Origin of the sequence: Caldibacillus sp. 210928-DFI.2.18 (genome assembly GCF_020554505.1) — a bacterium.
GTDB classification, from domain to species: domain Bacteria; phylum Bacillota; class Bacilli; order Bacillales; family Caldibacillaceae; genus Caldifermentibacillus; species Caldifermentibacillus hisashii.
On record NZ_JAJCHL010000019.1, the window covers coordinates 1 to 44956 of the forward strand.

A 44956-nucleotide genomic window follows, 5' to 3' on the forward strand; every position below is an offset into this window, starting at 1 on the left:
TAGGGCCACCTTTAGTTGGGTATTTACTTTTTTGGCCCTAAGTTGGGAAAATAATCAATCTGAAAATTATGACATTATTTATGCAACACTAGTGTTATAAAATATAAAATTTATTTCAAAACCACAATAAATGCTGAAAAATTCCCTGCCAAATTTTATTTTTGGCAGGGAACTATCTTTTTTAAATCATTTTATCCATATTAGATTAGGAAAAGCCATTATAAATAGGTGTTCCCTCTTCAAATCAAGTTAGCCTTTTATTCCCACTCAATCGTTGCCGGTGGTTTGCTTGTGATGTCATAGACAACCCGATTTACATGAGGAACTTCATTAACGATTCGCGTTGAAATTTTTTCCAGTACTTCCCACGGAATCCGCGCCCAATCTGAAGTCATACCGTCAATCGATGTGACTGCACGAATGCCAATCGTGTAATCATAGGTTCTAGCATCCCCCATGACACCGACACTGCGAATATTGGGTAGGACGGTAAAATATTGCCATATATCGCGATCCAAGCCAGCCTTCTTAATTTCATCCCGTAAAATCCAATCTGATTCCCGGACAATCTCCAATTTTTCTTCGGTTACTTCACCCAAGACCCGAATCCCCAGACCCGGACCCGGGAATGGTTGGCGCCATACAATTTCATCCGGAATTCCAAGAGCAGTTCCGAGGGCACGAACTTCATCTTTAAATAACGTGTTTAACGGTTCGATTAATTTAAAATTCATATCTTCCGGAAGACCGCCGACATTATGGTGGGATTTAATTGTTTGTGCAGTAGCCGTTCCGCTTTCAATAATATCCGTATACAATGTCCCTTGAGCTAAAAATTCAATACCTTGTAATTTATGAGCCTCGTCATCAAAAACATAAATAAATTCATTGCCGATAATTTTCCGCTTTTGTTCCGGATCACTGACACCTCTCAGTTTATCCAGGAAGCGTTTTTGGGCATCAACTTTGATTACATGCATATGGAATTTATCGCCGAATGTTTCCATAACACTTTCGGCTTCTCCTTTCCGAAGTAACCCATGATCAACAAAGATACATGTTAACTGGTCGCCGATTGCTTTATGGATTAAAACCGCAACAACGGAAGAGTCAACTCCGCCGCTTAATGCACAAAGAACTTTTTTATCGCCAACGGTTTCACGAATTTTTTCGATTTCCATTTCGATAAATTGATCCATCGACCAATTTGCTTCACTGCCACAAATACCGAATACAAAATTCTTTAGCAAGTCATTTCCGTAAACCGAATGACGAACTTCAGGATGGAATTGAACGCCATAAAGTTTTTTTTCTTCATTACTCATCGCAGCAATTGGGCAGGATGAACTTTCTGCGTCAACAGTGAATCCACTTGGTACTTCTTTCACCAGATCACCATGACTCATCCACACAACTTGTTGTTCGGGCAAATTTTGAAACAAAACTTTATTCGTACTTACTTGAATTTCCGCTTTCCCGTACTCACGGGTTTCAGCCTTTTCCACTTTCCCGCCAAAATGTTTGGCCATTAACTGCATTCCGTAACAAATCCCTAAAACGGGGACTCCCAGCTCAAAAATCTTTTCATCACAAGTGAAAGCCGACTCATCATACACACTATTCGGACCACCGGAGAAAATGATGCCTTTTACATTCATCTTCTTTATTTCCTCAGCCGTTATTGTATGTGGATGCAGTTCACTATACACGCCAAATTCTCGGATTCTCCTTGTAATTAATTGATTATATTGACTGCCAAAATCCAAGACAATAATCATTTCCCGCTCTTTTGTTGTATTAACCAATCTGTCCACCTCTTCAATCTATTGTTTATATCAGTATACCCGTTCCAATGAATATATCCATCGTCACATCCAGCGTGAAATTGCACAAATCCTCTACGGCTTCGATATAAAAGGAAATAAACATATAATAAAAACTAGACCCTACCAGTAAAGGCAGTTTCTAGTTTTCGTTTAAGTTATTTTTTGAAGGGATTAATTACCGATTCAAAAGAACAAATTAGAAAACTGCCTTCATAGTCAAACTATTTTCGGTAGTTTGGTAGAGACTCTCGAACCATATTATCGAGGATATATGAAGGAATGGAATTTATCAAGTTTTACTGAACGTCATTATTGTAAAGTGTATTCAACATAAGGTCAAGTAAGTTTTTTCTCTGCCGCAAGCTTCATTAACTCCTCCCAAATTGGTTTACAAGAGCCCCAGCCGGTATCAACCTGCTCATTCCGGTATAGATAGCGTTCATATTGTTCCGTTAACCGGCTCATAAAATCATTGTTAAAAAATTCATCGACCCTCTTTGCAAATTGGTTTAATGTCTCATCCTCTTCTTTTATGACTCCTGATTTTTCCAGTCTCTTTAAAAGTGCCAAATACGCCGACATAAAAGACTTTGCATCATTTTTATTTCGATACTGAAAAATTACCCAATAAAGCAGCCAACGTCGACGTAAAATATAACTTAACAAAACAAAAATACCAGCCAAAATTCCACCGATTACCCACCAAATTTTTACATTTTTCCAATCGTTATTTATGGTAAATGGTTTTGTTTCTTTATCACTATTTGTCTCTGATTGTTCTTCTATTTGTTGTTCTGTTTGTTGTTTTCTTTGTAGATTTGGTGCCTCTGGCTGGACATTTGATTCCGATTCTCGTTCCTGTTGCAGAGCATTTTCTGTACTTACAGTTTCGGATTCTTCAATAAAATCAACCGCGTTTGTAAACCCACTTGTCGGCTCAAATGGTACCCAGCCATTACCGGGAAAATACACCTCTACCCATGAATGGGCGTTATTATTTGTAATTTTATATGTTGTCAACTCACCCTCAGAGCCAATAACTGTACCGCCCGTATAACCTTTCACCCATCTGGAGGGGATCCCGACAGAACGGAGCAGGACCGCCATTGATGTTGAAAAGTTATCACAATAGCCGATCATCGTTTCAAATAAAAACTGGTCAACGTAATCCTCTTCTTTGCCGGGAATTGGGATATTTTCCGTTTTATAGGTAAACCGGGAACTTTGTAAATACTCCTCGATCGCTTTTACTTTGTCATACTGATTATTTTCATTTTCAGTTAACCGAATGGCAAGTTCTTTGACCCTAGCCGGTAAATTCTCAGGCAATTGCGTATACCGGGTATAAAAATCCGGCATGTCCTTCCTCAAATTTTCAGATGCGGTTACATTTTTTAAATCTTCTATAATAAAAGCAGGACGCTGATATTGCACCGTGTAGGATGATAATTGGTTATCGGGTGGAATTTGAATCTTCTCATTGGCTTCATTATAATGGTAAAAGTTTTGCTTATGAAATTTGAGTCTATTTACCCCTTGTGGATAGATGACATGATCTCGTCTTTCCATAAAGACAACTTCCAATTCTGATGTTTCACCAAGATATTCCGGTTCAACCGAGTAAATAGGCAGTTCCTCTGAATCTTTTATTTGCTGAAAATTATCTTTTTCAGAAACAACCCACCCTTTTCCTGAATAAAAATCTTTCGTTTCCACCCGCCAATACTGTTTCTCCGGGGACTTAACCGTAAAAACCGGTGTATCATCTTTGATAAACCCGCCCCCAAGTTGGGTATCGTCTTCATCATAACCAATTTTATGCAGTTTTCCCTTTGCATTCAGCATATTTCCATCTTCCTGATTGGCAAACGTAACAACATAAGGCATCGGATCCGGCCAAATCGGACCAGGCTTTGGAATAACTATTCCCACACCCGCACATACAAGGATTATGACAACTAACGGGATAGGCCATCTTTTTATTAACGCAAAGGAAACAGTGAGCCTTTCCTGCTCCACCAATTTTGAAAAATGTGCCAATCCCGTTGCCGCCAAGCCGATAATAAAAGTGCGAATCACCGCATAATCTGCTTGAAACGGAAAAAATGTATCAAGAATAGCCAAGTAAATAATCGTGATCAAAACAAAGAAAAAAATACCTTTTCGCTTCTTCACCCAAAATGTATATAGAAAGACAATACAATCCAGTGTGACGAACAGTAGAAATGTTCGAAATGAATTCGTCAGTCCGAGCCAATCCATCCTGAAAACATGACCGATATTTAAAGCAAAATCTTTTATAATTGTATCCAACTTTAAGAGTGTGATAAGCGGCTCTTGGTAATATAAGTGGTTAATTACCAAAATCATATAGCAACCATTAATAATTATTCTTAAAATCCAATGAACACCAAGAAAACTTAATACAAAGCCAATAACCAGAAAACCAAGAAACACCGGTAAATTTTTTATTTCGGTTATCTGTTGTAAAGGACGGAGCCATTCCCAAATAAGGATAAATCCGATCACATATAAAATAAACGTCTGTAGACCTTTTTGCTTTCTAATCGTAATCACCTCTCAAAAGCCTTGGTAAAATCACTTTCACGCACTACTTTTGCATTCAAGCCCTTACCCTTGGCATACTCCAATAAATCGGCCTCTTCAGGCTTAACTTTTTCGAGCCGGGATTTTATCAAAAAAATACCAATTTCATTATTTCGAGTACAGAGGTCAGTTATTTTTTCTATAACTTCTTTTCTTAGTTGACAGACAAGGAAGATCATCGTTTGACCGGGTTTTTTCAAAAATATCTCTGTTTCTAAAATTTTATGAAAGTCATGGTTTAAATCATCGTTCACAGTTGCTAAATGATAATTCAATGTTCGGAGTTGTGCTTCTCCTCCTTGAACGGGGAAATATTGTCTTTCCGCTCCATATGAAAGAAGACCGATGTTAGTCCCTGCTTTTACAGCGGATCGAACAATTGAAGCAGTAAATTTTACAGCTAACTCAAAACTTGGACTGGGTGTGCGATCTAAAATAAGTAACACATCTTGGCTTTGTCGCTGTTCAAATTCCTTTGTCATTATTTCATTTTTTCTTGCGGTCTGTTTCCAGTGAATCCAGGAAAATCTATCGCCGGATTGATAGGTACGTGTACTTATCGCCATTGTGGAGTCTCTTTGGGCTACATCCTTTGCTGCAGTCATTCCCGATTCAAATAAGGTTTTGAAAGGATCATATTTCATTTCGATATACGCCGGATATACGATGATTTTTTCCAATTGCTCTACAACTACCTCTTTCCGGGTCAAGCCCAACAGATCACCCATTTGGATTCGTATCTTGTGAAAGGTGTACTCCCCACGTGGTAATAAATTGTGGTGGTAAGTAAACGTTCGTTCTTTTGAAAATAACGGAAATGATACCGTTGTTCCTGAAAACGGTAGACCCCCTGAACGTTCAGAAACTTCATCTTTAATAAATAGATAGACGAGGGGAATACGATAGGGCAAGGTTATATGAATTTTTACCGATACCATTTCACCGTTAACGTACTCCGTTTTATCGAGCACCCTCTTAATACTAATTCGTTTTATTGGATAAAAGTTTAGTAGAATGGAGTAAAAGGCAATAGGCAGAAAACTTCCAAATAAAAACCAGCTGACAAATCCCCCTTGAAACATGGCAAAACTAAAGCTTGCTGCTACAAGTCCAATCAGCCCGATGAACTTCAAAACAGAAATGGTTCTTTTCATCGGATGCATCATTTCACAACCTTTTGGATGGGAACTTTTGTATCCGATAAAATCGAGGAGATAATTTCTTCCGCATTCACACCATCGTATCTGGCTTGTGACTGCAAAATCATCCGGTGTGAGAAAACAAAAGGTGCTAAAAATTGGATATCATCAGGCAGCACAAAATCCCGTCCTTGTATATAGGCATAGCTTTTTGAGGCTTTCATTAATGCAATCGAGCCGCGGGGACTGACACCTAAATAGATTTGCGGATGATTTCTTGTCCTTGTCACAATGGAAATAATATATTGTTTAATCGTATCATCAACAAATACGCCTTTTACCTCTTTTTGCATAGATAGCAGCTCGTCCAAAGTAATGACAGGAGTTAATTCCTGAATCGGCAACTCCTCTTGAACACGACTTAAAACTTCCATTTCCTCAGCAAAACTTGGATAACCCATGTGGATTTTTAATAAAAAGCGGTCGAGTTGAGCTTCCGGTAATGGATAGGTCCCTTCATATTCAATCGGATTTTGTGTGGCCATAACTAAAAATGGTCTTGGTAAAGGAAATGTATGGCCATCAATGGTCACGCTCTTTTCCTCCATCCCCTCCAACAAGGCTGATTGCGTTTTCGGGCTTGTCCGATTAATTTCATCGGCTAAAATAATATTGCCCATAATGGGACCCGGTCGAAATTCAAATTCCAATGCTTTCGGATTATAAATCGACACACCCAGTACATCGGAAGGCAGTAAATCAGGAGTAAATTGGATTCGTTTGAATGTTGAGCTAACCGACTTGGCAAGGGATTTAACAAGCATCGTTTTCCCGACACCGGGGACATCTTCCAATAGCACATGGCCATCCGCCAAAAGCGCTGTCAAACATAAAATGATTTCTTCACGTTTTCCGACGATGACCCTTTCCATATTATTTAAGATAACTTCTACTTTTGGATGGAGAGTTGGAATTATCATTGTTGTAAAACCTCCTGTATTAGTCGAAAAGGAATATTATTTTTATTTTACAATAAATTCCGTCACCTGTTAATGAGATTTACGATTTTTACAAGTTTTTAATAATTAGTGACGAGAACAGGCCTCTTCGTCAAAATAGAAGCTTTCTCAGCCAAAAACGGTGACGAGATTAGATTTCACCGTCCAAAATGAGCATTTCCCGCCTCAAAATGGTGACGAGATTCAGGCTCGTCGCCAAAATTGAGCGTTTTTCACTTCAAAATGGTGACGAGATTAGATTTCATCGTCCAAAATGAGCATTTCCCGCCCTAGCTAGTTTCTCAGTCGCTGGCGCACGGAGCTAGACAATAAAACTAATCCTAAGTTATTTACTTGTATTTTTATACTTTCTTAACGTATAAAGAAAACTCGGTGATTGCCGAGCCTTTAGGCGAGAGCAGAGCCGCAAGAGCACTTATACTTAATTCTTAAAATTTCCAACTACGTCGAATTCGCTTCTTTGCTGGAAATTTATACTTTCTTAACGTATAAAAAAAGTGGGCATTATACCCACTCGTAAATATTAAACAATATGTTGAACAATTTTCTTATACGTATCGATAATAAATGATTTGAATAATGTATCCGGAAGAGGAGTTGTTTTTTCTTTTGCCCTTGTGGCGAATTTCAAAGCTGTTTCAATTTGACCTAATTCTAAATAACATAACGCCAAATAAGAATCTCCCACATAAAAGATTGTTAAGTCAAACGGGTGTGGCAAAAATGGTGGTATTTCAACTCTTTCCAACCATTGAACAGCTTCCTGATATCGTCCCAACCCATACAATGCCTTCCCTTTCGTTAAGAAAAAATACGGTTTCAGTACTTCGGTATCATCCAGACCCGTCACGTATTTATCAACCAGACGAATAACACCTTCATAATCTTGATGTTTAAAAAGTCTTACTTCGGCTTCAGTATAATCATTAAAGGCATAATAGAAAGGATCTTCGACAAAGTTAGCATACCCAAGCAACTTCTTCAAATAATTATTGATTTTTTCTTCGTCATGGTTCACTAGCCCATAACCGATAGTTATCCGATACAAATCATCAATATGGTAAAAAACTTTATGGACTTTTGAGAAAGCAATTGCATCTTCTATCACACGGATTGCCGCTAGTGAATTCCCGACAGCAAAATGCAGTACTGCCTCAAGGTAATCAAGTTCAAGCCTTGTCGTCGGACTCATATACGGAAAATTTTTTTCAAGATAATCTCGTTCTGCTAAAATCATTTTTAATGCCGTTTCGTATTTATGATTACGAAATTGAACTTTAACCTGAAAAGTACCAACGCTCGCTCTTCTGTCCACCAGATTCATTTTCTCATACATTTGGGCTGAGCTCAAAATATACTTTTTCCAGTTCTTATCTTCTGAAACATGATAAAGGCTATATCCGTACAACTCCGTTAAACGTGCTGACTCATATCCTTTCGTTAAGTGATTGATAAATGGCTCAATCATTTTTTTAATCTGTTGATACTTTTTGTTATTATTAAGTGTTTTTGTGTCGGTAAAATATAGTTTTTCTACCTGTTCCAATAAATCCCTCAATTCCTGAACATTTTCATCTTGTAACAAATCACTAACATCCACTCCCAATTGGCTTGCAATATAATTCAAGCTCTCGATGGAAGGAACCGCTTTATTATTTTCAATCAGGCTGAGCATCCCTTTCGTTAATTTCGTACCGGCTAATGCCTCAAGGGTCAACCCTCTGCCTTTTCTTAATTTCCTGATTCGCTCTCCTAATGTTAAGATGGGAAACACCTCCATTCATATTTTAATTATATTAAATTTTTCCCGGTCCGTAAAATAAGTTTTACACAAAATAATGTTTAATTTAATTGAACATATTTATTGATATTCAAAAAGACCTATGTTATGATTTGTTTAATAAAATTAAACCTTAATGAGAGAAGGGGATTTCTTTGACCGAAGCACAAAAGTTAAAAAGGGGATCTTATCATCTTTGGACATTTATGACGAGCAAGTTAATTTCTACATTTGGGGCCAATGTTTATTCTTTTGCCATTAGCTTTTATATTTTGCAATTAACCGGATCTGCAACTAATTTTGCTTTGAATTTAATTTGCAGTATTTTACCACGGACGATTGCTGCACCGTTTGCTGGCTACGTTGCGGATAATTTCTCGCGGAAACGAACGATCATTCTTGCCCAAGCAGCTTCTGTTTTGGCAATTGCCGGGCTTTTGACAGTTAGCCTTATGAATGGCTTATCACTGACTGCCATTTATATAACCACCTGTCTATTGTCATTGACATCAACTTTTTCCGGTATTACCTTCACATCATCAATTTCAGGGTTGGTTGATGAAAATCGAATTCAAAAAGCAATGTCGCTTAATCAAATGTCCATATCACTGGCCTCCATCGTCGCACCGGCCTTAGGAGGCATACTTTATGGGGCAGTTTCAATTCCTGTTTTTCTCATAATCTACTTAATTGCATCTCTAGTTGCTCTAATTCTTGATTCAACGATGGATTTCCAATTATTTGCCAAACGTAGCCATGTACCAGTCGCAGGTCAAGGGAAGGAAAAATTGTGGGTCAGTATGAAAGAAGGATTTGCCTATTTAAAAACGAAACCGGTCATTCAAACTATTATTTTCATTGCCTTGTTTATTAATTTTTTCTTCGGCTCTTTTCAAGTCGGATATTCTTTCGTTTTAATCGAAAAACTGGGAATGAAGTCAGAGCATTTCGGAATTTTGGAAGGTGCCTTTGCTGTCGGCATGTTGTTGTTATCATTTTATTTAACGATTCGGAAAGAAATTAAATACCCGCTCATTACCGCAAAATATGGAACTATTGGATTGGCTCTTGTTATTGGTGGCATTGCCGTACCTCTACTTGTCCCATTTTCTTATCAGGCTATGTTTGTGTTTTATCTTATTTTAATGTTAGCAATCGGTAGTTTTTTGACCATCATGAATACACCAATCGGGGTCATGATGCAAAAAAGTGTGGATGATGATTTTAAAGGAAGGGTTATTTCTATTCTTGAAACAATGGCACAAGTTCTGATGCCGCTTGGGACGGTCATCTATGGGTTTCTTTATGATTGGGTTGCGGCTGAATGGGTATTGTTCATCTCGGCCGGTATCATTATCGGTATTGCCCTTTTTATGCTCCGTCCATCTGTAATAGCGAATGCATATCCTGAGCGAAAAAATGCATTACAGCGTATTACTGGGTAATGGGAAATTCCATCAGTGTTGAACTAATTGGACCTTTACGGGAAGTCCATCCCCCACCTATCCTCTTTGCTTGAGGTGGGGCTTACTCCCTGTTTATAGCAAAGAAAGATAAAGGTGCCAGCCCCGGATACCGGCACCCTTCATTATATACAACCACTTTCTTGAATAGAAAAAGAACCTTTACTACAATTGATTTCAGCCTGTGCGCCATAAGGCAAAATACATTTCGGCTCCGTATGGCCAAAATTCAAGTTATATAATATGGGTAAGTTGGTCAACCCGTACTCTCGCATCACTGTTAAAATTTCTTCCTTATATTCCTCCTTATATTTTTCATCATACGGTTTGGCGAAAATCATCCCGTTCGCTTTTTGCAAAATTCCTTGTGCCGCATAGTTTCGCAGCCAATATCGAATGTAGGTCGGTTCCGTCTTTTCCTCGGATGTTTCAAAAAACAAGATACATCCATCCCAATATTTTTCGTCCGGCCAGAGCACCGTTCCTTTAGCAAACTCCAAAACTTCTATGCAACCGCCAATGAGCCTCCCCTGCACAACACCTTTACCTTGTAAAACTTCATATCCCGAGTTCGGCTGCATGACTCGTTTTCGATTTTTATTTGCTTCTGTCCACTCTACGTGCTCACTCGTCCACTCGGCTGCCGTTTCAATTTCCCCGATCGCCTTATTAGAGAATAATGTCCGTTTGATTTTATCGACCGTATAGGGGTGCATCTCGATATTTTCTGCAAAATCGACTAAAATAGATGGTCCGTAAAACGACGATACCCCTGCTTTTAAACAAAAAAGATGAGGAATTGTTGTATCTGAATAGCCCATGAAAATTTTCGGATTGTTGTGAATCACTTTAAAGTCGATATAGGGTAGAAGCCGGATACTATCTTCCCCACCGATATTGGTAAAAATCGCTTTGATATCCGGGTCTCTGAAGGCTGCCATTAAATCTTCGGCACGGGCTTCCGGATGGTTATACAGGTATTCTGTCCCTTTCAAACTATTTGGCATTGGTACCACTTGCAGGTCAAAAACGGTTTTCAGTCTTTCAACACCTTGCTCATAGCGCCAACGAATCTCGGGGTCACCCGCTCCACCCCATGAAGGACTAACGGTTGCCACCTTATCACCAGGATGTAATTTTTTTGGTTTGATCAACATCTACATGCCCACCTTCCCATATAATTCTTATTATTTAACCACCCTTTATGACATAATGCAATGATTTTTTGAACATGGGGATGTGTTGATTTTCTATTTTTACAGCTGTAATCACGAGGGTAACTGTTGATAGATAGGGCTTCTGCTGTCGATCTTTTCGTTTTTACCATCGAAATCACTGGCACTAATGTTGATTTCTTTCTATACAATCGGTCGGTTACTGCTGAAGGTAAAAAAAGAGACGGGCAAAATTGAAAGATATTTTACCAATTCTGCCGTCTCATTATACTTTAATCTATATGGTTTTATTAAGCTTTCGGATGTACCATGTCAGCGGGATTGACATATTTGTCAAATTCTTCACTCGTTAGGTAGCCAAGCTTCAATGCTGCTTCTTTCAATGTTTTTCCTTCTTTATGAGCAAGTTTAGCAATTTGAGCCGCTTTTTCATAACCTATATGCGGATTTAATGCCGTAACAAGCATTAACGACTCGTTCAAGTTTTTCGTAATTACTTCCTGATTTGGCTCAATGCCCACCGCACAATGATCATTGAATGAACGAATACCATCTGCTAAAAGTCGGGCACTTTGCAAGAAATTGTACAAGATCACCGGCTTGAACACGTTCAATTCAAAATTCCCTTGACTTGCTGCAAATCCAATGGTTGCATCATTTCCCATGACTTGAACAGCAATCATCGTGATCGCTTCACTTTGGGTTGGATTGACTTTTCCCGGCATAATCGATGATCCCGGTTCATTTTCCGGAATAGTAATTTCCCCGATTCCGCATCTTGGACCTGAAGCTAACCAGCGAACATCATTGGCAATTTTCATTAAATCGGCTGCCAATGCCTTTAATGCACCATGAGCATAGGCAACTTCATCATGGCTCGTTAAGGCATGGAATTTATTTTCTGATGAATAAAACTCTATTCCCGTAAATTTAGAAATTTCCTCACTAACCAATTTCCCGAATTCCGGATGGGTATTGATTCCGGTACCGACGGCTGTCCCGCCAATAGCCAGTGCTTTCATTTTATCGGAACTTTCTTTGACAAATTCTAAGGAACGTTCCAACATATGTACCCAGCCACTAATTTCTTGGCCGAGGGTTAATGGTGTTGCGTCTTGAAGATGTGTCCGGCCAATTTTTACAATATCCATGAACGCTTGTGACTTTTCTTCCAATGTTGCTTTCAATTTTTCAATCTCAGGAATTAAATACGTTTGTACATAATTCGTTGTTGCAATATGCATGGCAGTCGGAAATGTATCGTTTGAACTTTGGCCCATATTGACATCATCGTTTGGATGTAATTTTTGACTGGCACCTTGTTCGGCCAACAGTTGATTACCCCGATTCGCAATGACTTCATTCAAGTTCATGTTCGATTGTGTACCACTGCCGGTTTGCCAAATTTTTAACGGGAATTCACCCTCATGTTTTCCTTCAATAATTTCATCAGCTGCAGTCACAATCGCCTTTGCTTTCTCATCACTTAATTTTCCAAGTTTATTGTTTACAATCGCACAACTTCTTTTTAAAATGGCAAAAGCCTTAATTAATTCTTCCGGCATGGTTTCCGTGCTGATCGCAAAGTTTTGTAAGCTCCGTTGCGTTTGCGCACCCCATAATTTGTCCGCCGGAACTTTAACTTCCCCCATCGTATCTTTTTCAATCCGGTATTCCATGAAAATTCCCCTCCTGTATTTGGACAAAAACGTTTACAAATCCATTTCTATTATAGTCAATATAGTGGTACAAATCTATTAATTTGACTATAGTCAATATAGTTGTACAAATCTATTAATTTGGCAACAAAAAGCGATTTTCTTGTTTAAGTTAGCTATTGAGGTATTTAAACTTTTTCAAAAAGATAAAATTTGGGCTTAACTAAAGTAAGATTACTGTGATATTTTCAAAAAAAGCCACAGCTGAAATAGCATAGCCGTGGCCAGTATGTGAATTCTCAGTGTGGCAAGAACGCCAACTGAATAAAAAACAATACTGCAAAAATGTAGACAATCGGATGGACTTCCCGCCATTTTCCTTTGGCTACTTTCATTAACGGAAGCGATATAAAACCGAGCGCAATACCTGTTGAAATACTCGACGTGAGCGGCATGGTTAAAATGACTAGAAATGCCGGAAATGCTTCATCAATTTCATTCCATTTAATCTTTGCAACATGACCAATCATTAGGCTACCTACAATAATAAGTGCAGGTGCGGTAATCGCGGCCACACCGGAAATTGCACCGACTAAAGGACTTAAGAATGAGGCAAGAATAAAAAGAACCGCAACCGTTAGTGACGTAAGACCGGTCTTTCCACCTGCAGCAACCCCTGAAGTTGATTCAATATATGCCGTTGTCGGACTTGTTCCCACCATTGCACCGATTGTTGTAGCAATGGAATCAGAAAGGAGTGCATTTTTTGCATTTGGTAATGTTTTTCCTCTCATAAAACCTGCCTGTTCTGCTACCCCAATCATCGTTCCGGTCGTATCAAAGATGGTGACTAATAAAAAGGAGAAAACAACCGCATAGAGCGAATGTTGGAAGACATCAGCAAAAGCTTCCAGAGGGTTGGCTACGATAACACCGTCCGGTAACGATGGTAGAGAAAAAATCCCCTTATCAAAGGATAACTGTCCGGTCACGAATGCGGCAATTGTCGTTATAATCATACCAAAAAATAAAGCACCATTTACATTGAGTGCCATTAACACAAGCGAAACGGCCAAACCAAATAACGCCAGCAATACTTCAGGAGAATGAAGATTACCGAGCCCAACTAAATTATCTGGATTACTTGTAATAATCCCGGTATTTTTTAAACCGACAAAAGCGATAAAAAGACCAATTCCAGCTGAAATTCCAAATTTTAAATTATCCGGAATTGCCTCAATTAATTTTTCTCGAAAAGCTGTTAAAGAAAGAATAACAAATATGATACCTGCTACAAACACTGCGGAAAAGGCCGTAACATAATCAATCCCACCGTGAGAACCTACAACCGAAAAGGCAAAATATGCATTCAAGCCCATACCGGGAGCAATCGCAATCGGATAATTTGCAAAAAGTGCCATCCAAAGCGTGCCAATAGCGGTTGCAATAATTGTTGCGGTAAATACTTGTTCAAAAGGGATTCCGGTATTCGATAAAATTGCCGGGTTAACGACGATAATATATACCATTGTAAAAAATGTTGTCATCCCGGCGAAGATTTCCGTTTTTACAGTTGTTTGATTTTCCTGAAGCTTAAACATTTCTTGCCCTCCTAATATAAATGCGAACATTTTAAGACTACAAATTAAATAATATTCGTTTATGGGTGTTTTTTCAAGTACAAAATTTACATAGTCTGTATTAAGGGATAAGTTTTTACAAAATCTTGGGCATTGAAGGTTCAACGTTTGACCAGATGTCCCTTTTGGTATATTTATTACCAATTATCTTGAACATAATGACCCATTTTATGGAGAAATATTTTTTCGGGAAAATAACGCACTGTTCTAAGATGCATAAATTCAGGCTTTTTTGTAGATATTCTACCAATTATCTTGAACATAATGACCATTTTACACAGCAAATATTCTTTTTGGGAAAATATCATACTGTTCTAAGATGCATAATCCGGATTTTTTGAAAGCGCTTAAATAATTCTCTTGCCATTTTTTCAAACTAATAGTATGATAGAGATAAATAAATTGTATATCAGATCACATGTTACTGATTCGATCAGGCATGGTGGTAACAAAAGGGTAGTATTCTACCACTTTACCACCATGCCTTTTTTATTTTTTAATAAAGGAGAAATACGTATGCTCAGTTTTTTTAAGAAAAAGCGAGATCTTTCAATTTATGCCCCGGTCAACGGGGAAGTAATTCCTCTATCCTTTGTTCCCGACCCTGTATTTTGTGACAAATTAATGGGAGATGGAATTGCCATAGTACCAACTGACGGGCATTTTTGTGCACCGATAAATGGGAAAGTGATTCTCATTGCACCTACAAAACACGCAATCGGTTTAAAAGCTGAGGATGGGACAGAATTATTAATTCATGTTGGCCTAGACACGGTTGACTTAAATGGGGAAGGTTTTCATCCTTTTTTAAAAATCGGGGATTCTGTTTCCATTGGTCAACCACTCATGGACGTTGATTTAGCTTTTATCAACAGTCAGGCTAAATCAATCATTTCTCCTATTATTATTACGAATGATGATGAACATAAAAAACTAATTTCATTCACTGTGAAAAAAACAGTCCATATTGGAAAAACTGTTATTATGTCCATAACTGGATAATCCTCTTCCTAATAAAAACAGGTAAGGTGGTGAATGATGATGAAAATCTCCAAAATATTAAACAATAATGCCGTAATTGTTAGGGATGGAGAGGAAGAAAAAGTAGCTATTGGAACAGGAGTTGCGTTTGACAAGAAGAAAAACGATATTGTTAACCCCAATAAAATTGAAAAATTATTTGTTATTGAAGATAAAGAAAAATTACAACAACTATTAAGCCGAATTCCGGGAGAACATCTATTAATCTCTGAAAAAATTATTTCATATGCAGAAAAACAGTTAGGCACAAAATTAAATGATCACATCCACATTATCCTGACTGATCACATTTCATTCACAATCGAAAGGGAACTTGAGGGTATTCACCTAAGAAACAAACTTTTAAATGAAATTAAAATCTTATACCGGCCGGAATTTGAAATTGGACTTTGGGCCATAAATTATATAAACGAAAAATTACATATTAACATTCCGGAAGATGAAGCCGGTTTCATTGCCCTCCATATCCATACAATGAAACCGAAAAGTAAAAATTTAAAAGAAACGATTTATCAAACAACAATCATAAAAGATATGGTCGAAATCATAAAGAACCATTTGTCAATCCGAGTAGAAGAAGATGACTTAGCCTATCATCGTTTAGTAACGCACTTGCGCTATGCTTTAACTAGAGTAAAGGAATATGAGATACGCACACTGGATGATGAAATGATTGTAATGATAAAAAATAAATTACCAGTTTCTTATCAATGTGCTCTTGCCTTAGCAAAAGAGGTAGCAGACAAATATAATATTCACTTGTCTGAAGAAGAACTCGCCTATATTACATTGCATATTGAGAGATTGCGTAAATAAGTTCAATAAGAAATGTTGGTTTCTTAAAGGAGGTGATTATTTTCAAAACAAAAAGGAACCAGCTGCTAACAATTCAATTCTTTCTCTTCACAGGCTCTGTATAAACTCACATATTTTGGTGTTATATTTGATAACCTTTTGCAATTGTTACTTTTAACGGAGCCACTAATAAAACTTAAAATGGAGGTATGGTTAGAATGGTCATGAAGTATTTACAAAGACTTGGGAAATCATTAATGTTACCTGTAGCTGTTTTACCAGCAGCCGCAATTTTAATGGGTATTGGTTACTGGATTGACCCGGTCAGTTGGGGTGCGGAAAGTCCGGTTGCTGCCTTTCTAATTAAGGCAGGCGGTTCCATTATTGATAATATCCCAATATTATTTGCTGTAGGTGTTGCACTTGGAATGTCGAAAGAGCGAGACGGCTCTGCTGCTCTAAGCGGGCTTGTTGCCTTTCTTGTCACAACTACTTTGCTGTCAACCGCAACTGTTGCAATGTTTCTGGGAATTAAAGTAGATGCCGTGGATCCTGCTTTTGGAAAAATTGGAAACGCATTTGTTGGTATTTTATCAGGTATTATTGCTTCTTTATGTTATAACCGTTTCCATAATGTGAAATTACCGGACGCATTGGCTTTCTTCAGCGGCAAGCGACTGGTTCCGATTATGACAGCAGTTTCGATGATTCTTATTTCCGTTATCTTATTCTTTGTTTGGCCACCTGTTTACGGAGCACTCGTCGCATTTGGTGAAGCAATCGCAAAACTAGGTGCTGCCGGTGCCGGCCTGTACGGATTATTTAACCGCCTATTGATTCCTACCGGTTTGCATCATGCGTTAAACTCTGTATTCTGGTTTGACGTTGCCGGAATCAATGATATTGGAAATTTCTGGTCCGGTAAAGGAGTAAAAGGGATAACCGGTATGTATCAAGCAGGTTTCTTCCCTGTTATGATGTTTGGCTTACCTGCAGCCGCTCTAGCTATGTATCATACCGCAAAAACGGAAAAGAAAAAACAAGCAGCTTCTTTATTACTTGCAGCCGCATTTGCTGCATTTTTCACCGGTGTTACAGAACCAATTGAATTTGCCTTTATGTTCTTGGCACCAGCACTATATGTTGTACACGCACTTTTAACAGGTGTTTCATTATTTATCGCCGCAACATTCCATTGGACGGCCGGATTTGGTTTCAGTGCAGGTTTCGTTGACTTTTTCTTAAGTTCTCGACTACCTTTAGCTAACCAACCTTATATGCTCTTGCTACAGGGACTTGTATTTGCGGTTATTTACTATTTCTTATTCCGCTACTTAATTGTAAAATTCAACTTAAAAACACCTGGCCGCGAAGATGATGATGAAGTTGGTGAAATAGTTAATGCTCCCGGAAAAGATCGGTTCGCAACAATGGCAAAAATTATCTATGAAGGTTTAGGTGGAGATGCAAATGTTGTCGCAATTGATAATTGTGTAACACGTCTAAGAGTTGAAGTTAAAGACATGAGAAAAGTAGACCAACAAAAAATCAAATCAACCGGAATTTCGGGCATAAAAGAAGTCGGGCCAACAAGCATACAAGTAATTGTTGGTACAAACGTGCAATTTGTTGCAGACGAAATCACAAAGCTACGTAAATAACCTTATGACATGCCGAATAACAGGGTATGCACAATTCGCATACCCTGTTTTTATGAATTGGATAGAAGAAATGTCTCAGAGGAACCCTTTCTTGTCGCAAATTTGGGAGAGTTGCACTTGTTTTTGGAGACAAGACTCTTTTCTCGTTACCATTACGAAGCGGAAAATGCCACTTTTTGGCGACGAGACCCTTTCTCGTCATCTTTTTGAGCCAAGAAATCCCACTTTTTGGCGACGAAACCCTTTCTCGTCATCACTTTTGCCCGGGAAACGCCACTTTTTGGCGACGAAGTACCTTCTCGTCGTCTTTTTGAAGCGGAAAACTCCCTTTTTTGGCGACGAGACCCTTTCTCGTCGTCTTTTTGAGCCAAGAAACTCCCTTTTTTGGCGACGAGACCCTTTCTCGTCGTCTTTTTTGCCCGGGAAACCCCCTTTTTTGGCGACGAGACCTTTTCTCGTCGTCTTTTTTGCACGGGAAACTCCCTTTTTTGGCGACGAGATCCCTTCTCGTCGTCTTTTTGAAGCGGAAAACTCCCTTTTTTGGCGACGAAACCCTTTCTCGTCGTCTTTTTGAGCCGGAAAATGCCACTTTTTGGCGACGAGATCCCTTCTCGTCGTCTTTTTTGCACGGGAAATCCCTTTTTTTGGCGACGAGACCCCTTCTCGTCATCACTTTTGCCCGGGAAACCCCCTTTTTTGGCGACGAGACCCCTTCTCGTCGTCTTTTTGAGCCAAGAAACCCCCTTTTTTGGCGACGAAGCCCCTTCTCGTCACTAATTTTGCCCGAAATCCACCTGTTTTTGGCGACGAAACCATCCATGAGACAAAAATCTCTAAAAGAAACCTTGTCGAATTGTCCCAAGATAAAACATTTCAATTCCCTTACTGACATGTTTTTCAACAGTCTTTGTCAGTTACTTAATACTTCCAGAAAACATGGTATAATAATAAGATGAAAGATTGCAGGAAGGACTTTAAAAATGAACAATCAACGTTGGCTTTCATTTAACTACTTCACATTTTTCTTTACATGGGGAATTTTCATGCCTTATTGGACGGGCTGGCTAACAGGCGATAAGGGACTTTCCGTATCCGCTGCAAGTATTATTATTGGGGCCGGATTACTGACAAGATCATTTTCTACTTTGATTTTGTTCCCAGTTGCAACTAACCGATTTTCCATTAGCACTGTAATGAAAGGGATTGCACTTCTTTCACTCGTTCTGATGATTTCATATATTCCCTTTGAATCCTATAGTGTACTACTTCTCATTACCGTTTTATTTAGTCTTATTTATCCAAACTTAATGCCCGGTGTAGAGGGCAGTGCCACCATTTTATTAGCAAACGAAAAACTCGATTATGGAAAGAGTCGTTCCTTTGGCTCAATCGGCTATACGGTTGCTTTAATTGTTGTCGGGCTTGGGACTTCCTTATTTCAAGAAAAAGCAATTTATTGGTTAATGCTGGCAGGCATCGTGTTCATTATCTTTTCCCAATTCCAAGCGACTCCACTCATTTTGAAAACAGAACCGAAAAAACAAAATTCAAATACGAGTATAGGAAACTTCAAAAAACTCTTTACATCAAAGGAATTTCTTATCATTCTAATTATTTCCGTTTTATTACAAGGCTCACATACATCCTATTATAATTATGGATTTATCTATTTACAGGATTTAGGCATAAATAGTTTTTACATAGGACTTATTTTAAATGTAGCCGTTTTAGGAGAAATCTTGTTTTTTGCAAAAGCAGATTCGTTTCTGGCCAATATGAAAATATCGACAATGTACATCTGGGCGGCCATTGGTTCTACTTTACGGTGGGTTCTCGTTTTCCTTTTCCCGAATGTATTTGTTTTTATTGGTTCGCAACTTTTGCATGTGGTTTCCTTTGGTTATGCTCACTACGCCACGATTCAATTTATCTCGAAACGACTGAATACAAGCCAAATTCCGACCGCTCAAGGTATGTATACTGCTTTTGCCATGAGTTTAATTAATGCTTTGCTGACCTTCCCGGCCGGATTTTTATATGAAGTTTCGGCAAAGACGGCCTTTTTAGGAATGATCGCATGCACCATCCCGGCTTTATTTCTAACCTTGGCTACAAAACGAAAATATAACTATTAAAGGTGATTCATTGTGTCATGCCGCAATGAAGCTTTTTTCAAATGAGTTCCACAAATTTAGGGCACACATCACTTATGTGCCCTTTCCTTGTAAAAACGCTTTTATTTTATATTATATAAGGAAAAAGGGGAATCCAGCGCTGAATACGGCCCTCCGGAATCCCCTTTCTCTTTTTATTTTGGATTAATTACAATTTCTACGCGGCGATTTTTTGCTTTTCCTTCCTCGGTATTATTTGCTGCAATCGGCCTCGTTTCACCGAATCCATGTATACTAATCTGCATATGATTTACTTTTTCACTTTGTCGCAAATAAGCTTCTACCGCTTTAGCTCTATTTTCTGATAATGTCATATTATATTGGTCATCACCTGTACTGTCGGTATGTCCATTAATTTGAATAACTGTATCTTCTTTCAATGTTTCCAAAGATTGAATGAGCTCGTTCAATGTATTTTGGGCATCAGTTTTCAAATCACTTTTATCATGATCAAATAATATTTCGTCAGGTAATTGAATTTTTATTTCTTCATCATCTGTAGTGAGCATTGTTTTTTCCGGAGCTTTAACGATTGGCGGTTTCGGATAAAGGAGGACTTCAATCATATTCCCGCCTTCCTCATTTGGTTTCACCTGATCACCGCTCATTTTTTCAAATTGCCCCCCCATAAATTTCTTTCATTCTTGTTTCCAATACATGTGAATCATTTGGCTTTGAAGTAATGACAATAAATCCACTTTCTGTAATTGTATCATATGGAATTTGTAAGAAAAACGTACCGTCACTAACAACTTCTGCACTTAAACCAATCCAATTTTGTGATAGTGTTGCGTCTTTGGAAGAGTAATAGAAAGCGTTCAAACGTGTTCCTTCTAACAAATTTGATTTCCCTTTTACATAGAAATAATGATGGTCATTCGTTAGCTTCGTATCAATCCAAACTTTCGTGCTGACATAATCATCAGGAACCTCTTCCCTTTTTGGTGATTTAATCGGATACACGGTTTGTTTCCCATTCGGTGAAACAAGAACAGAAGCAAAGATTTTTTGATATTCTTCTTCCAGTATTTCATGTTTGTAGACAAATGGTCCTTTTAAGTTCTCTCCATGCTCACCATAAACAGCTTCAATCTCTTCCGGCTGTCCCAATCCTCCGAGAACGACTTCAATCGTCACTAAAACATATTCATGGTCTTGTAGATCTTGTGGTATTTCAAATGTAAAATTTCCATTTTTGTCAACAACAGTACCCTTCTCACAAAGCAAGCATATCGGATTTCGTATGGAAAAAGGTCGATCAAGCCAATCAATTTCTACATATGTCCCTTTCATTAAATTTCTTTTCCCTTTAACGACAATCTTTCCGTTTTCGTTGACTATTTCTCCACTTAATTTAATATTTGTCGGATTCTTTTTATCACCGTTATTTTTTGATTTCTCCTTTTGCTTTCCTTCTGCTTGGCTTGCATCTTTACAGCAACACGGCTACTATCTTCCCCTTTTGTCTGTTTTTCCTCACATCCAACTAAAAAAAGTATTGTTGCTAAAATCAGGAAAAACCAACATGATTTTCTCACCATATTCTCCCCTAAAATTACTAATTCTTAAAATAAATTAAACGATTTTCAACAAAAAAGGAATAAGCTCATAGTCCTAGAAAAAGTGTCATACGTGGACTTCAAAATAGTCACAACATTCATGAATATCCTTTGGCCTATAGAAAAGCTAAAACTCCTGCCTCATAATTCATGTACTTTTCACCCATCATTCTCTATATATAAATATCGTTTTCCAGGTCCTCTTGCCTTGGAATTATTAAATCAACATAAATAACCGATTTTGCCAATGTTTCTATTATTTGCTTAGTTTTCACGCACCGGTATCGCATCGGGTAGCATCAATCAACTGAAAGAGCACTTCCCAAATTTCACTATTAGTTTCTTTCAAGTACTAGTTTTAACTTTTGGTAAGTTTTTGGGTCAGTGAGTGTTCTTGATTCAAAGATAAAAAATTCCTTAAAAAATTGATGACAAGCAACTTATTATTAGATATAATTAGTACAATAAAACGTTGTGGTTTATCTTTTTTGCCAACATAAAATTGTAAATAAATGAACAAAGAATAGAGGAAAATTCAAATGACTGTCTTATCAGAGAGACTAAAAACGTTGAGGAAAAAGCATAAATTGACCCAGAAGGATATAGCGAATTATCTTGGCATGACCGAAAGTGGCTATGGCTATTATGAACAAGGAAGAAATGAACCATCCATTGAAACTTTGCAAAAATTAGCAGTTAAATATAATGTTTCCATTTCCTACTTAACCGGCGAGGAACATGAGAGGAAGAAAGCCTTGGTAGCCGATCATGAAATTGAATTGACGGAAGAAGAATTCAACTTCATAAAAGAATTGAAAAAACATCCTCTATTATTTCAAGAACTTGCTTCTGACCCTGCTAAGAAGGTGAAAGAACTTATTAAACTTTTCAGGGTGAAACAATTGATTTTAGAAGAAGATATTGAAGAATACGGGGATGTCAAATAATAAGTTTTTAAAGGAGTTACTTGCACTGAATGAACAAATTGTGGGACAAATTTTGGGAGAATTAAAAGGTATCAGAGAATCACAACAGGTCATGCAGAACGAAATTAAGTCAATGCAAGTCGAAATTAAGTCTATGCAAGCCGATATTATGGGGATTAAAGATTCCCAGCAATCAATGCAAACCGAAATGAAGTCTATGAAATCCGAAATTAAGGATATTAAGGAATCTCAACACTTAATGCAGACACAACTAAATGAGACAAACGAAATTGTTCGTGCCATAAGACATCGTCAAGAAGAAATGAAAACCAAACTTGATGCTCTTTCCATGGATGTTTATAGACTGCATGGGGAAGTTTTATCCTTAAAAGATGGACAAGAACGTCAAGAAATAATACTTGAAAAACTTTCTCTTCGTTCCATTGAACAAGAAGCAGAAATACGGGATTTAAAAAGAATTAAATGATTCCTTATGATTTGAAAAAAAATCAGCTTAATAAAATTCGAAACAGAATGGTAGATGAAAACATTGAATGACATGAAAGTTTCTCGACATAAAGTTAAAAAGAGGCCTCAATCCAAGCAGCAATTGGTTCGAGACCTCTAATTTTTATTTGTCAGTGAAACGATTATGAAACCTTATCAAATTGGCTGTTATAAAGATTTGCATAAAACCCGCCTTTTGCCAATAATTCTTCATGTGTACCTTGTTCGACAATATCCCCGTCTTTCATACAGAGAATTAAATCCGCATTTTTAATCGTGGAGAGTCTGTGCGCAATAATAAAACTCGTTCTGCCTTCCATTAATTTATCCATTGCTTTTTGAATTAAAACTTCTGTACGGGTATCGACGGAGCTGGTTGCCTCATCCAAAATTAAGATTTTTGGATCAGATAGAATCGCCCTGGCAATCGTTAATAATTGTTTTTGACCTTGGGATATATTGCTTGTTTCTTCGTTCAATTCCATATGATAACTATTCGGTAATGTTTTTACAAAATGGTCAACCTGTGCCATTTTTGCCGCTTCCATAACCTCTTCGTCTGTAGCATCGATTTTACCATAGCGGATATTATCCAAAATCGTTCCATTATAGAGCCATGTATCTTGTAAAACCATTCCGAAAAGCGTGCGCAAATCTTGTCTGGAGAAATTGTTTATATTGTAGTTATCGATATAAATTGCCCCTTCATTGATATCATAAAACCTCATAAGTAATTTAACCATTGTTGTTTTTCCCGCTCCGGTTGGTCCGACAATGGCTACTTTCTGACCGGCTTTAATTTCAGCGGTAAAATCTTTAATAACCACTTGTTCCGGATAATAACCGAATTTCACATGTTCAAAACGAATATTCCCCTGTATGGGTAAATCTTTCACCTTATATTTTACATTTTCATCTTTTTCCTCTTCTTCATTTAAAAATTCAAAGATCCGTTCTGCTGCGGCTACCATTCTTTGAAATTGGTTGGAAATATTTGACAACTGGGTGATGGGTTGAGTAAAATTACGGACATATTGGATAAAAGCTTGAATATCCCCAATGGTAATTTTCCCGTTTGATGCCATCGATGCACCAACGATACATACAACAACATAACCGAGATTTCCGACAAAGCCCATGACCGGCATCATTAAACCTGATAAAAATTCAGCTTTTCTCGCATTTAAAGCTAATTTTTCATTTTCTTTTTCAAAATCTTGTACTGCTTGATTTTCACCGTTAAAAGCTTTAATGACCACATGTCCGCCATACATTTCTTCTACATGACCATTGACGCGACCCAAATATTTCTGTTGGTTATTAAAATGCTTTTGTGATAATTTCACAACACCGATAATAAGGATCATTGATACAGGAATCATCCCTAGGGCAATCAAGGTTAACTTCCAGCTGATCGTCAGCATCATAATGAAAACACCAACAATCGATGCAACAGATGTCAAAAATTGGGTAATGCTTTGACTAAGGGATTGTTCAAGTAGATCGACATCATTTGTGATTCGAGAAAGCACATCCCCTTGGCTATTTTTTTGAAAATAACTAAACGGCAGTCGGTTCATTTTCTGCATAATTGAATTACGTAAATTATAGGAAACCGTTGTCGCTACATTAGACATAAAGTACCCTTGAATATACATAAATGCAGCACTTAACACGTACAACCCGATTAATAGAAGGATGATTTTCCCAATATAATTAAAATTAATTCCACTATCTGCACCCAGCATCATATTCTTAATACCTACAGCTAACTCATCTGTTGCCTTGGCTAAAATTTTTGGTCCGACAATGGAAAAGACAGAACCGGCAATGGCCAAAATTGCAACAAGAAACACATACCATTTAAAAGGATTTAAATAAGAAGCCAATTTTTTCAAGCTGCCTTTAAAATCCTTTGCTTTTTCAACCTGCATTCTACCCATTGGGCTTCCCGGATGGCGTCTCGGTTGTTTTCCTTCACTCATGCTAATTCCTCCCTCGATAGCTGTGATTCTACAATTTCCCGGTATTCTTCACAGCTCTCCAGCAATTCTTTATGGGTTCCTTTCCCTACGATTTTGCCTTTATCAAGGACAATTATTTGATCGGCATTAATAATCGTGCTAACCCGCTGAGCAACAATTAAAACGGTTGAGTCATGTGTGTATTGATCCAATGCTTTTCTCAATGCTGCATCAGTCTTTAAGTCGAGTGCTGAAAAACTGTCATCAAAAATATAAACAGGAGGCTTTTTAATTAATGCACGAGCGATTGATAAACGTTGTCTTTGCCCGCCGCTGACATTTGTTCCACCTTGCGAAATAGCAGTATGAATCCCTTCTTCAAATTCTTCAACAAAGTCTTTCCCTTGTGCCACCTCAATGGCCTTCCAAATTTCTTCTTCGGTAGCTTCCGAATTTCCGTATTGGATATTTGATGCGATATCCCCTGAAAATAGGAAGCCTTTTTGTGGCACATAGCCAATATGATCGCGTAATTCCTTTTGCGGCAGATTGCGAATATCAATACCATCAAACGTAATTCTGCCCTCAGTGACATCATAAAATCGCGGTATTAAATTGATTAATGTTGATTTCCCCGATCCGGTAGAGCCGATAAATGCTGTTGTTTCCCCTGGTTTGGCAACAAAAGATATATTTACTAAAATACTTTCTTCTGCATCAGGATACCGAAATGACACATGGTCAAATTCTATTTTACCTTTTGGATTCGATAAATGTTGGACCTCATCGCTATCAGTAACGATTAATTCTGTATCCAATACTTCCTGAACACGTTTTGCTGAAACTAATGCTCTTGGTACTAAGATAAAAATGACGGAAATCATTAGGAAAGCAATAATAATTTGCATGGCGTATTGAATAAAAGCCATCATATCGCCAATTTCCAAAGTGGAATCAGCAATCGCTTTTCCACCAACCCACACAATTAACAAACTAACCAAGTTCATAATCAACATCATTGCAGGCATCAAAAATGACATCGTTCTTTGAATAAATCGATTGGTTTTACGTAAGTGATCATTTGCTTTCTCAAAACGTTTTTCCTCAAACTGCTCATTACCAAATGTACGAATAACCATCATACCGGCAAGATTTTCCCGGCTGACCAAGTTCACTTTATCGATTAAAGTTTGTAACATTTTAAACTTCGGCATCGCAATTGAGAGAATGGCTATCATGAGTATTAACAAGGCAGCTACGGCAACGGCAATCGTCCAACTTATCGACACAGTCGTCCGAAGCGCCATCACGATTCCGCCAATCCCGATAATCGGGGCATAGCAAATCATCCGAATACCCATTAAAATTAAGACTTGAATTTGTTGTATATCATTCGTACTTCTTGTTATTAAGGAAGCTTGCGAAAACTTATCATATTCTGCACTTGAAAAAGACATAACTTTTTTGAATACATCCTTGCGCAGATTTTTGGAAGCAGTTGTCGCAACCTTGGTCGCAAACCAACCAACCACGATGGAAGCGACAACACTAAGCAGAGCCAAGCCAAGCATTTGCAACCCTTTTATAATAATATAATGGTTTTGAATTTGTTCTAAATTTACACCCAATTCTTTATAAAAAATTCTTGTAAAGGTGGTGGAAACTTGTCCGGCTGCCATAGAATCATCTTCGGCAGCTAAAGAAATATATTTGTCTAATTTCCCTGCTTGCTGAAGTTGAGTTAAGTAAGGAAGCATTTCATAGATTTTACTCGTATCAACATCGGATAAATTCGCATTTTTATTGCTATTAGTATTGCCTTGTGCCGCATTGATTTCACCCGCCATATCCTCTAAACTAAGTGTCAAAGCATAAGTGGCTTGTGTATAGGCTTTACCAGTTTGGGCTAATTTGTCTTGATCCGTTTCCGTTAAGACATAAATATTCTTATCTTTTACAGCCGGATAGTCACTTTTATACTGATCAGCTTTTGAACTCCCCGCTTCGATTAATGTATAACTATCATTCATAATGGATTGACTGTCTTTATCCATAAGCAACTGGATTAAATTCATTCCTTCTTCACTGATGGCATCCGGAGCTCCCTCTTCAATTCCACCCGTTTGAATGCCATTATTTACCATATCACTCATAAAATTTGGCAATTGTAATTCCGAAATTGCTTGCACAAAAAGAAACGCAATACAAATCAATATGGTTAGAGTGAAAGGTTTAAGATATTTTAATAATAACTTCATATAACATTTCCTCTCTATCTTTCAAATTCGTTTTACTTAAAAGTATTCTATCATTATCAAACACGATTTTGGGAATAATCGTTGAGCATGCGATTAGAATCATCCTCGCTTTTTTGTGATAACTTGAGGAAGGGAGATGTTTCCTAATTTTGATCTAAGTACCTCAGTATATTTTTCATCGCGTTCAAAATTTCTAAAAATTTCCTCGCAAAATATCAGGTAGAACTGCAATAATTTTTGCTGTGCTTCTTGTTCTGGCTTGACTAATTGGTCAAGTTCTAATAAAAATCGTTTCCCAAACTCATCAACGATTGATAATATTAGGTCCGTTTTCGATTTAAACACCAAATAAAAGGCTCCTTTTGAAATACCGCAAGCATCTGTGAATTGCTGAACCGCTGTTGCCTCGATTCCTTGATTTGCGAATAATTCAATAGCCTTTTTCATAATCGGTTTTTTTCTATTCATGTATTTAACCATCACCTAGCATGTAATCCATGACCAAGTGGTCACTATCTTAACAATTATGACGAGTTTTGTCAATGACATGGAAGAAAGATATTGTTGGAAATTGAGCGGAAAATTGAATTTTTACTCGAGTATTTTCCTGCAAAGTTTATAAGTGGTAGGGAAAGGAAACCAAGAATAAGGTTTCAGCATTCTTGGTTTCCAATTGTATACTTTATGGATATCAAATCACAATTAATTCTATGAATAATATTTTCATCCATGATGGAATCCTTTGACTTTCATATCTTATCGTTGTCATTTACATATCTGTTTAAAGGTAACAGATAATAAGTTTCCAATATGTTTTAAACATCTTTTTAAAAAAAGCTATACATGCGTTTGTTGTTCTTTCTTTATCGCTATCGCTCTGCTGGGGAAATCAGTCATAATGGTATTTACTTGTAATTTTAAGAGTTGACTAATTTCATTTGGCGCATTGACCGTCCAGACACGGATTTTGTCAGAGAGATTTTCCAGTAAATTTGTATTGCAGTCATGGATTCTGTTTTTCACATAATGTTTCACTTCTTTGGGAAGATCGACATGGAGCCGATCAATGGCTCGAAATATTCGCCTAAATACTTGTGGCTTTGACAATACCACATGTTTGTTCAAATGTAAGGCTTCCAAATGAAATGTCTTCATAAAGTCTTCAGGAAGAGAGATTCCTTCATTTAATAACCAAGCAATATTTGCTTTCGAATTTATTTCTCTCATACGCAAAATCGTGGGCAAGTGAAAAGATGAATAAACGACTTTCCTTCCTTTTCCATATTGTTCAACAAGATTATGAACCTTTTCTTCAATATGGTGATAAGCTACCATATCTGTTTTCAGTTCAATATTCAATTCGACCGGATACGGGGCCAGTAATTGCAACACTTCCTTTAATGTAGGAACCTTTTCCTTATCCCAAGTTGCATCATAATCCGGCAAATGTGCATAACGACTTCCGGCACTGACCTTTTTTATCTCAGCTAATGTTAAATCTTTAATCCAGCCGGTTCCACTTGTTGTGCGGTCCAATGTTTCATCATGAATGACTACAACTTCACCATCTTTTGTTAAATGAACATCCAGTTCAATTCCGTCAACACCGAATTCAATTGCCTTCATAAAACTCAGGCAGGTATTTTCCGGATATATTCCTTTTGCTCCTCGATGTCCATAGATCTTTGTCATCGGAATTCTTCCTTTCTTTATGAAAAAGGAGAAAAAGCATGGGGAACCATACTTTCTCTCTTGAACCTCTTCAGTAAAAATTTCTTTATTTTTTTCTGGCTTTATTTGCTTGTTCAATTGCATCATTAAATTGTTGTACGGCTGTTTTATATGCTTGGTCTACTTCTCCACCATTATAAACCGTTTCAAGCGCTGTTTCCATAATTTTGCGTCCTTGTGGAAGCATGTCCATTAACGCCCCTTGAGTCGCATAGGAGGATTTTGTCGATTGCAGCTGTTGAACTGTTACTTGCAGTTGTGGTTTTTCTGCCCAAGCTTCTTTCACAACCTCTTCTTCATAGGCAGCAGGGTTCACAGCAAAGTAACCTGTCCCGACATGCCATTTTGCTTGAACTTCCGGTGTTTGTAAATATTTCATAAATTCCCAAGCAGCTTTCGATTCTTCTTTCGGTTTACCATCAATCATCCAAAGACTGGCACCGCCAATGACCACACCTTGTCGTTCCTGATCCTCGGGATACGGAAGGAAAGCAATACCTACTTCAAACGGTGCATTATCAATAACATCTCTTGCACTTGCTGAAGATTGTAAGAACATCGCTACATCACCGGCTAAGAAACCGGCAACCATGTTATCCCCGTTTGTACCATAGTTGGCAAACGTACCATCGTCGACCATACGCTTTACCCATTCGAAAATGGATTTGCCTTCTTTTTCTGTCCAACCAATTTTCGTTGGTGTATCGGTACGACCATTATCATTATTTAATAATAATGCTCCTTGATTAGCAAGCAGTTGTTCCCATAACCAACCATAAGCCTGCAAAGCAAATCCTTTCATATTCGGATTGGATTTAACAATTGCTTTCGATGCTTCTTCCACTTCTTCAAATGTTTCCGGTGCTTTTTCCGGATCTAAACCTGCTTTTTTAAAGGCATCTTTATTATAGTACATGACTGGAGTAGAGGAGTTAAACGGCATCGAATAAAATTTTCCATCTAAAGAATAATAGTTGGTAATATTCTCCTCCAAGCCGCTCATATCATATCCGTCCTTATCAACAAATTCCTGGATTGGAATAATATTGCCACTGTTTATCATTGACATCGTACCAATTTCAAATGTTTGAATCATCGTTGGCGCACTGTCTGTTCCTGCAACAGCATTAAATTTTGTCAGTGATTCATCATATGTCCCCTGATATTCGGCATTTACCTGGATCTTATCTTGAGAATTATTGAAATCCTCAACAATGCTGTTTAATGTTTCTTGACCGGCACCGCCCATAGAATGCCAGAATGTAACAACTTGTTTTCCATCTTTAGCTCCAGCTTCATTATTTGTATTTCCGGTACTTTGCGAACTGTTTCCAGAAGCGGAATTTCCTCCAGCGCAGGCGCTCAGTAAAAATAGTATACCTAGACTAAAAATCATAATCAGTTTTTTCATATATTCTACTCCTCCTGATCACTCGATTCTTTTCAATTGGGAATCTTACTTGACAGCCCCTTCAGTTAAACCCTTTTGTAATTTTTTCTGACCTAAAAACAGCAGGATTAACGTAGGAATAATAACGATAACGGCACCGGCCATAATTACTCCCCATTCATTTAATTGTTCCTGTGTTTGTAATTGCTTCAATCCAATTTGAACCGTACGTACGGTGTCATTTGTTGTTGCCAATAACGGCCATAAATACATATTCCAAGCGGTCAAAAAACCGTAAATCCCTAAGGTGACCAAACTGGTTCGTGAAACAGGTAACACAACTGTCAAGAAGAACTTGAAATCTCCCATACCAATAATCTGACTGGCTTCACGTAATTCTTTTGGTATTCCTTTAAAATTTTGCCGGAGCAAGAAGGTACCGAACGCTGTCGCAAAAAACGGTATCGTCAACCCCGGATATGTATCAATCCAGTCTAAATCACGGATTAAATGGAAATTGGGAATAATTGATGCTTCAAAAGGAACCATCATTGTTGCTATAAAGAGATAGAATAGAAGGTCCCTCCCTTTAAACTCGATGAAAACAAATGCATAAGCCGCTAAAGATGATAAAATCAACTGGCCAAGCATAATGACAAACGAAACAATAAAACTATTAAATAAATATTCGGTTAATGGAAACCCATTAAAGGCCGCGATATAGTTTTCAATTGTAAACTTGGTTGGCAGGCTTCCTGTTAAAATATCCTGGTTTGTCATAAAACTCATCACAATTGCCATGATAGCTGGACCTGCAAGGAGGAGTGCTGAAATAATTAGCAATACATAAAATAAGAGTTTTTGCCCTGTTGAAAGAATCATTGATAATGAACTCTCCTTTCCCCCAGCTTAAATTGGATGACCGTCATGACGAGAATAAGAATAAATAATACGACCGCTTGTGCACTGGCTGAGCCAAACTGATAATTGACAAAAGCTTCTCGATAAATGGAATACACAATTAAACTTGTTTCATTTGCTGGCCCACCTTGCGTTAAGATATCTATTTGACCAAAAGTTTGAAAGCTATTAATCATAGATACCGTAATCACAAAAAACAAAGTTGGTGACAGCATTGGAATTGTAATTCTCCTAAGCTTATAAAAATAACCCGAACCTTCAACTTCTGCACTTTCATATAAAGAGCGATCAATTGACTGTAAACCACCAAGCAAGATTAAAAATGTAAAACCGATATTCATCCATATAGTTGTCACTGATACAGAAAGAAGTGCCCAGGCCGGATCCGTTAACCATCCAACCGGTTCTCCTCCAAAAGCTTCAAGAAATTTGTTTAGCAGCCCCATTGTTGGATTAAATAAATAAAGCCAAAATACAGACGCTGCCGCAACTGAAATACCGATTGTTGACGAGTAAATCGTCCGGAAAAGGCCGATCCCTCTTAGATTCTCATTAGCAAGGATGGCTAAAAACAAACTAATCAAAACTGTCGGAGGTACGGTATAGAAAACAAATAAAAACGTATTTTTTATACTTTGAAGAAAAATTGGATTCGTAAACATATTTAGGTAATTTTCCAAACCTACAAAAACCGTGGTTGAACCTTTTGCATCCGTCAGATAAAAGCTCAAATAGATCGTTTTAAACATAGGGTAAAAAACGAAAACACTAAATAATAGAATGGACGGGAATAAAAACAACATACCTTTGATAAAACTTTTCATCCGGGCACTCTTTTTTACACGTTCAAATTGATACATATACGTTTCATTCGTTTCAAGTGTCGGATTCATACTCATATCGTTATTACCTCTTGTCTTTTTCTAAGTTCTGCAGATTTTATGCGCTCGCCTGTTTCAGCATCAAAGAAGAATAGATGTTCAGGTAATATTTGCACAGGTACTTTCTGACCAAATTTGACCGGCCATTGACCCGGCCATTTTGCCGTCCACAGCTCTTTCCCCACAACAAATGCAATAGAAGTTTCATTTCCTAATTGCTCAACATTTACTACTTCAAAATAGATATTCCTTTCGCCTGTTGACTTACCAGACAGAAGATGTTCCGGACGAATACCCACTTTTATATTACGATTTTTTGAAAAATCCATTATGGATGATGGATTTACAGTGATATGCAATTGATTTTCAATGATTAACTGTTTTCGGTCTTCTGAAAAGACAGCATCTCCCACATTCATCTTTGGCGAACCAATGAAGGAGGCTACGAATAGGTTTTCCGGTTCATTGTAAAGGGTAATCGGTTTTCCTACTTGCTGAATTTCCCCACCATTGAGAACCATGATTCGATCCCCCATTGTCATGGCTTCGACTTGATCATGGGTTACATAGATCATTGTTAGTCCTAAACGCTTTTGCAGTCTTCGTATTTGTACCCGCATATTCGCTCTTAGTTTTGCATCTAAATTTGATAAAGGCTCATCCATTAAACAAAGCGGTGCATGACTGACAACAGAACGTCCCAATGCTACCCTTTGCCTTTGACCGCCTGATAGTTCCCTAGGTTTACGGTTTAGCAGTTCCGTCAATCCTAACATTTCTGCTGCTTCCTTGAGTCTTTTTTGTTGTTCCTGTTTATCAATCTTCCTAGCTTTTAATCCAAAAAGAATATTTTGTTCAACCGTTAAATGAGGATACAGTGCATAATTTTGGAAGACCATTGATAAATTTCGATCCTTTGGCGGAAGATGGTTCACTGTGTTTCCGTTTATTTTTAAGATACCGCCCGAAATTTCTTCAAGTCCCGCGATCATCCGGAGTAACGTACTCTTCCCTGACCCGGAAGGACCAACAAGAACAAAAAATTCACCTTCTTCTATCGATAGATTAATTCCTTTTAATACATCTTTCTGTTTATGATAGGATTTAGAGATATTGATTAACTCTACTTGGCTCATAAATAACCTCCTTTCAAATTTACATCTTCATTAAAGCATAATTTTCACTAAAAAAGATGACATTTACAAAATCTTCATACTATTTAACGTCCAATTCAATTACTTAAAACTAGGTAAATATTTTTAAGAAATCAACATAAATGGTAGCGTGGATTAACTATAAAGAAATGTGAATGGGGAAAAAATAATGGACGGATTTTGGAGAATAACAGAAATGATCATATAAGAAAAGCGCAGAGCGCCCGCTTAGCGACGTACAAACTGGAGCGCCCCGCAATGAGATAAAGGAAACACGGCGAGGGACGAGCCGATGTTGACTTATCGTAGTGGAGGGGAGTGAAGTTTGCTAGTCGCTGGCGCTCGTAGCTAGACAATAAAACTAATCCCAAGTTAATTGCTTGTATTTTTATACTTTCTTATACTATAAAGTAAACTCGGGCGTCCGAGCTTTTAGGCGAGAGCAGAAGAGCAGAGCCGTAGTTGAACTTATGAGTTAGGAAAGTAGAAATTAAAAAAGTTATACTTTCCTAATTAGCAAAAAAACCACTCCCAACAATTAATAGGAGTGGTTTTGCTGTTATAACAATCTCTTTTCAAAAAGGAAGGGGCAATTAGATTACATCATGCCGCCCATGTCTGGCATTGGAGCGCCGCCGCCTTTGTTTTCTTCCGGAATGTCAGCAACGACGGCTTCAGTTGTTAAGAACATAGCTGCAACAGAAGCTGCGTTTTGAAGGGCTGAACGAGTAACTTTTGTCGGGTCAACAATACCGGCCTCGGTCATGTTTACCCATTCGTTTGTAGCAGCGTTGAAACCTACGCCAGATTTTTCAGTTTTCAAGCGTTCCACAATAACCGAACCTTCTAAACCGGCGTTTTCAGCAATTTGACGTACCGGTTCTTCTAAGGCACGAAGAACAATTTTCACACCGGTTGCCACATCGCCTTCTGCTTCAATGGCTGCCACTTTGTTATATACGTTCACAAGTGCTGTACCACCACCGGATACAATACCTTCCTCAACGGCAGCACGAGTAGCGTTTAGGGCGTCTTCAATGCGAAGTTTCCGTTCTTTTAATTCTGTTTCTGTAGCAGCACCAACTTTGATGACTGCAACCCCGCCGGCAAGTTTAGCCAAACGTTCTTGTAATTTTTCTTTATCGAATTCAGAAGTCGTTTCTTCTAATTGTGCTTTAATTTGATTTACACGAGCACTAATTTTGCTGGATTCGCCGGCACCTTCAACGATTGTTGTGTTATCTTTTGTTATAACAACTTTACCGGCACGACCTAATTGAGCAACGGAAGCAGATTTTAATTCAAGACCTAGGTCTTCTGTGATAACCTCACCACCGGTTAAAATTGCAATGTCTTCAAGCATAGCTTTACGACGGTCACCAAATCCAGGTGCTTTTACTGCTGCAACATTGAATGTACCGCGAAGTTTGTTTACAACAAGAGTTGCAAGAGCTTCCCCTTCAACATCTTCAGCAATAATCAATAATGGCTTCGATTGTTGCAATACTTGTTCCAATAATGGAAGGATTTCTTGAATATTAGAGATTTTCTTATCTGTGATTAAAATATATGGATTTTCTAAAACAGCTTCCATTTTATCTTGGTCTGTTACCATATATGCAGAAACATAACCACGGTCAAATTGCATACCTTCGACAACATCTAGTTCAGTATTGAAACCTTTTGATTCTTCAATGGTAATAACACCGTCTTTACCAACGCGTTCCATTGCTTCTGCGATTAATTGACCTACTTCTTCATCACCTGCAGAAATGGTTCCGACTTGCGCGATTGCTTCTTTGCTTTCTACAGGTTTAGAAATTCCTTTTAATTCTTCAACGGCTACTGCTACTGCTTTTTCAATCCCTTTACGGATGCCCATTGGATTTGCACCGGCAGTAACGTTTTTCAATCCTTCACGAATGATTGCTTGGGCAAGAACCGTTGCAGTTGTCGTACCGTCCCCGGCAACATCATTTGTTTTGCTGGCAACTTCTGCAACAAGTTTCGCACCCATATTTTCAAATGGATCTTCCAATTCGATTTCTTTTGCGATTGTGACACCATCATTTGTAATTAGTGGTGAACCAAATTTTTTCTCTAATACCACATTACGTCCTTTTGGTCCTAATGTAACTTTGACAGCATCTGCTAATTTATCTACACCGCGCAACATACTACGTCGAGCTTCTTCACTGAATACGATTTGTTTTGCCATTCTCGTCAAATCCTCCTATCATATTTTTATTATCAATTGTAAAATGTTATTATTCTACAACAGCTAATATGTCACTTTCACGTAAAACTAAGTATTCTTTTCCGTCATATTTGACTTCAGTACCAGCATATTTTGAGAAGATGATCCGATCGCCGACATTTACTTCAAGTGCAACCCGTTCACCGCTATCAAGAACACGGCCGGTTCCTACAGCTACAACTTTACCTTCTTGTGGTTTTTCTTTTGCAGTATCCGGCAGAACGATGCCGCTAGCTGTTTTTTCTTCAGTTTCTACAAGTTCAATAACTACGCGATCTCCAAGTGGCTTTAACACATTAAACAACCTCCTCATATATTTTCAATGTTGTTAGCACTCATTGTCCTTGAGTGCTAATTCCAATTATTATAATAATGAATTGATTTGTTTTTTGCAAGTGTCAACTATAAAATTTTAACATTTTTTTACCGAAATTATCTTGTCCTACTCAATAGGGAAATAGCTTCCTTTGCAATTTTTTGATAAAATAGCCAGTGAGGTGAATTTTTTGAAACGAGAATATAAACTGATTATCCTTACTTATGTAGCGATGCAGTTATTTTTAAACATCGGGGCATCGATTCTATTCGGCATTTTCCAAAGTTTTGGTTTTGCCGGAAATAAATATTGGCTACTTTCCGTTTCTATTTGGACGGTATTTAGTTTTTTTGTAACCTTATTGATCACCCTTTATTATTTAAAAGATGAAATTACAGTGCGAAACCGGAACCTCCGCTCAATACCGTTTGTACTTGGCTGGTCTGTTTATGGTGTACTACTTGCCCTGATTGCACAAAGAATTGCTATCATGATTGAGACGCTATTAGGTGTGGATGTTGGTTCGGAAAACACAGAAAATATCCTGAATTTAATCAATGTTGCACCGATTATGATTTTCGTTACTTCGATAATTGGTCCGATTTTGGAAGAAATCATCTTTCGTAAAATTATTTTTGGATCTTTATACAAAAAAACAAATTTCTTTCTTGCAGCCTTAATCAGTTCCATTCTTTTTTCTGCCGCTCACATGGAATTTGAACATTTATTACTCTATTGTGCCATTGGATTCACATTCAGTTATTTATATGTAAAAACCGACCGAATTATCATTCCAATTTTGGCACATACATTAATGAATACTTATGTAGTAATGAGTCAATTTTTCTTGCAAATGCAGCAAATATGAACCATTCAATCAAAATTAGTATGTCACAACCAAAATACCTTATACAAATTTTTCCATAAAAGAGAAAGGACTATTTCAAAAAGGCAATACGATATAAAAATTAACAATCGCAAATAAAAATGATCATTTTCATTATGCATATGCCCTTTCTAACATAGTCCTTATCTAAATAAAACTCGGGCGTCCCGAGCTTTATTCGACCCGAAACGCGGTACTCACCGATAACAAGGGAATTACTCCGGTTTCCATTATACCTTTTAAGCAAGCTCCTTATGCCATAACCTATCCGCCACTTCAAGTTGCTTCGTTACCGGAATTTTATATTTTTTAAATGGATAAAATAAACAATGGAAAATTCTTATCTTTTAAACAGCAAGCCCTTCTTCTTCCTTCATTTTTTTCCGATACACCAGCTTCGAAATCCAAATACTAACTTCATAAAGCAATATTAATGGTAAAGTGACCATCATATGCGAGAGAATATCCGGCGGTGTAATCAGTGCCGCGATGACTAGCAAGATAAAGTACGCATATTTTCGCACCCTAGACAAAAAGTCAGGTGTAATTATTCCAAGCCTTGTTAAAAATAATATAATCACCGGCAATTGGAATAACAAACCAAAAGGCAACGTAATTTGTAACAAAAAATGGAAATATTCATTGATCCCAATGACTTGATTGATTTCCATTCGGTCCCCTAACTGTTTCATAAAGCGAACAATAAACGGAAATAATACAAAATATGAAAACGAAATACCTGATAAAAACAAAAATACCGAAACAGGTATATAGGCTAAGGTTATTTTTTTTTCCTTTTCATATAAACCCGGTGAAATAAAAGCCCATAACTGATACAAAACAAAAGGTGAAGTTATTACACAAGCAATGATAAAAGCGATTTGCATATAAATCTTTAGCGGGTCAGTTAAGCGGAAGGCGTTCAGTTCCAAACTGGCCGCTTCATCAGTTTGTTGCAAATATATGATCAACGGCTCTGCCAAAAAAAACGAACCGATCATTGCCAAAAGAAAGAAGACAACGATAAAAACCAACCGTCTCCTTAATTCAACGAAATGCTCAATTACAGTCAATTCGTTTTTCTCCATCTCTTCTCTCCCTACTTGCCTTCTTGATCTTTTCTCTTCCCATTATTTTCATCAGCAAGACCCTTTGTGGCATTTTTAAATTCCCTTAGTGTATCTCCTGCCGCACGACCGAGTTGCGGTAACTTTTTCGGACCAAAAATTAATAATGCCATGATTAATATGAGAATTAAACTACCCGGACCGATTGTCATGTTTCTCCCTCTCCCCCAGCAACCTCATTCAAATTCATTCATTGTCACCCAAAAAAGATTTTACAAAAACTTTTTTCCTATCATATCGTATGAATCATAATTATTGCAATACAAAATATGGTGTTGTTTTGAAGATAAATTTTTAGTGTTACCTACCATTTCCCTACTTTAAAAAATTAATCTCCAACCACTACTTCCTCATTTGAGTAATGTTTAATTAAATAAACAAAAGATTGTAATTCAACAGCTAAATCAATATGGTGAACACGAATATTTGACGGAACAGTTAATCGAGCTGGCGTGAAATTTAAAATTCCTTTTATTCCTGTTTTTGCTAAACGATCAGTAACCAATTGGGCAACAGGAGCCGGGACGGTCAGAATAACAACCTGAATCTCTTCAGTTGACAATATTTGTTCCAGTGAATCCATTGGGTAAACAGTAATATCACCAAATTTTTGATCGACCTTTTCTTGGTTTGCATCAAAGGCACAGACAATTTTAGTATTATTGTTTTTAGTGAAATTATATTTTAGTAGAGCTGTACCTAAATTACCTACACCGATTAAGGCTACCTTTGTTATTTCATCCTGGTTCAATATTTTTCTGAAAAAGGATAACAAATACTGAACATTATATCCATACCCTTTTTTACCTAACGCGCCGAAATAAGAAAAATCCCTTCTAATCGTTGCCGAATCGACCTTAACCGCTTCACTTAACTCAGCAGAAGAAACTCTTTGTTTTCCTGACTGGTACAAATTTTGAATAAAACGATAATATAATGGCAATCTCTTAGCGGTGGCTTTAGGAATTTTTAGCTGATCTGTTTCCATGTCAAAATCCTCCAATGCTGAAAAATTATTATTTTTCTATTATAATATCTTTCATTGCCCTATAGAAGTAATTCTTTTATAAGGCATACAAAGCACACTGTGAACGCTTACATTACAAATAAACATGTACACTTCCTCAATTCTTATTTTTGTTAACATATTCACCTACTATGATACACTATTTTTTTTCATCTGTCTTGTAGGTAGTTTCATTTAATCTCCATTTGCCATTTTTCCTCCCCTTCATGTACTATTTTTATATAGACTTGTTGACATGACATTTACAGGATCTCCTTTAAATGTCGGAAATGATGGATCGAAAAGCGACTGGATATGTTATGGTAGAGGAAGGAATCGATTATTTTGTAATCAAAAACAGCATGTTCCCATTCGCTTCACTCTGAAAATAATTAGTCAGTCATTCATTCTTTTAAAAGGCAAACAGAGTCAAAGCTGTTATATTTCCAGGTAAAGGACCATTTTTATTGTGAAATGTTGAGGTGCAAATCATGATTTTACTACAAGTAAATCAACTAAATAAATATTACGGGGCAGATCTTGTCCTTTCGAATATTAAATTAGAAATTCATACAAGAGACCGAATTGCCCTTGTTGGTAGAAACGGATCAGGCAAATCAACCTTGCTGAAAATAATTGCCGGTGAACTTGCTTATGACTCCGGAGAAATTATTAAGCCAAAAGAAGTAACAATTGGCTTTTTAGATCAACATACCGGTCTCGTTTCAGACAGAACTATCTGGGATGAAATGCTGACTGTCTTTGAAGATTTACGTAGCATGGAAAAAAGGTTACGTAATCTTGAGCAGGAAATGGCAAAGGAAGAAACTTATACAGATGAAGGCAAATACAAGCAAATTTTGTCCGAATATGATTATTTACAGCATGAATTTAAAGAACTGGGCGGATATCAATATGAAGCAGATATTCGTTCCGTATTACACGGGCTTAATTTTTCCACTTTCAATTATCAAGAGACAAAAATATCCAATTTAAGCGGCGGACAAAAAACTCGCCTGGCTTTAGGAAAATTGCTCTTATCAAAGCCGGACATTTTAATTTTGGACGAGCCGACGAACCACCTAGATATCGATACATTGACATGGTTAGAACAATATTTGCAATCTTATGATGGAGCCATTCTTATTGTTTCCCATGATCGCTATTTTCTTGATAAGCTTGTAAACCAAGTTTATGAATGCGCTCAGACTACTTTAACAAAATATGTCGGTAACTACAGTCAATACTTAGTCCAAAAAGCAGAGAATTATGAACGTGACTTGAAAATGTATGAAAAACAACAAGATGAGATAGCAAGAATGAAAGAATTTATTGCCAAGAATCTGACCCGTGCATCAACAACAAAACGGGCACAAAGCAGGCGTAAAGCACTGGAACGAATGCAAATGATTGATAAACCGCACAGAGACGATAAATCTGCTAATTTTTCCTTTCAAATTGAGCGGCAAAGTGGCAATGAAGTTCTTAATGTGGTTGATTTGGCCATTGGTTATGGAGCCAATCAAATATCAAAAAATATCCACTTTCGAATTCAAAGAGGAGATAGCATTGCGTTGCTTGGCCCAAATGGTGTCGGCAAATCTACTCTACTGAAGACAATTGTCGGCCAACTCCAGGCTCTTTCCGGAAACATCCATTTTGGAGCGAATGTAACCATTGCTTACTATGATCAAGAACAAGCAAACTTAACATCAAATAAGCGAGTATTAAATGAACTTTGGGATGAATATCCGACAAAAACGGAAAAAGAAATCCGAACCATTCTTGGCAATTTTTTGTTCTCCGGTGATGATGTTTTAAAAACAGTCTCAACTTTGAGCGGTGGTGAAAAAGCAAGGTTGTCATTGGCTAAACTAATGATGTTAAATGCAAATTTTTTAATTTTAGATGAACCAACAAATCATCTCGATTTAGACAGTAAAGAAATTTTGGAAAATGCTCTTGTTGATTTTCCCGGTACGATCTTGTTTGTTTCTCATGACCGTTATTTTATTAACCGAATTGCAACAAAAGTTTTTGAACTCTCTACTGACGGTGTGACCGAGTATTTGGGTGACTATGATTATTATATAGAGAAAAAGGAAGAAATGATGGAGATTCAAAAATTATCAGAAGAGAGCGAGCACAACCAAACGCAAGAACCGGCTTCCGATTTGGATGCAAAAACCCGTTATGAACAAGAAAAAGAACTAAAGAAAGTGGAACGACAAAAGAAACGTCGGATTGAAGAAATTGAAACATTAATTGAATCACTGGAGATGGAAATTGCCGAGAAGGAACAGCAATTCCTTCATCCGGAAATCTATAGCGACCATACAAAAGTGGCTGAACTAAATAAGGAAATTGAAAAAGCCAAAGCAAAAATTGAAACCTTATTGGAGGAATGGAGTGAACTGGAATAATAGATGGATTTTGCGGAGACCTGTCAAAAAAGTACCGGAAGTAAGTGAAACCTCTTGACCAATCATTCGATTGCATGAATTATTCACTTTTTCCACAAAGTTATTCACAAGACAATTATATATTTATTAACATCTCAAATGCTTTTCCACAATATCCACAAAAAATATCCAAGTTATCCACAATTGTGTTGTGAATAATTGAGATGTCTATCAGTGGGGACTCGCTTTCCCCACTGATAAACTAATTGTGCCACGTCCTTGTAGCAACACTTGTGTGACCAATCCGTATCGATCCAAACAAATCGTGTTTACTCAGACTTATCTTCAGTAATTTTTATCCACAATATTATCCACAATCGAATCAAGCAAGATATGCAGGAATTTTTGAAATAAGTGACATTTATCGAAACATACACATATTACCGGCAAATATTGATATTTCACCGATATTTCGTTAATCTTATGGAAGATATATATAAAGTTGGTGAGAAAACAATGAAGGATTACCAAATTACTGTACATAATCAGGAAGAAACTTTTTCAATGGCACAAACGTTCAGTAAATTTTTACGGGAAGGAGATACGATTGCGCTGGAAGGCGATCTTGGTGCCGGAAAAACAACTTTTACAAAAGGGTTGGCAAAAGGACTTGGTATCAATAAAAATATTAGTAGTCCCACATTTACAATTATAAAAGAATACAAAGGGATTTTCCCCCTCTATCATATGGATGTTTATCGACTAAAGGATTCAATGGAAGATCTCGGTTTTGATGAATATTTTCATGGTGATGGTATCACTGTCATTGAATGGGCTCATATTATCCAAGATCAGTTGCCCGAACAGTTTTTAACTATTGAAATTAAATTTGTTGACCTGACAACCAGACAATTTCTTTTTAAACCGGTTGGTATTCGATATGAACAACTATGTGAGGAGTTTTTCCATGAATATTTTAGCAATTGATACCTCGACAAATGTACTTGGTGTTGGAATCGCAAGTAATGAAAAAATTATCGGTGAATATATAACAAATATAAAAAGAAATCATTCAACAAGGGTATTACCGGCCATTGACTTTTTACTAAAAGATTGCGGCATGGACATAAAAGAGATAAATAAAATCATTGTTGCTAACGGTCCGGGCTCATACACCGGCTTGCGGATTGGCCTAACGATCGGAAAAACGTTAGCGTGGACATTAAACATACCCATTGTTGGTGTTTCCAGCCTTAAATTAATGGCGGCCAGCGCTCGATATTTTGATGGCTACATTTCTCCTGTCATGGATGCAAGACGGGGAAATATTTTTACTGGATTATATGAATATAAGGAAGGCAAATTAATGCAAGCAGTTAACGATCAACATATTCCTACAGAAGAATGGTGCAAATTACTTAAAACATTTGATAAACCGGTTCTGTTTTTAGGAAATGATGTGGTTATTCATGAACAGGTAATCGTAAATCAACTGGCTAAACAAGTTCAATTTGCACCGATTACTGTCAATATCCCTAAACCCGGTGAGTTGGCTTTACTTGCAAAAGATTTAAAAGAAAAAAATGTGCATTCATTTGCACCGAATTATTTACGCTTGGCAGAAGCTGAAGCCAAATGGAGAGAGAAAACGAATTAAATTTGAGGGGACAACTTTATGAATTGGACACCTGTTTTTCGCAGACTGACTATTAACGATGTTGATGAAATTCTGCATGTAGAATATGCTTCTTTCACTTCTCCTTGGAATCGGGATGCATTTGTTCGAGAGTTAACAATGAATCCTTATGCAATCTATATCGGTGGTGAGCTTGATAAAAAAATCGTTGCTTACGGTGGCATGTGGATCGTTATTGACGAAGCACATATTACCAATATTGCAGTATTACCCGAGTACCGGGGATTGAAAATTGGTGAACAATTAATGATGAAAATGATGGAAACAATGATTGTTAAGGGTGTAAAAAAGGCAACATTGGAAGTAAGAGTGTCCAATATTGTTGCCCAAAACATGTATCGAAAATTCGGTTTTAAAAATGGTGGTATTCGAAAATCATACTACACTGATAATTATGAAGATGCTTTAGTAATGTGGGTGAATTTAAAATGAATGATTTATATATATTAGGAATTGAAACAAGTTGTGATGAAACAGCGGCCGCCGTGGTCAAAAACGGGACCCAAATCCTTTCTAATGTTGTTGCTTCACAAATCGAAGTTCATAAACGTTATGGCGGCGTTGTTCCTGAAATAGCTTCCCGCCAACATGTAGAGCAAATAACCATTGTTATTGAGGAAGCAATGAGACAAGCAGAACTGAATTTTAGCGATCTAACGGGGGTTGCGGTAACCCAAGGACCTGGTCTTGTCGGCGCTCTTTTAATTGGAGTAGAAGCGGCAAAAACCCTTGCTTTTGCTCATTCTTTACCATTAATTCCCGTCCATCATATTGCGGGGCACATATATGCAAATCGGTTAGTTAAAGAAATGACATTCCCTTTGCTTGCTCTTGTCGTTTCCGGTGGTCACACAGAACTGGTCTATATGAAAGAACATGGTCATTTTAAAGTAATTGGTGAGACAAGGGATGATGCTGCCGGGGAAGCTTATGACAAAGTAGCCAGAGTACTAAGTATGCCATATCCCGGGGGGCCTCATATTGACCGATTAGCACATGAAGGAGAAGCAAATATCGACTTTCCTCGTGCGTGGCTAGAAGAGGGATCGTATGACTTTAGTTTTAGTGGATTAAAATCTGCTGTCATCAATACCGTACACAATGCTGAACAACGCGGGGAAACCATTGAGCCTGCTGATTTAGCAGCCAGCTTTCAGGCTAGTGTCGTTGAAGTCCTTGTAGAAAAAACCGTCCGTGCAGTGCAGGAATATCAGGTTAACCAAGTCATTCTCGCCGGCGGAGTAGCTGCAAATAAGGGGTTAAGAAGTCACTTAACCGAGCGGATTGCTGAGTTGGGAAATGTAGATTTAGTTATACCCCCAATGAACTTATGTACTGACAATGCCGCCATGATTGCAGCCTGTGGAAGTGTCTTTTTTGAAAAAGGCATTCTTGCAGATCTAAGTTTAAACGCAAACCCGGGACTGGATTTAGAAAGTTTTAATCGATGATGGTGTTTTGGAATGAATTTTCCGTGGCTTTTTAACAAAACTTATTAATCAGTTTTTACCGATAATATTGTCTTCGAACGAATTTTCTGTGGTTTTCAAAAAACTGGTTAATTAGGTTTGAATCGGCGATGCTGTTATTAAAACCAATATTCCGCACGTGAACAGAATCGGCAAAGTTAAAAGCATTGCCAATACTTTTTCACCTATTCGACGACTCTCCATAAGGGCGAGTCGTTTTTAAAATGGGAGAATAATTATTTTGGCAGTTAAAAAAATCAAAAATGTATTATGCAATGGATTTCTAACTTTTGCTATTTTGGTATAGATGTATTCGTCAATAAAGGAAACATTTTGGGAAAGCTGCTTAATCTAACAAAAAAGGACTTCGAATTTTGAAGTCCTAAAATTATCTTTATTGTTAACAAAGAATTTCTATAACTAAATTATAAAAAAACTGTGAAACACTTCACAGTTTATCTTCAAAACTAAATTATGGCGGTCCGGACGGGACTCGAACCCGCGACCTCCTGCGTGACAGGCAGGCAT

Annotated in this window: 38 protein-coding genes and 1 riboswitch; of the genes, 13 read left to right on the forward strand and 25 right to left on the reverse strand. The window is 37.5% G+C overall.

Annotated elements, in window-relative coordinates:
* Positions 1-257 precede the first annotated feature (257 nt).
* The 5 genes from guaA to LIZ98_RS06125 form a co-directional block, all read right to left on the reverse strand.
* On the reverse strand, positions 258-1778 hold the full coding sequence (guaA, locus tag LIZ98_RS06105) for a glutamine-hydrolyzing GMP synthase (RefSeq protein ID WP_041847986.1): 1521 nt from the start codon (positions 1776-1778) through the stop codon (positions 258-260).
* A gap of 241 nt (positions 1779-2019) precedes the next feature.
* Positions 2020-2121, reverse strand: a riboswitch (purine riboswitch).
* A 41-nt stretch (positions 2122-2162) separates the two neighbouring features.
* A complete protein-coding gene (locus LIZ98_RS18100; protein ID WP_227139216.1) occupies positions 2163-4403 on the reverse strand; it encodes a transglutaminaseTgpA domain-containing protein in 2241 nt (746 codons plus the stop codon).
* Positions 4400-5596, reverse strand: a complete 1197-nt coding sequence (locus tag LIZ98_RS06115) for a DUF58 domain-containing protein (RefSeq protein ID WP_227139217.1) — start codon at positions 5594-5596, stop codon at positions 4400-4402. The genes LIZ98_RS18100 and LIZ98_RS06115 overlap by 4 nt, the downstream gene beginning before the upstream one ends.
* Complete coding sequence (locus LIZ98_RS06120; RefSeq protein ID WP_227139218.1) at positions 5596-6552, reverse strand: AAA family ATPase; 957 nt, start codon at positions 6550-6552, stop codon at positions 5596-5598. The genes LIZ98_RS06115 and LIZ98_RS06120 overlap by 1 nt, the downstream gene beginning before the upstream one ends.
* A 562-nt stretch (positions 6553-7114) precedes the next feature.
* The gene (locus LIZ98_RS06125) at positions 7115-8371 is read right to left on the reverse strand and encodes a helix-turn-helix domain-containing protein (protein ID WP_227139219.1); all 1257 of its coding nucleotides are present in this window, start codon (positions 8369-8371) and stop codon (positions 7115-7117) included.
* 155 nt (positions 8372-8526) lie between these two features.
* Between LIZ98_RS06125 and LIZ98_RS06130 the strand changes: the two genes are divergently transcribed.
* Positions 8527-9816, forward strand: a complete 1290-nt coding sequence (locus tag LIZ98_RS06130) for an MFS transporter (RefSeq protein WP_227139220.1) — start codon at positions 8527-8529, stop codon at positions 9814-9816.
* A 143-nt stretch (positions 9817-9959) separates the two neighbouring features.
* On the opposite strand, the gene LIZ98_RS06135 is transcribed toward LIZ98_RS06130, so the two are convergent.
* The 3 genes from LIZ98_RS06135 to LIZ98_RS06145 all read right to left on the reverse strand — a co-directional run bounded on the left by LIZ98_RS06135 (position 9960) and on the right by LIZ98_RS06145 (position 14268).
* Positions 9960-10991: a S66 family peptidase gene (locus LIZ98_RS06135; RefSeq protein WP_227139221.1), complete on the reverse strand. Its 1032-nt coding sequence runs from the start codon at positions 10989-10991 to the stop codon at positions 9960-9962.
* Between the two features lie 308 nt (positions 10992-11299).
* Positions 11300-12688: a class II fumarate hydratase gene (fumC, locus tag LIZ98_RS06140; RefSeq protein ID WP_227092211.1), complete on the reverse strand. Its 1389-nt coding sequence runs from the start codon at positions 12686-12688 to the stop codon at positions 11300-11302.
* A 278-nt stretch (positions 12689-12966) separates the two neighbouring features.
* On the reverse strand, positions 12967-14268 hold the full coding sequence (locus LIZ98_RS06145; protein ID WP_227139222.1) for an NCS2 family permease: 1302 nt from the start codon (positions 14266-14268) through the stop codon (positions 12967-12969).
* Positions 14269-14823: 555 nt separating this feature from the next.
* Here LIZ98_RS06145 and LIZ98_RS06150 point away from each other — a divergent pair.
* From LIZ98_RS06150 to nagE, 3 genes are all read left to right on the forward strand, one after another.
* Positions 14824-15309: a PTS sugar transporter subunit IIA gene (locus tag LIZ98_RS06150; protein WP_227139223.1), complete on the forward strand. Its 486-nt coding sequence runs from the start codon at positions 14824-14826 to the stop codon at positions 15307-15309.
* A gap of 36 nt (positions 15310-15345) precedes the next feature.
* The gene (locus LIZ98_RS06155) at positions 15346-16164 is read left to right on the forward strand and encodes a PRD domain-containing protein (RefSeq protein ID WP_309240449.1); all 819 of its coding nucleotides are present in this window, start codon (positions 15346-15348) and stop codon (positions 16162-16164) included.
* Between the two features lie 197 nt (positions 16165-16361).
* Positions 16362-17804 carry an N-acetylglucosamine-specific PTS transporter subunit IIBC gene (gene nagE, locus LIZ98_RS06160; protein WP_108897498.1) on the forward strand — a complete coding sequence of 481 codons (1443 nt, stop codon included), beginning with the start codon at positions 16362-16364 and terminating at the stop codon, positions 17802-17804.
* A 253-nt stretch (positions 17805-18057) separates the two neighbouring features.
* Here nagE and LIZ98_RS06165 read toward each other — a convergent pair whose 3' ends face one another.
* Positions 18058-18624, reverse strand: coding sequence for a hypothetical protein (locus LIZ98_RS06165; RefSeq protein WP_227202991.1), 567 nt, complete (start codon positions 18622-18624; stop codon positions 18058-18060).
* 160 nt (positions 18625-18784) lie between these two features.
* Here LIZ98_RS06165 and LIZ98_RS06170 point away from each other — a divergent pair, with 160 nt between their 5' ends.
* Positions 18785-19939: an MFS transporter gene (locus tag LIZ98_RS06170; RefSeq protein ID WP_227139228.1), complete on the forward strand. Its 1155-nt coding sequence runs from the start codon at positions 18785-18787 to the stop codon at positions 19937-19939.
* 173 nt (positions 19940-20112) lie between these two features.
* Here the strand turns inward: LIZ98_RS06170 and LIZ98_RS06175 are convergent, their stop codons facing one another.
* From LIZ98_RS06175 to LIZ98_RS06185, 3 genes are read right to left on the reverse strand one after another with little or no spacing between them, the layout of a single operon-like run.
* A complete protein-coding gene (locus LIZ98_RS06175) occupies positions 20113-20586 on the reverse strand; it encodes an OmpA family protein (protein ID WP_227139229.1) in 474 nt (157 codons plus the stop codon).
* A gap of 4 nt (positions 20587-20590) precedes the next feature.
* The gene (locus tag LIZ98_RS06180) at positions 20591-21271 is read right to left on the reverse strand and encodes a hypothetical protein (RefSeq protein ID WP_227139230.1); all 681 of its coding nucleotides are present in this window, start codon (positions 21269-21271) and stop codon (positions 20591-20593) included.
* Positions 21272-21327: 56 nt separating this feature from the next.
* Entirely contained in the window at positions 21328-21516 is a 189-nt protein-coding gene (locus tag LIZ98_RS06185; protein ID WP_227139231.1) for a hypothetical protein, read from the reverse strand.
* A gap of 560 nt (positions 21517-22076) precedes the next feature.
* Here LIZ98_RS06185 and LIZ98_RS06190 point away from each other — a divergent pair.
* Together LIZ98_RS06190 and LIZ98_RS06195 are read left to right on the forward strand one after the other, a co-directional pair.
* A complete protein-coding gene (locus LIZ98_RS06190) occupies positions 22077-22484 on the forward strand; it encodes a helix-turn-helix domain-containing protein (RefSeq protein ID WP_227139232.1) in 408 nt (135 codons plus the stop codon).
* Positions 22474-22950: a hypothetical protein gene (locus LIZ98_RS06195; RefSeq protein WP_227139233.1), complete on the forward strand. Its 477-nt coding sequence runs from the start codon at positions 22474-22476 to the stop codon at positions 22948-22950. Before LIZ98_RS06190 ends, LIZ98_RS06195 begins: the two co-directional genes overlap by 11 nt.
* A gap of 163 nt (positions 22951-23113) precedes the next feature.
* On the opposite strand, the gene LIZ98_RS06200 is transcribed toward LIZ98_RS06195, so the two are convergent.
* The 10 genes from LIZ98_RS06200 to groES all read right to left on the reverse strand — a co-directional run bounded on the left by LIZ98_RS06200 (position 23114) and on the right by groES (position 35821).
* A complete protein-coding gene (locus tag LIZ98_RS06200; protein ID WP_227139234.1) occupies positions 23114-24955 on the reverse strand; it encodes an ABC transporter ATP-binding protein in 1842 nt (613 codons plus the stop codon).
* Positions 24952-27192, reverse strand: coding sequence for an ABC transporter ATP-binding protein (locus tag LIZ98_RS06205; RefSeq protein ID WP_227139235.1), 2241 nt, complete (start codon positions 27190-27192; stop codon positions 24952-24954). The genes LIZ98_RS06200 and LIZ98_RS06205 overlap by 4 nt, the downstream gene beginning before the upstream one ends.
* Before the next feature lie 99 nt (positions 27193-27291).
* Positions 27292-27660: a TetR/AcrR family transcriptional regulator gene (locus LIZ98_RS06210; RefSeq protein ID WP_227139236.1), complete on the reverse strand. Its 369-nt coding sequence runs from the start codon at positions 27658-27660 to the stop codon at positions 27292-27294.
* A 369-nt stretch (positions 27661-28029) separates the two neighbouring features.
* On the reverse strand, positions 28030-28884 hold the full coding sequence (locus LIZ98_RS06215) for a glycerophosphodiester phosphodiesterase (RefSeq protein ID WP_227139237.1): 855 nt from the start codon (positions 28882-28884) through the stop codon (positions 28030-28032).
* A gap of 85 nt (positions 28885-28969) precedes the next feature.
* The gene (locus LIZ98_RS06220) at positions 28970-30334 is read right to left on the reverse strand and encodes an ABC transporter substrate-binding protein (RefSeq protein ID WP_227139238.1); all 1365 of its coding nucleotides are present in this window, start codon (positions 30332-30334) and stop codon (positions 28970-28972) included.
* Between the two features lie 45 nt (positions 30335-30379).
* The gene (locus LIZ98_RS06225) at positions 30380-31195 is read right to left on the reverse strand and encodes a carbohydrate ABC transporter permease (protein WP_041847034.1); all 816 of its coding nucleotides are present in this window, start codon (positions 31193-31195) and stop codon (positions 30380-30382) included.
* Complete coding sequence (locus tag LIZ98_RS06230) at positions 31192-32127, reverse strand: carbohydrate ABC transporter permease (RefSeq protein ID WP_162835735.1); 936 nt, start codon at positions 32125-32127, stop codon at positions 31192-31194. Before LIZ98_RS06230 ends, LIZ98_RS06225 begins: the two co-directional genes overlap by 4 nt.
* Positions 32128-32129: 2 nt before the next feature.
* Entirely contained in the window at positions 32130-33251 is a 1122-nt protein-coding gene (locus LIZ98_RS06235; RefSeq protein ID WP_041903664.1) for an ABC transporter ATP-binding protein, read from the reverse strand.
* A 616-nt stretch (positions 33252-33867) separates the two neighbouring features.
* Entirely contained in the window at positions 33868-35487 is a 1620-nt protein-coding gene (gene groL, locus LIZ98_RS06240; RefSeq protein ID WP_041903666.1) for a chaperonin GroEL, read from the reverse strand.
* A 49-nt stretch (positions 35488-35536) separates the two neighbouring features.
* Positions 35537-35821, reverse strand: coding sequence for a co-chaperone GroES (groES, locus tag LIZ98_RS06245; protein WP_034767857.1), 285 nt, complete (start codon positions 35819-35821; stop codon positions 35537-35539).
* Between the two features lie 211 nt (positions 35822-36032).
* On the opposite strand from groES, the gene LIZ98_RS06250 reads away from it, so the two are divergent.
* On the forward strand, positions 36033-36710 hold the full coding sequence (locus LIZ98_RS06250; protein ID WP_227202993.1) for a CPBP family intramembrane glutamic endopeptidase: 678 nt from the start codon (positions 36033-36035) through the stop codon (positions 36708-36710).
* Positions 36711-37075: 365 nt separating this feature from the next.
* Here LIZ98_RS06250 and tatC read toward each other — a convergent pair whose 3' ends face one another.
* The 3 genes from tatC to LIZ98_RS06265 all read right to left on the reverse strand — a co-directional run bounded on the left by tatC (position 37076) and on the right by LIZ98_RS06265 (position 38843).
* Positions 37076-37816, reverse strand: a complete 741-nt coding sequence (tatC, locus tag LIZ98_RS06255) for a twin-arginine translocase subunit TatC (protein ID WP_227139240.1) — start codon at positions 37814-37816, stop codon at positions 37076-37078.
* A gap of 11 nt (positions 37817-37827) precedes the next feature.
* Positions 37828-38007 (reverse strand): twin-arginine translocase TatA/TatE family subunit, encoded by a 180-nt coding sequence (gene tatA / locus LIZ98_RS06260; protein ID WP_216405863.1) that lies wholly within the window; start codon positions 38005-38007, stop codon positions 37828-37830.
* A gap of 176 nt (positions 38008-38183) precedes the next feature.
* Positions 38184-38843 (reverse strand): redox-sensing transcriptional repressor Rex, encoded by a 660-nt coding sequence (locus LIZ98_RS06265; RefSeq protein ID WP_041847029.1) that lies wholly within the window; start codon positions 38841-38843, stop codon positions 38184-38186.
* 509 nt (positions 38844-39352) lie between these two features.
* Here LIZ98_RS06265 and LIZ98_RS06270 point away from each other — a divergent pair.
* From LIZ98_RS06270 to tsaD, 5 genes are all read left to right on the forward strand, one after another.
* Complete coding sequence (locus LIZ98_RS06270; RefSeq protein WP_227139241.1) at positions 39353-41284, forward strand: ABC-F family ATP-binding cassette domain-containing protein; 1932 nt, start codon at positions 39353-39355, stop codon at positions 41282-41284.
* A 495-nt stretch (positions 41285-41779) separates the two neighbouring features.
* Positions 41780-42250, forward strand: a complete 471-nt coding sequence (gene tsaE, locus LIZ98_RS06275) for a tRNA (adenosine(37)-N6)-threonylcarbamoyltransferase complex ATPase subunit type 1 TsaE (protein ID WP_034767847.1) — start codon at positions 41780-41782, stop codon at positions 42248-42250.
* Positions 42231-42920 (forward strand): tRNA (adenosine(37)-N6)-threonylcarbamoyltransferase complex dimerization subunit type 1 TsaB, encoded by a 690-nt coding sequence (gene tsaB / locus LIZ98_RS06280; RefSeq protein WP_227139242.1) that lies wholly within the window; start codon positions 42231-42233, stop codon positions 42918-42920. The genes tsaE and tsaB overlap by 20 nt, the downstream gene beginning before the upstream one ends.
* Before the next feature lie 18 nt (positions 42921-42938).
* Positions 42939-43391 carry a ribosomal protein S18-alanine N-acetyltransferase gene (rimI, locus tag LIZ98_RS06285; RefSeq protein ID WP_034767843.1) on the forward strand — a complete coding sequence of 151 codons (453 nt, stop codon included), beginning with the start codon at positions 42939-42941 and terminating at the stop codon, positions 43389-43391.
* Positions 43388-44410 carry a tRNA (adenosine(37)-N6)-threonylcarbamoyltransferase complex transferase subunit TsaD gene (tsaD, locus tag LIZ98_RS06290; protein WP_227139243.1) on the forward strand — a complete coding sequence of 341 codons (1023 nt, stop codon included), beginning with the start codon at positions 43388-43390 and terminating at the stop codon, positions 44408-44410. Before rimI ends, tsaD begins: the two co-directional genes overlap by 4 nt.
* The last annotated feature ends 546 nt before the right edge of the window (positions 44411-44956 follow it).

Excerpts from the sequence above, each read along its gene's own strand:
- guaA (WP_041847986.1), bottom strand. The coding sequence starts at position 1,778 with ATGATTATTGTCTTGGATTTTGGCAGTCAATATAATCAATTAATTACA.
- LIZ98_RS06115 (WP_227139217.1), bottom strand. The coding sequence starts at position 5,596 with ATGCATCCGATGAAAAGAACCATTTCTGTTTTGAAGTTCATCGGGCTG.
- LIZ98_RS06120 (WP_227139218.1), bottom strand. The coding sequence starts at position 6,552 with ATGATAATTCCAACTCTCCATCCAAAAGTAGAAGTTATCTTAAATAAT.
- LIZ98_RS06125 (WP_227139219.1), bottom strand. The coding sequence starts at position 8,371 with ATGGAGGTGTTTCCCATCTTAACATTAGGAGAGCGAATCAGGAAATTA.
- LIZ98_RS06135 (WP_227139221.1), bottom strand. The coding sequence starts at position 10,991 with ATGTTGATCAAACCAAAAAAATTACATCCTGGTGATAAGGTGGCAACC.
- fumC (WP_227092211.1), bottom strand. The coding sequence starts at position 12,688 with ATGGAATACCGGATTGAAAAAGATACGATGGGGGAAGTTAAAGTTCCG.
- LIZ98_RS06145 (WP_227139222.1), bottom strand. The coding sequence starts at position 14,268 with ATGTTTAAGCTTCAGGAAAATCAAACAACTGTAAAAACGGAAATCTTC.
- LIZ98_RS06150 (WP_227139223.1), top strand. The coding sequence starts at position 14,824 with ATGCTCAGTTTTTTTAAGAAAAAGCGAGATCTTTCAATTTATGCCCCG.
- LIZ98_RS06155 (WP_309240449.1), top strand. The coding sequence starts at position 15,346 with ATGATGAAAATCTCCAAAATATTAAACAATAATGCCGTAATTGTTAGG.
- nagE (WP_108897498.1), top strand. The coding sequence starts at position 16,362 with ATGGTCATGAAGTATTTACAAAGACTTGGGAAATCATTAATGTTACCT.
- LIZ98_RS06165 (WP_227202991.1), bottom strand. The coding sequence starts at position 18,624 with ATGGATGGTTTCGTCGCCAAAAACAGGTGGATTTCGGGCAAAATTAGT.
- LIZ98_RS06170 (WP_227139228.1), top strand. The coding sequence starts at position 18,785 with ATGAACAATCAACGTTGGCTTTCATTTAACTACTTCACATTTTTCTTT.
- LIZ98_RS06175 (WP_227139229.1), bottom strand. The coding sequence starts at position 20,586 with ATGAGCGGTGATCAGGTGAAACCAAATGAGGAAGGCGGGAATATGATT.
- LIZ98_RS06180 (WP_227139230.1), bottom strand. The coding sequence starts at position 21,271 with ATGAAAGGGACATATGTAGAAATTGATTGGCTTGATCGACCTTTTTCC.
- LIZ98_RS06190 (WP_227139232.1), top strand. The coding sequence starts at position 22,077 with ATGACTGTCTTATCAGAGAGACTAAAAACGTTGAGGAAAAAGCATAAA.
- LIZ98_RS06195 (WP_227139233.1), top strand. The coding sequence starts at position 22,474 with ATGTCAAATAATAAGTTTTTAAAGGAGTTACTTGCACTGAATGAACAA.
- LIZ98_RS06200 (WP_227139234.1), bottom strand. The coding sequence starts at position 24,955 with ATGAGTGAAGGAAAACAACCGAGACGCCATCCGGGAAGCCCAATGGGT.
- LIZ98_RS06205 (WP_227139235.1), bottom strand. The coding sequence starts at position 27,192 with ATGAAGTTATTATTAAAATATCTTAAACCTTTCACTCTAACCATATTG.
- LIZ98_RS06210 (WP_227139236.1), bottom strand. The coding sequence starts at position 27,660 with ATGAATAGAAAAAAACCGATTATGAAAAAGGCTATTGAATTATTCGCA.
- LIZ98_RS06215 (WP_227139237.1), bottom strand. The coding sequence starts at position 28,884 with ATGACAAAGATCTATGGACATCGAGGAGCAAAAGGAATATATCCGGAA.
- LIZ98_RS06220 (WP_227139238.1), bottom strand. The coding sequence starts at position 30,334 with ATGAAAAAACTGATTATGATTTTTAGTCTAGGTATACTATTTTTACTG.
- LIZ98_RS06225 (WP_041847034.1), bottom strand. The coding sequence starts at position 31,195 with ATGATTCTTTCAACAGGGCAAAAACTCTTATTTTATGTATTGCTAATT.
- LIZ98_RS06230 (WP_162835735.1), bottom strand. The coding sequence starts at position 32,127 with ATGAATCCGACACTTGAAACGAATGAAACGTATATGTATCAATTTGAA.
- LIZ98_RS06235 (WP_041903664.1), bottom strand. The coding sequence starts at position 33,251 with ATGAGCCAAGTAGAGTTAATCAATATCTCTAAATCCTATCATAAACAG.
- groL (WP_041903666.1), bottom strand. The coding sequence starts at position 35,487 with ATGGCAAAACAAATCGTATTCAGTGAAGAAGCTCGACGTAGTATGTTG.
- tatC (WP_227139240.1), bottom strand. The coding sequence starts at position 37,816 with ATGGAGAAAAACGAATTGACTGTAATTGAGCATTTCGTTGAATTAAGG.
- tatA (WP_216405863.1), bottom strand. The coding sequence starts at position 38,007 with ATGACAATCGGTCCGGGTAGTTTAATTCTCATATTAATCATGGCATTA.
- LIZ98_RS06265 (WP_041847029.1), bottom strand. The coding sequence starts at position 38,843 with ATGGAAACAGATCAGCTAAAAATTCCTAAAGCCACCGCTAAGAGATTG.
- LIZ98_RS06270 (WP_227139241.1), top strand. The coding sequence starts at position 39,353 with ATGATTTTACTACAAGTAAATCAACTAAATAAATATTACGGGGCAGAT.
- tsaE (WP_034767847.1), top strand. The coding sequence starts at position 41,780 with ATGAAGGATTACCAAATTACTGTACATAATCAGGAAGAAACTTTTTCA.
- tsaB (WP_227139242.1), top strand. The coding sequence starts at position 42,231 with ATGAATATTTTAGCAATTGATACCTCGACAAATGTACTTGGTGTTGGA.
- rimI (WP_034767843.1), top strand. The coding sequence starts at position 42,939 with ATGAATTGGACACCTGTTTTTCGCAGACTGACTATTAACGATGTTGAT.
- tsaD (WP_227139243.1), top strand. The coding sequence starts at position 43,388 with ATGAATGATTTATATATATTAGGAATTGAAACAAGTTGTGATGAAACA.